The following is a 55,596-nucleotide window of genomic DNA, read 5'->3' as shown; positions in this document are numbered from 1 at the left end:
TCCCGAACTGGGGCTGCGCCCCAGACCCGAATTCAGCCCCTCCGGCGTTTGAGGAGCGGGGGTCCGGGGGCGGAGCCCCCGCCCTGCGGCGGAGCCGCATATCGGATACAGCGGGAAGGGGCGGGGTGGGGGAAGAAACCCCCTACGCCCAGTTCTGCCGCTGCAGCCAGAGGTGCCGCGCACCCCCGGAGCCCTGTGTGAAGACGTACAGCAGCCCCACCCGGTTCATGATCACCGGGCTCGCGTGCACCTCCCCGATCACGCCGTCCAGCGTGCGGAACTCCTCGTACGCCGCACCGTTCGCCGCCGACTGCACCGTGACCCACAGCTTGTCGTCCGTGCCCTTGACGAGGACGTTGACCCGGCCGTCCTGACCGAGGCACGCCGTGGGGCGGTCGACGATCCCGCCCTTGAGGGAGGCCGGGTTCTGCCAGCCGTCGCAGTCGTCGCCCTGCCCGATCCGCCAGGCCGCGCCGTCCGATCCCCGGTAGAAGACCTGCACGCGGGACGCCGCGTCGAGGACCGCCGACGGGCGGCTGGTGACGCCGGTGGCCCGCTGCTGGAACGCCTCCCAGGCGTCGGCGGAGTTCGCGGCCTTCTGCTGGACGGTGTGGAGCGTGTCGCCCTCTCCCCTGACGGCCACCACGATCCGCCCGGAGCCGTCCAGCACCGCCGCGGGGGTCGCGGTCGTCGTGCCGCCGAGCGACGTGGGGCCGCTGTACGTCGCGTAGTTGAGGCTCTGGTTGCGGGTGTACCACAGGGCGCCGTCCGTGCCCCGGAAGAAGACCTGGATCCGTCCGTCGGCGTCGAAGGCCGCCGCCGGGTCGCCGCCGACGTTGGTGACGATGCGCTGCGGCGGGCCGAAGGCCGTGTTCACCGCGGTCTGCGCGACGACTTCGAGGTGGTTGCCGGGCGTGCGGTAGAAGACGCGGATCCTTCCGTCCCTGCCGCGGACGGCATCGGGCGCGCCCGCGATCCGGGCGCCGTCGAGCCGGAGCCAGGAGGACCAGCCGCGGTCGCGCGTTTCCCAGACCGTCCGGAGCGAGTCGTCGTCGCCGCGCGCGAAGACCTGGACGCGGTTGTCGGAGTTGAGCGCCGCCGCGGGCTCCGCGTGGACGGTGCCCTCCAGGTTGGTCCAGTTGCCCCACTTGGATCCGGGTGCGGTGGAGACAGGCATGCAAACTCCTCGATCGTCGAAGTGCCGAGTTGTCGCGCCGGCTCCCAACCTAGCCACGCGGGCGCAGAAGGACAGAGAACGGTATGAGCTGGCGCGATATCGGCGATCGGCGGGGGCGCGGGACGGGCCCCGGGGGCCGCGGAAGACGAGGCAGAGGACAAGACCGTCATGTGGTCCGCGTCACACGACGCATCGCGTGACGCACATCACAACTCCCGTCGCGATCAACGGAACTGTGCGCCACGACACATGACCCACGGTGACGATCAACCACCCCTCCGCTCACACAGGGCGACCGCATCAGAATCTATGCCCGCCCGTCGCATGGCTGTTACACAACAGCAGGAAAACGGCAGGTTGCCGATCATATGATCGACTCTTGACCTTGGGGGGATGGGTCCTTGTCCGGGTCCTTGTCGCCCCTTTTCCGATGACCACCGCGCTTGCTTGGCGCAGGAGATAGGAGCAAGCCTGTGCCAGGGCGAATACCGCGTCGACGTGTCCTTCAGGTCGCTGGTGGCGGCCTGGTCGTGGGAGCGGGCGCGGTGGGCGCCTGGCAGTGGCTGGCCCCCGACGACCAGGGGAAGCACCGGGACAAGGACTTCCCCGCGCGCCCCGCGAAGGCCCTCACCTCCGAGGCGATCGTGCACATCATGGCGCACGAGGACGACTCCCTGTTCTTCATGAACCCGGAGCTGGAGCAGTCCATCCGGAGCGGCGCCCCGACCCTGACGGTCTGCATGACCGGCGGCGAGTCCGACGGCCGCAACGCCCTCTCGAACGCGCCGGACTACAACAAACTGCCGGAGAAGCGCCCCGAGTTCGTCCGCGCCCGGATGAACGGCCTGCGCGAGGCGACCGCCCAGATGGCCACCGGCGACTGGCTCAGCCCCTGGACCGTGGAGACGCTGAAGCTCCTGCCCGGCATCGAGGTCGAGCTCCAGACGCTCAAGGCCGCGCCCCAGGTCCAGCTGATCTTCATGGAGCTGGTCGAGGCCCGGGCGATCAAGAACCCGAAGAAGGACAGCCTGCGCGGCCTGTGGCTGGGGGCCACCCCGAAGCTCACCACGCTGGTGCCCGCCGGGGGCCCGGTCAAGCACGCCTACCAGTACAGCCGGCAGGAAGTGATCGACACGCTCACCGCCGTGCTCGAGCGCTACAAGCCGACCGTCGTGCGCACCCTCGACCCGAACCCGACGCACCGGGCGAAGCAGCCGGACTTCCCGAACACCCCGCCCGTCCTCCAGGGCATATCCCACTACGACCACCAGGACCACACCACCTCCGCCTTCTTCGCGCAGGCCGCCCTGGCCCAGTACTGGGGCAGCAAGCACGCGCGGCCGGTGGCCGTGGACAGCTACGTCGGCTACGAGGTCGACATGCTGCCCAACAGCCTCGACGACGCCACCACTGCGCACAAGATCAAGATTCTTGACACCTACGGCTGGGTCAACGGCAAGAGCTGCGACGACAAGGCCGGCTGCGGCGACCGCAAGGTCGGCGACCGCGCCCGGGAATACCGCTGGACCAACAACTGCCGGCACCGCGCCACGGGCACCCAGCGCTGGGTGCAGCCGCTGCCCGACGGCCGGCTCGCGGCCTTCGCGATCCTCGACGGCCAGGCGCACTGCTGGACCGAGACCAAGGCCGGCAGCAGCGTGTGGTCCGAGCCCGCGCCGGTGGGCGGCTCGATGCTGGAGGGCCAGGTGCAGTGCCTGCGGCGCGCCGACGGCACCCTCCAGCTGTTCTCCGTCCGGACCGCGCTGCCCGCCAAGGGCCAGGACCACCGGCGCGAGGTCGTCACGGCCCTGCAGACCGGGAAGACCGCGGACGGCGCCGCCCCGTCGTTCGGCGAGTGGGAGTCCCTCGGGTCACCCGACGCGGACCCGGAGCGCTCGATGGAGACCGGCTACCCCGTCGCGGTCGAGGGCAAGGACGGCGCCGTCCACGTCTTCGTCAAGAACTTCGACGGCGGCGTGAGCTACGTCAGCTCCGCGGGCGGCAAGGGCTGGCCGGCCTGGGCCGTGCTGCCCGGCACCCCGGACAAGCTGCGGGTCGAGGACGGCCTGGACGCCGCGGTCGACGCCCAGGGCCGCATCCACGTCGTCGCCGCCGACACCAAGACCGTCCACCACTGGATGTCCGACGGCCCCGGCGACGCCCCGCGCATGGCCGAGCCGACCAAGCTGCCGACCGCGACCGGCCCGCTGACGCTGGCCCCGCTCTCCGGCGGCGGCATGCGCCTGGCCATGCGCCAGCCCTCCACCTCGCGGGTGGCCGTCGCCGACCGGCAGGCGGACAACGGCGGCTGGCGCGTGACGTCCGAGTGCGAGCCGTTCGGCGGCTACGGCCGGGTGGCGCTGCTCCAGGCGGACAACACCACCGTCGTCGCGGCCCGCGACGACAAGGGCCGGGTGCGGCTCTCCACGGGCTCCGGCCGCCCGGGCCCCTGGCAGGAGGCGGGCGTCCCGCACCGGGCCACCGCCGCGCTCGTCCAGGACGCCCAGGGGCGTACGGTCGCGGTCGTGCTCGGCACGGACGGCCGGCTGAGCAGCGCCCGCGGCAAGGACGCGAGCACCTCGGCCTTCGGCGACTGGATCGGCCACGACGGCCGGGCCAAGAGCGACGTGCAGACCTCGTGAGGCCGTAGCACCACGAGGAGCACCACGAGGAGCGGCCCTCCGCCCGGGACTTCCGGGCGGAGGGCCGCTCCTCGTGGTGCACGGGTGCGCGGGTGCACCCGCGGGCTACGCCGGCCGGAGCCGGTCCGCTATCTCCTTCACGACGTCGGACTGATGGTCCGTCAGGTAGAAGTGGCCGCCGGGGAAGACCCGGAGGCCGAACGAGCCCTCCGTGTGTCCCTCCCAGGCCGCTGCCTCGTCCAGTGTCGCCTTGGGGTCGTCGTCGCCCACCAGGCACACCACCGGGCAGTGCAGCGGCTCCCCCGGCTCGTACGCGTAGGTCTCGGCGGCCCGGTAGTCGGAGCGGATGGCCGGCAGGACCATGCGCATCACCTCCTCGTCGCCCAGGAGCTGGGAGGAGGTGCCGCTCAGCCGGCGGACCTCGGCGATGAGCCCGCTGTCGTCCAGCTGGTGCACGCGCTCGTCGCGGTAGGTGGACGGGGCCCGGCGGCCGGAGACGAACAGGGCGGCCGGGACGATGCCCTTCTCCCGCTCGAACCGCCGGGCGACCTCGAAGGCGAGCGAGGCACCCATGCTGTGGCCGAAGAGCGCCAGCGGGCGGTCGGCCCAGGGCAGCAGGGCGGCGAACACCCGGTCCGCGAGGTCGGGAATGCTGTCGATGAGCGGCTCCGCACGGCGGTCCTGGCGGCCCGGGTACTGGACGCACAGGACGTCGGCGAACGACGGCATGTCCTTGGACAACGGGAAGTAGAAGCTGGCGGAGCCGCCCGCATGCGGCAGGCACACCAGCCGCACCTCGCCGTCCGGGCGGGGGTGGAACCTGCGGATCCAGAGTTCGCTGTCCGCGGATCCGCGGTGGTTTTCGGTCACGATCGGTCCCTTCGCACACATCCGAAAGAGCATCAGAACAGACCGTCATTCTCGCAACCTCCTCTCCTGCACCAACCTCAGGCAGCACTCCTTTCCCTGCCACCACACATGACGCCCTCTTCTCCCCTGTCTCAGGCGGCCCCTGCTCCCCCGCCGCCTCAGACCGCGACGTCCTCCGCGATGACGCGCTCGACGTTCCGCTCGGCCAGTGCCGTGATGGTCACGAAGGGATTGACCCCGATGGAACCGGGGATCAGCGAACCGTCCATGGCGTAGAGGTTCTTGTGGCCGCGCACCCGCCCGTAGAGGTCGGTGGCCCGGCCCAGCACACAGCCGCCGAGCGGGTGGTAGCAGAAGTCGTCCGTGAAGCTCCTGGGCCTGCCGCCGAACAGGTCGTACCGGTACATCGTGGCGTTGGCCCTGTTGATGCGGTCGAAGAGCTTCTTCGCGGCGTCGACCGCGGGCCGGTTCTGGTCCCGGGTCCAGTGGAGGCTCAGCCGGTCGGCCGCCCGGTCGTAGACGAAGGTGCCGCGCTCGGGGTTCCTGGTGATGGCCAGGTAGAGGCTGACCCAGGTCTCCAGGCCGGCGGGTATCGGCGCGATCTCGGCGAAGACCGGGTTGCCGGGGTTGTCCCAGTCGTCGATGCCCAGCGCGGGGATGGCGGACTGCCGGGCTCCGGTGGGGTTCCAGACGTGGTTGGCCCGGGCGGTCATGACGTTGCCGTTCGGTCCCCAGCCGGTGCCGATCTCGGGGCTCAGGTCGGGCAGCGCACCGGTCTCGCGGGCCCGCAGCAGCAGCTCCGTGGTGCCCAGGCTGCCGGCCCCGAGGAAGAGGTGTCTGCAGGCGATCTCCTTGCCGGCGAGCACCCGGCCGCGGGCGTCGGTCTCCTCGACCGTGAGCAGGAACGTTCCGTCGCCCTGCCGACCGATGGCTTTGACCCGGTGCAATGGCTTGATCACGACCTTGCCCGTGCGGAGTGCGGCGGCCAGATAGGTCTTGTCCAGGCTCATCTTGCCGTGGTTGTTGCCGTAGATGACCTCGGTGGCGAGCGCGGACCGGGGTGCCCCGCCGGTCTCCTCCCGCCGCATGTGGCCGAAGTCGTAGACGTTGGGCACGAACGTGGTGGTCAGCCCCGCCCGGGCCGCCTGGGTGCGGGAGACGCGGGCGTACTTGTACCACTCCGTCGCCTCGAACCAGCCCCGGTCGATGTGGTTCACCCGCAACGCGGCGGTGGCGCGCGGGAAGTACCGCGCGTACATCTCCCGGGCGTCGACCTGCGGCAGCACCTCCTCGAAGTAGGAGCGTCTCGGCAGCACGGCCATGCCGCCGTTGACCAGCGAGCCGCCGCCCACGCCGCGGCCCACGTACACCGCCATCTCGCCCAGCTCGACGCGGTCCAGCACACCGGCGTACGGGGTGATGCCTCTGTCGACCACGTCGAGCCAGAGAAACGAACTCAGCGGCGCCCGGGTGCGGTTGCGGAACCACGTGGAGCGCTCGTCCGGCTTGAGCATGCCGCAGAAGACGTTGCCGTCCGCGCCCGGCGCGTCCCACTGCCGGCCCATCTCGAGCATCAGCGTCCCGACTCCGGCCTCCCCGAGGCGCAGCGCGGCGACGGCGGCACCGTAGCCGGTGCCGACCACCACGGCCGGTACGAACGAACCGTTCCGCGCCCGGGCTTCGGCGCGGGGTGCGGTGCCGAGCGCGGCGGCTCCGGTGAGGGCGCCGGCGCCGAGGGCGGCCATGCCCAGCACGAGGCTGCGGCGTGACGGAGGCTGGTTGTCTGCCACGGGGGTACCCGACCTTTCCTGTGTGGACCGTCGATGACGGTGGAGCAGGGGCGGTGCTCTGGTGGTCAGTTACCAGTCCCCACACGAGGAGTGAACGCAATGGCACTTGTTGATAGATTCGGGTCGGAAATTGCCCGCATCGCACGGGCTCTATATGTGACAGACATATGACTCCTGTACGCTGCGGCGTTCTGCCCGTCCGGCCGGGTACGTCCCCTCGACCGCTGCCCCGGCCGGGTATCCGTCGCGGCCGCCATCCGTCCCGGCCGTCACCGAAAGACCGGAGCGACTCGTGCAGCTACACCTGGACCCCGCCGCCTCCCTGCGCCCGGCCTCCGCACTCGACGTGCCCTGGCCGGAGACCCTGAGCACGCCGGCCGAAGGAGCACTCGACCTCTGGCTGCTGCACACCACCGACCCCTGGCTGCTGGGCACGCCACTCGACCAGTCGCCCCTCGACGAGCGCGAGCGCGCGCAGGCGGCCGGCTTCGTCCACGCCATCGACCGTGCCAAGTACGTGGCCGCGCACCTCATGCTGCGCAGAGTCCTGGGCGCCTACCTCGGTGTGGCCCCCGGTGAGGTGCGCTTCCACCGCGAGCCCTGCCCGTGCTGTGACAAGCCGCACGGCAGGCCCGCCGTCTCCGCGCCCGGTGCCCCGCACTTCTCCATGTCGCACGGGGGCAACCTGGTGCTGATCGGGGTGGCGGCGGCGCCGGTGGGCGTCGACACCGAGCAGGTCCCGGCCGCGCACACCGTCGCCGGGGTCTCCGAGGCGCTGCACCCCGCCGAGCAGCGCGAGATCATGGCCGCGCCCGCCGTCCGGCGCGCCGCGGTCTTCACCCGGCTGTGGGTGCGCAAGGAGGCCTACCTCAAGGGCCTGGGCACCGGCCTGGGCCGCTCCCCCGACCTCGACTACCTGGGCAACGGCGGCCCGGGCACACCGCCTTGGCCCACCGGGTGGACGATCGTCGACGTGCCCGTGGGCGTGGGCCATGCGGCGGCCGCCGTGCGCGGGCGGATCACCAGCCGGTACGACGTCAGGAAGCTGTCCCCGGAGGGCCTGACCGCCTGACGCCCGGCGGCCGCGGAGGGCGGCTCACGCACCCCGGTGCGCGGGGCCGTCCTCCCAGGGCCAGTGCGCCGTGCGCCCGGCCTCGAGCAGCGGGATCATGCGGAAGGCCGCGTCGGTGAGCCCGCCGAAGGCGTGCCGGTTGTCCCCGCCCGAGGGGGCGGCGCCCGCGCGGTAGCCGGCCATGTTCCACATGTAGACCGGCACATGGCGCGGGACCAGGGCGTCGATGTGCGTCTCCGGCATGCCGCCGTAGGCGTGGGCGTTGGAGGGCAGCCAGCCCGGCCGGGTCTGCTCGTCCGTCACCACCACGATCCGGTCGTGGCCCCGGAAGTGCTGCTGGACCGCGAGCGGGATGTCGGTGCCGTCGATCTGCCCGAACCGCTCGACGAGCCGCAGCACGCTGCCGCCCTTCGGCACGTCCAGGACATTGCTGCGCATGCCGAACTCGACGAGCGTGGGCTGCTCCGCCCGCAGTGCCACGGCCGCTCCGAAGACGGCCGCCTGCTCGGCGAGCGGGATGTCGGAGGTGGTCGGGGTGGAGTAGGCGTAGCCGGGGAACATCGACGGGGACCGGTCCACCAGGACGAGCGTCCGGCCCGGCAGGGCGGGCACGTTGGCGAGCGAGGCGGCGACGGCCTTCTCCAGCGCGTGTGCCCACCGCAGCGAGGCGGTGTGCCGGTACGCGGCCCAGTAGCGGAAGGGGAACATCCGTGCGGCGGCGACCTGTTCGGGGTCGGCGATGCGCGCCGCGACCCGCTCGGCGACCGCGTCGCTCACTCCGGCCCGGTCGAAGTTGCGGAGGTTGCGGACGAGCGCCATGGTGCCCATGGACGGGATGACGGCTTCCCAGGCGGCGGCGTCCAGCGGCCCCTGGAGCCAGCCCGCCAGCGCCTCCCACGTCATGCCCGCGGCCTCGAGCGCCTCCGGTGCTCCGGCGGTGCGCAGCAGCGCCCGCCGCTCCTCGACCGGGAGCGCCGCCAGCCCGGCGCGGCTGCGCAGCATCGCCAGCTCTTCGGGGACCGCCTCGCCCCGGCCCTTGCGCCGGTCGACGGCGTGCCGGAACAGCGCGCCCTGCCGGGGCCTGTCGGGTGCGGGCCTCGCGTGGACGAGCCGGAGGACGTCGCCGAAGCGGTAGCCCTTGGAGTCGGTGTCGTACTTGAGCAGGGACCGCTGGGTGTAGAGCCGCTGCACGGCGTCGGCGATGCCGCGCTTGACGGGCTTGGGCACGCTCGGTCCGTATGCGCCGGTCCAGTAGCCGAGCAGCTCGCCCGGCTCGTCGGCCCGCTGGAGCACGGCGTCGACCGCCTGCCGGGAGTGGCCGTGGAGGCCCCGGCTCAGCCGCTCGGCGGCGAACTCGGCGGCGCCGACCAGGGCGGCGGTGCGCATGTTGGCCCCGGCGCGGAGCCAGCGCAGGAACGCGACGGTCCACTCGGGGTCCTCGACGGCCAGTTGCCGCACCAGCCGGGCGTAGCGGTCGTCGCGGTCCCCGGCCTTCTCGTAGAAGGTGTCGGTGCCGACGAAGTTGCCGACGGCGAGCAGGAACAACTCGCCGCGCGCGTCGCGGAGGTGTCCGGTGGCGCCCTCGTGGGTACGTGTGCGCTCGCCGGTCGAGGTGACGGGCGAGGCCGCGGCGGGGCGGGCGGTACGGGCGTTGAAGCGGGCCATGAGTCGTGAAATCCCCCGTGGTGACGGGAGGGTGGCAAAGGCGGTGCCCGAGATCAAGTCGACGATCGTGTACGTAACGCGCTCTGCCGCTGAGCTACCGCCGCCGGAGCGGCGAGCAGGATTCGAACCCGCGCCTCGTCCATCTGAAGGAAGTAACGATCGTCTGCGCACCGGGCACCGCCGATGCCTGGCCTCCCGAGATCGAGAACGGGACCGGCGCTTTCACCACAAGAAGGAGCCTGGCCCTGCGCACCGGGAGGTGCGAGTGTGTTGACCGGCCTCACCCTAACGGGCAAGCCGGGGGCCGCGCCCGCGATTTAATCACGGGCGCGGCCGCGGGGTCACTTCTTGATGGTCCACTCCGCGGTCTCCTTGGCGAAGCCGGAGACCGGGGTGTACTGGACCTTGGCGGACTTGGCGCTCTCGGGCATCGAGACCACGACCACGCCCTGGGCCTTCTCGCCCGGCTTCAGCTTGACCGTGCCCGGCAGGTTGGGGCCCACGGTGGTCGAGCCGAGGGTGTGGGTGTACTCCTGGCCCGCCTCGTCGATGACCTTCACGTCGTTGGCGGGGCTGTCGTCGTAGACGGCCGTGCCCGTGTTGGCGATCTCGAACTGGGCGGCGACCCAGCGCTTGCCCGGCGACGGCTTCATGAACTTGTTGTCGCTCTGCGCCGGGTCGGCGAAGCTCTTGAGGGTGACCCCGATCTGGACACCGGCGTCCTTGCCCTTGAGGGTGACGGTGTTGCCGGCGACGCGGTTGCCCCCGTTGTCCTGGGAGGGCTTGTCCGCGGGCTTGTCCTGCGCGGGGCCGTTGTCCTTGGGCGCCTGGCTCTTGTCGGCCGACGCGGTGTTGTCGGGCTTCGCGGCGGTGTCGTCACCGTTGCAGGCGGTGGCGGTGGCCGCGAGCGCGACGACGACGGCGACGGTGGCGAGATGACGACGCATGGTGCTGATCCCCCGTAGGTGGTTCGTTTTTTGACGTGCACATTCTTACGTCATGGCTGATGCGTTTTCAGCCAACGGGGGGTCTGATGGGACTCCTGTGACAGTTGAGTGATCAAATCGTGGCAACGTCTCACTCGCGTCTCACGACGAAACCCGGGCGAAATCCGTCAGCACGGAGGGTATGCACCGAAAGCGCCGCCCCGGCGGCGGCCCGGCGGCGGTCTACCGGATCGGCACCCCCGCCAGCGCCCGGGCGATGACCAGCCGCTGGATCTCACTCGTGCCTTCGAAAATGGTGTAAATCGCAGCATCCCGGTGCATACGCTCCACCGGGTACTCGCGGGTGTAGCCGTTGCCGCCGAGGATCTGCATGGCCTGGGCGGTCACCTTCTTCGCCGTCTCGCCCGCGAAGAGCTTGGACATCGAGCCCTCCGCCGACGTGAAGGGTTTGTTGGCGGAGGCCATCCACGAGGCGCGCCAGACGAGCAGGCGCGCGGCGTCGATGCTCGTGCGCATGTCGGCGAGCTGGAAGGCGACGCCCTGGTTGTCGATGATCGGGCGGCCGAACTGGACCCGGGTACGGGCGTAGTCGAGGGCCACCTCGTACGCCGCCCGCGCGATGCCGACCGCCTGGGCGCCGACGGCGGGCCGGGACGCCTCGAAGGTGGCCATCGCCGCGTTCCCGGACCGCTCGGCGCCGCCGGCCGCGCGCTCGCGGGCGCGGGCCAGCCGCTCGTCGAGCTTCTCCTTGCCGCCGAGCAGGCAGTGCCCGGGTACCCGGACGTCCTGGAGGACGACCTCGGCGGTGTGGGACGCGCGGATGCCGTGCTTGCGGAACTTCTGGCCCTGGGAGAGCCCCGGGGTGCCGGGCGGGACGATGAAGGAGGCGTGGCCGCGGGCGCCGAGCGCGGGGTCGACCACGGCGACGACGACGTGGACGTTGGCGATCCCGCCGTTGGTGGCCCAGGTCTTGGTGCCGTTGAGGACCCACTCGTCCTTGGCCTCGTCGTGGACGGCGCGGGTGCGCATGGCCGAGACGTCGGAGCCGGCGTCGGGCTCGGAGGAGCAGAAGGCGGCGACCTTGACGTCCTGGGCGTCCCCGTACATCTGCGGCACCCAGGTGCCGATCTGCTCGTCGGTGCCGTTGGTCAGGACGCCGATCGCGGCGAGGCCGGTCCCCGCGATGGCCAGACCGAGCCCCGCGTCCCCCCAGAACAGCTCCTCGAGCGTCATGGGGACGCCGAGGCCCGTGGGGTCGAAGAACTGCTGGGCGTAGAAGTCGAGCGAGTAGAGGCCGATCCTGGCCGCCTCCTGGACCACGGGCCAGGGGAACTCCTCGCGCTCGTCCCACTCCGCGGCGGCCGGGCGCATCACATCGGCGGCGAAGCCGTGGATCCAGTCGCGGACGGCCCGCTGGTCGTCGTTCAGCTCCGGCGTGAACTCCCCCATGTCCCCTCCCAGCACTATTACCTGCGGTAACGGGAGTATGTTACCCACTGGTAGCGTCTGTCAACGGCGCCGCCCGCCGAATTCATTGCGTGGTGCGGGTGTTACGTTGCGCATGCGTTTTTGAGCATTGGGGCGGGAGGCACGTCTGATGGGGACCAGTCAGCGGGACGAGCAGCAGCGGGCTGCGGAGGAGCGGCGCAAGGTGCTGCTCGAGGCGGCGGACCGGGTGGTGCTGCGGGACGGACCGGGGGCGTCGATGAACGCCATCGCGGCCGAGGCGGGGATCACCAAGCCGATCCTCTACCGGCACTTCGGCGACAAGGGCGGGCTGTACCGGGCGCTGGCCGCCCGGCATACCGATGCGCTGCTGGCCGGGCTGCGGGCGGCCCTGGACGCGCCCGTCGAGCGCCGCGAGCGGGTCGAGGCGACCCTGGACAACTACCTCGCGGCGATAGAGGCGCGCCCGCAGGTGTACCGGTTCCTGATGCACCCCGCGGACGAGGGCCAGCCCACCGAGCAGGGCTTCGACGTCGGCCGGCACTCCGCTCCGCTGCTGCGGCGGCTGGGCGAGGAGCTGGCCCAGGTGATCCTCGAGCGGGTGGACCTGGACGCGGACGGCGAGGAGCTGGCGCGGGCCTGGGGTCACGGGATTGTCGGCATGATGCATGCGGCGGGCGACTGGTGGCTGCGGGAGCGGCCGTTCCCGCGGGGGCAGCTGGTGCGATACCTGGCGGACCTGCTGTGGGGTCGGCTGGCGGTCTCGGGCGACCGGGCGGACGGCCCGGGGTTCTGAGGGGTTTTCCCCACCCCGCCCCTTCCCGTAACCGGGGGCAAGCCCCCGGGCCCCGGGCCCCTCGCGCTCCGCGCGGGGGCGGGGCTTCGGGGGCTCCGCCCCCGGACCCCCGCTCCTCAAACTCCCCCAGCTACCGCTGGGAGGTGCCCCCAGAGGGGCTGAATTCGTACCCCGAACCGGGGGCCTGGGGCGCAGCCCCGGCTTCGCCCCCGCGCGGAGCGCGAGGGGCGGGGCAGGGGGCGCAGCCCCCGTTCCCTCCCCTGGGGTCTGGGGGCGTCAGCCCCCAGTTTCGGGAAGGGGCGGGGTGGGGAATCAACCCACCTTCCGCGCAGCCCGCAGCGCCCGCCACCTCCGCACACCCGTCAGACGGTCGAGATACAACCCCCCGTCCAAGTGATCGCACTCGTGCTGCAGGCACCGCGCAAAGAACCCCGTCCCCCGCACCCGCACCGGCTCCCCCTCCGCCGTGAAGCCCTCCACCACCGCCTCGTCGAAGCGCTCCGTACCCGCCTCGACCCCCGGCACCGACAGGCAGCCCTCCGGCCCCCGCACCACGATTCCCTCCGCGGCCACCAGCCGGGGGTTCACGACGTGCCCCACGTGCCGCCGGTCCTCGTCGTCCGGGCAGTCGTACACGAAGACCCGCAGCGGCACGCCTATCTGGTTCGCGGCGAGTCCCACGCCACCGGCCGCGTACATCGTCGCGAACATGTCCTCGACCAGGCGGGCCGTCCCGGCATCGAACTCCGTGACCTCCTCGCAGGGGCTCGCCAGCCCCCTGTCCCCCAGCAGCCGCATGGGTCGTACACGTCCTGAACTGCCGGGAATGGTGCCTCTGCGCATGGGCCCAAGCGTACGATCCCCGGGCCGCGGGTTCGGGCCCGCGGCAGGATCTCGATAGGCTGATCCCCGACCGAAGCCTCCTGGCCGGCGCTCGGCACGGAGGGGGCGTTCCACCGGCTGACCAGGTAAAAGGGCAACGGCGCCGGAACAAGGAGGATCTAGGACGATGGCAGGCAACTCGGGGCCGCTGTCGCCGCGGGCCAAGCTGGCCGTGACGGCGGGCAAGGCGGCTGCGGCGGTGTCGCGGGCCGCGGGCCGCGGCAGCGGGTCGGTGATCGGCGGCAAGGTCGCACTCAAGCTCGACCCCGACCTGCTGGCCCGGCTGGCCACCCACCTGGACGTGGTGCTGGTGTCGGCCACCAACGGCAAGACCACGACGACACGGCTGATCGCCGAGGCGCTGCGCGCCTCCGGGCCGGTGGTGTCGAATGCGCTGGGCGCGAACATGCCCGCGGGCATCACCTCCGCCCTGGCGGGCGGCTCGGACGCCCGTTACGGCGTGATCGAGGTGGACGAGAAGTACCTGGCGGGCGTCGCACGCGACACCTCGCCGAAGGCCATAGCGCTGCTCAACCTCTCCCGCGACCAGCTGGACCGGGCCGCCGAGACCCGCATGCTCGCGGAGAAGTGGCGCGAGGGCCTGGCCGGCACCAAGGCCGTGGTGATCGCCAACGCCGACGATCCGCTGATCGTCTGGGCCGCCTCGTCCTCGCCGAACGTGGTGTGGGTGGCGGCCGGGCAGGAGTGGAAGGACGACGCCTGGTCGTGCCCCTCCTGCGGCGGCGTGATGCAGCGCCCGGGCGACGACTGGTTCTGCGGCGAGTGCGGCTTCAGGCGGCCCACGCCGAGCTGGGCGCTGTCGGGGGACTACGTCCTCGACCCGCACGGCTCCGCGTGGCCCATCCACCTCCAGCTGCCGGGCCGGGCCAACAAGGCCAACGCCACCACCTCGGCCGCCGTGGCCGCGACCTTCGGGGTGCCCCCGCAGGTGGCCCTGGAGCGGATGTACCAGGTGCAGGCCGTGGCCGGCCGGTACGACGTGGTGAACTACTCCGGCCGTGAGGTGCGGCTGCTGCTGGCGAAGAACCCGGCCGGCTGGCTGGAGACCTTCTCGCTGATCGACGGGCCGCCGGCGCCGGTGGTCCTGTCGGTGAACGCCCGCGGCGCGGACGGCACCGACACCTCGTGGCTGTGGGACGTGGACTACACCCGCCTCGCCGGCCACCCGATCATGGTCATCGGCGACCGCAAGCTGGACCTGGCCGTGCGCCTGGAGGTCGCGGGCGTGGACTTCCGGGTCTGCGAGACGTTCGACGAGGCGGTGCAGATGGCCCCGCCCGGCAAGATCGAGGTCATCGCGAACTACACCGCCTTCCAGGACATCCGCCGCGTCGTCGGCAACTGACCCACGGGCAGCACTCAAAGGATTGTGAGCATGAGCCAGAACAGTCTGCGTGTGGTGTGGGTCTACCCCGACCTGCTCAGCACCTACGGCGACCAGGGCAACGTCCTGGTCCTGGAACGCCGCGCCCACCAGCGCCGCCTGGACGTCCAGCGTGTGGACGTCCGCTCCGACCAGCAGATCCCCACCTCCGGTGACATCTACCTGATCGGCGGCGGCGAGGACCGGCCGCAGCGGCTGGCGGCCGAGCGGCTGCGCCGCGACGGCGGCCTGAACCGGGCCGTGGCCAACGGCGCGATCGTCTTCTCGGTCTGCGCCGGCTACCAGATCCTGGGCCACGAGTTCATCAACGACCTGGGCCAGCGCGAGCAGGGCCTGGGCCTGCTGGACGTGATCAGCACCCGGGGCGAGGGCGAGCGCTGCGTCGGCGACGTGCTCGCCGACATCGACCCGCAGCTCGGCCTGCCGCCGCTGACGGGCTTCGAGAACCACCAGGGCGTCACCCACCTGGGCCCGACGGCCCGCCCGTTCGCCCGGGTGCGCTTCGGCAAGGGCAACGGCACGGGCGACGGCACCGAGGGCGCGTTCAACGACACCGTCTTCGGTACGTACATGCACGGCCCGGTCATGGCCCGCAACCCACACATCTCGGACCTGCTGATCAAGCTGGCGCTGGACGTGAACGCCCTGCCGCCGGTCGACGACCGCTGGTACGAGGCGCTGCGCGCCGAGCGCATCGCCGCGGCGACACAGCCCGCATAGCGGACGGTTGTCCTCCCCGCCGCCCTCGACGGCTAGGGTGGCGGGGATTCCACCGGACGACGGGGTCCGGTCCACCGGCCCTGTTGCGAAGGTTTCCCTGTCATGCGCATCGGTGTTCTCACCTCCGGCGGCGACTGCCCCGGGCTCAATGCCGTCATCCGCTCCGTCGTGCACCGGGCGGTCGTCGACCACGGCGACGAGGTGATCGGTTTCCACGACGGCTGGCGGGGTCTGCTGGAGGCCGACTACCGCAAGCTGGACCTGGACGCCGTGGCCGGCATCCTGGCCACGGGCGGCACGATCCTCGGCTCCTCGCGGGTGCGCCCCGAGCAGCTGCGGGACGGCGTCGAGCGGGCGAAGGGCCATGTGGCCGACCTCGGCCTGGACGCGGTGATCCCGATCGGCGGCGAGGGCACCCTCAAGGCGGCGCGGCTGCTGTCCGACGCCGGGCTGCCGGTCGTGGGCGTCCCCAAGACCATCGACAACGACATCGCGTCGACCGATGTGACCTTCGGCTTCGACACGGCGGTCGGGGTGGCGACGGAGGCCCTGGACCGGCTCAAGACGACCGCGGAGTCCCATCAGCGGGTCCTGATCGTCGAGGTGATGGGGCGTCATACGGGCTGGATCGCCCTGCACTCGGGCATGGCGGCGGGCGCGCACGCGATCGTCGTGCCGGAGCGCCCCTTCGACGTCGACCGGCTCACCGAGGTCGTCGGCGCCCGCTTCGCGGCGGGCAAGCGGTTCGCGATCGTGGTGGTCGCCGAGGGGGCCAAGCCGCGCGAGGGCTCCATGGCCTTCGAGACCGGCGGTACGGACGTCTACGGGCACGAGCGCTTCGCCGGGGTGGCCCGCCAGCTGTCCGACGAGCTGGAGCGGCGGCTGGGCAAGGAGGCGCGTCCGGTGATCCTCGGTCATGTGCAGCGCGGTGGCACGCCCACCGCCTACGACCGGGTACTGGCGACGCGGTTCGGCTGGCATGCCGTGGAGGCCGTGCACCGGGGGGCGTTCGGGATGATGACGGCGCTGCGCGGCACGGACATCGGCCTGGTGCCTCTGGCAGAGGCGGTCGAGCAGCTGAAGACGGTGCCGACCGAGCGGTACGCCGAGGTCGACTGCGTGCTGTGAGCCGGACACCCCGTAGCCCCGGGTGAGGGCGCGGGGCACGGCGGTTCTACTCTGGTCCCGGCGCATTGGTGCGAAATGGGAGAGAGCGGATGGATCACAGCGGGCACGGCATGATGCATATGGACATGCCGCCGTTCACGCTGGAACGGGGTCTGCAGTTCAGTGGCGAACCGTTCTTCATGATCGGCTGCCTGCTGGGACTGGGGCTCTACGGCTGGGCCGTGGTGCGGCTGCGGCGGCGCGGTGACGCCTGGCCGATGGGCCGTACGGTGGCCTTCGTCCTCGGTGTGCTCAGCATCGCGCTGGTGATGTGCACCAAGCTCAACGACTACGGCATGGTCATGTTCAGCGTGCACATGGTGCAGCACATGGTGATCAGCATGCTCTCCCCGATCCTCCTGCTGCTGGGCGCCCCGGTGACGCTGACCCTGCGCGCCCTGCCGGCGGCCGGGCGCGGCCGCAAGGGGCCGCGCGAGCTGCTGGTGGCCCTGCTGCACAGCCGCTACATGCGCATCATCACGCACCCGGCGTTCACGATCCCGATGTTCATTGCGAGCCTGTACGCCCTGTACTTCAGCCCGCTCTTCGACTTCCTGATGGAGAGCAAGGCCGGGCACATCGCGATGATGGTGCACTTCCTCGCCGTGGGCCTGGTGTTCTTCTGGCCGATCATGGGCGTGGACCCGGGCCCGCACCGGCCGGGCTATGTGATGCGGATGCTGGAGCTGTTCGCCGGCATGCCCTTCCACGCGTTCTTCGGCATCGCGCTGATGATGGCCACGGAGCCGATGATCGGCACCTATATGCACCCGCCGGCCTCGCTCGGCATCGATGCGCTGGAGGACCAGAAGGCGGGCGGCGGCATCGCCTGGGCATTCAGCGAGATCCCCTCGGTCGTGGTGCTGCTGGCCCTGGTGTTCCAGTGGTACCGCTCCGAGCAGCGCCAGGCGCGGCGGCACGACCGGAACGCGGCGCGGGACGGCGACAAGGAGCTGGCGGAGTACAACGCCTATCTGGCCTCGCTCCAGGCCCGGGGACGCTGACCGGGGCGTCCGGAGGTATGGCGGTACGGACCGCGGCGGGGAGACGATGGTCTCCTGGCCGCGGTCCTCGCACATCTGCGCCCGGACCGCCGTGAGGAGGTGCGGCAATGCCCGGGTCCGCGAAGACGATGGCGGGACTGACGGTGGGCGGGCTGGTCCTTGTGACCGCCTATTCGGTCACCCTCGGCAGCAACGGCTGGCTGTGGTTCACCTGGGCCGTGCTGGGCCTGGCCGCCATAGGGACGCTGGCTGCGCGCGGTACGTGACGCGGCCCGTCAGAAGCGGAAGACCGCTCCGGTCGCGGAGTCGAGGGCGCAGGCGTTGGGGTAGGTGCGCCGCCAGGCCACGGGCGTGCCGTGCCAGTCCCCGTCGGCGGTCGCGGTGACCGGGTCGTACTCGCGGGTGCAGACCTGCTTCTCGCCGGGCAGCTCCTCGAACCGGCCGTGGGCCAGCGCCAGGCCCCGGCATGCCTCGGCCGCGTGCGGATGGTGGCCGCCGGTGGCGGGGCAGACCAGCCGGATGCCCCGGACCCAGGTGTTCTGGGAGCCGGAGACGGTGAGGAAGAGCCGCCCCTCCTCCTTGGTGTCGTCGGCGGCCGCCGGGGCCAGGGGCAGGGCGAGGAGAGCGGTGGCGGCGGTGGCCGCGGCCGTGGTGCTGCGTAGGGACATCGGTGCGAGTCTTCTCCCGGAGCGCGAGGTGGGCCGGGTCAGGCCACCGCGCGGGGCGCTGCGCGGCAAGCCGCCGCACCGGGTACGTCCCCCGGCCGGCGGCGGCCGGCCACCCGATCGGCCGGGCCGTGGCCTGACCCGACCTGCGGAAAACCCCTCGCGGCGGGTCGGCGCCGCATCTAGGGTCGGCGCCTGTGAAGAAGGACGGAACGGGGGAGGGCGCATGAGCGCAAGGCTGCGCGGGGTCGCGAGGGCGACGGAGGAGATCGTGGCGGCGGGCGGTTACACCGCCCCGGACGGCCAGTGGGTGGAGTTCGCCGCGGAAATCGAGCGGGCCCGCCGGGGGACGCGGCTGTACGGTCCCGGCCCGGTGGACGTGCCGGAGGCGGAGCCGGTGGCGGCCACGGAGTTCGAGGTGACCGCCGAGGGCAGCCTGGACGCCTCCCGCCGCCTGGCAGCGGACGGCCCGGTGGCCGTGCTCAACTTCGCCTCCGCCCGCAATCCCGGGGGCGGCTACCTCAACGGCGCCCAGGCGCAGGAGGAGGCGGTCTGCCGGGGCTCCGCGCTGTACACCTGCCTGCTCCGGGCCCCGGAGTACTACGAGACCCACCGCGCCGACCGCGATCCGTTCTACAGCCACCGGGTTATCCACTCCCCCGGCGTCCCCGTCTTCCGCGACGACCGGGACGCGCTGCTCCCGGCCCCGTACCGGGTGGGGTTCCTGACCTCTCCTGCGCCCAATGCCGGGGTGATCGCGCAGCGCACCCCGGACCGGGCCGGCGAGATCCCGGCGGCGCTGGCGGAGCGGGCCGGACGGGTGCTGGAGGTGGCGGCCGCGCACGGCTACCGGCAGCTGGTGCTCGGCGCCTGGGGGTGCGGGGTCTTCCGCAACGACCCGGCGCAGGTCGCGGCGGCCTTCGCCGGCCATCTGACGGGGGCGGGCCGCTTCGCGCACCGCTTCGAGCGGGTCGTCTTCGCGGTCCTGGACCGCCGCGCGGACTCCCCGACGCGGGCGGCCTTCGCGGCGGTCTTCGGGCCGGAGTCCCGCTGACGGCACCGCGCCCCGGTCCTGGAGCGGACCGGGGCGCGGTGTGGAGTGCGGGCGAGAGCCGATTACTTGGTCTCGGCCTTCGGCGGCGCAGGGGTGGCGTGCGGGGCGCACGTCACGTCCTTGCCGTCGGTCTTGCCGGTGAGCAGGTAGGCGTCCACGCGGTCGTTGATACACGGGTTGGCCAGGCCGGTCACACCGTGCGAGCCGGCGCCCTGCTCGGTGATGAGCTCGGAGCCGCGGAAGCGCTTGTGCAGCTCGACCGCGCCCGCGTACGGGGTGGCGGCGTCACGGGTGGACTGCACGATGAGGGTCGCCGGGAGGCCCTTGTGGGTGGCGACCTCGACGGGGTTGTACTGCGGGCCCTTCCACGTGGCGCAGGGCAGGTTCATCCAGGCGTTGGCCCAGGTCATGAACGGTGCCTGCTGGTGGACACGGGTGTTGTCGCGGTCCCACTTGCGCCAGCTGGTGGGCCACTTGGCGTCGGCGCACTCCACCGCGGTGTAGACGGCGTTGCCGTTCTCCGAGGCGATGTTGCCCTTGGTGTCGGACAGGTCCGGACCCGCGGCCTTGACGAGGGCCTGCTGGTCGCCGGAGCGGAACTTCTTCCAGGTGTCGGCCACGGAGACCCAGGAGGAGTCGTAGTAGGCGGCGCTCTGGAAGAAGTTGGTCAGCTCGGCCGGGCCGACGACCCCGCCGATGGGCTGCTTCTTGGCGGCGGCCCGGAGCTTCTCCCACTCCTTCTGGACCTTGGCCTGGGTGTCGCCGATGTGGAAGACGGAGTCGTACTTGGCGACCCAGTTCTCCCAGTCCTTGAAGCGGCCCTCGAACGCGATGTCCTGCTCCAGGTTGGCCTGGTACCAGATGTTCTCGCGGTCCGGGTTGACCACGCTGTCCACGATCAGGCGGCGGACGTGGCCCGGAAAGAGCGTGCCGTAGACGGCGCCGAGGTAGGTGCCGTAGGAGACGCCGATGTAGTTGAGCTTCTTGTCGCCGACGGCCGCGCGGATGACGTCGAGGTCACGGGCGGTGTTCGCGGTCGTCATGTACGGCAGCATGCCGCCGCTGCGCTCGGCACAGCCGTCCGCGTACTCCTTGGCGAGCTTGCGCTGGGCGCGCTTGTCGGCCTCGCTGTCCGGAATCGGGTCGGCCTTGGGGGCCTTGACGAACTCCTGCGGGTCGATGCAGGAGATCGGGGCCGAGTGACCGACGCCGCGCGGGTCGAAGCCGACGAAGTCGTAGGCCTTCGAAGTCTTCGTCCACAGCGGGCTCTTGGTGGTGACGCGCTTGGGGAACTTCAGGCCGGAGCCGCCGGGGCCGCCCGGGTTGTAGACGAGGGATCCCTGACGCTCGCTCGCGGTGCCGGTGGAGCGGGCCCGGTCCACCGCGATCTTGATGGTGCGGCCGTTGGGCTTGGCGTAGTCGACGGGCACCGTGACCCAGCCGCACTGGATGGGCTTGTCGATGCCCCAGTCGGCCGGGCAGTCCTGCCAGTTGACGCCGGTCTTGGCCGCCCGGGCGGCGGCGGTCTGCACGCCCTTGGCCTCGGCGGCGCCGCCGGGCACGTACTCCTCGGCGTTCGCGGCCGGGGCGGTCAGGAATCCTGCGACGAGGGCGCCGGTCACCACTGTGCCGGCAGCACCGAATATCGCTGAAGGTCTCACGTAGGGATCCCCCTGATGGATACGCCGCTTCACAGCGGCGGTGATCACGTGGTCTGCACGATCCTTTCGTCTCCCTTGCCACAAAGGACAGTCCGAGCGGGCGTTCTTTACTAATCCGTAAGAGAGAGGTCACACAGGAAGCCACGTGTGGCGTCGTACGCCGCAAGTGACTTCAAATCGCCCGTACTCCGACACCCAGCTCAAATGCCGCGGAATCCAGGAGCTTTCGCAGACTCAGGGCGTCCGGCGCGACCGCGCTCACCAGAGCCGCCGGCCCGGCGAGCGGCACGACGGCGGCCGCCGCGCCGAGCGGCCGGGCCGTCACCGGACACTCATCGAAGGCCGGGTCGACCACCAGGAGTTGGCCCACGGCCCGGTGGCCGCCCAGCACCGCGCCGCCGTCCCAGCCGGGCACGTGCGGCCCGTACGACAGCTCCTGGTCCAGGAGGGGCCGGCCGGCCCGGCGCACGGTCAGCCGGGCGGCGAGGCGGCCGGTGGGCTCGCCGGAGCGGCCGAGCACCTGCTCCTCGCGCAGCACGAGCCGGGCCCCGGCCGCCAGGTCGACGTGCGTGCTCTGGCGCAGGTCGCTGCCCCGTACGGAGATCAACTGCTCGGGCAGCCAGTGCAGCACGGCACCGTCGCCGACGGTCAGCCGGGTGCGGTACACGGCCGGTGCGCCGGTGCGGCCGGGCAGGGCGAGTGTCGCGGCCGTGGTCGAGAACCGCAGCGCGGCCCCGTCCTCGACGACGGCCGTGAGGCCCAGCACGTCTCCCCCGACCGGGGCGCTCATGGCGCCGACCAGGCACACGCGCGCCTCCGCACCACAGGGGCGCAGCCTGCGCAGCGCGAAGGGGCCGTCGCCCGCGAGGACGGGCAGGGCTGTGCCGCCGCGCCCGTCGGAGGCGGCGACGATGCGCGCGTCGGCGCGGAGCCCGGTGGCGGGCGCGGGAGCGGGCGCCGGAGCGAGCGCGGTTGTCATGCTGCGGCTGCCGTCCATGCGGCGAGCCGCTCCAGCACCCAGTCGCGGACCGGCCCCACGCCGTCCTCGGCGGCCAGCGAGGTGAAGGCGACGGGCAGTCCGCCGCGCTGCTCCTCGGCGTCGCGGGCCATCCGGTCCAGGTCGGAGCCCACGTACGGGGCGAGGTCGGTCTTGTTGACGACGAGCAGGTCGGCGGTGGTGACGCCCGGGCCGCCCTTGCGGGGGATGTCGTCGCCGCCGGCCACGTCGATGACGAAGACCTGTGCGTCGACGAGCCCCTTGGAGAAGGTGGCGGTGAGATTGTCGCCGCCCGACTCGACGAGGATCAGATCGAGCGGACCGACCGACTCCTCCAGGTCCTCGACGGCTTCGAGGTTGGCGGAGATGTCGTCGCGGATGGCGGTGTGCGGGCAGGCGCCGGTCTCGACCGCGGTGATCCGCTCGGGCGGCAGCACGGCGTTGCGCAGCAGGAATTCGGCGTCCTCGCGGGTGTAGATGTCGTTGGTGACGACGGCGATGGACAGCCGGTCGCGCAGGGTGCGGCACAGGGCGGCGACGGTCGCGGTCTTTCCGGACCCGACGGGTCCGCCGAGCCCTATGCGGAGGGCGCGGCGGGTGCCGTCGGGGCGGAGGGGGGAGGCGGCGGCGCTGTAGGTGTGCCGGTGGGGGTAGGCGTCGGGGTGGTCGAGGTGCATGGTCCCTCCGGGGGTTGGGTGAGTTGAGTGGGTGCGGGGGGCCTGCGGCGCTTTCCCCCACCCCGCCCCTTCCCGTAACCGGGGGCTCCGCCCCCGGACCCCCGCTCCTCAAACGCCGGACGGGCTGAATTTCAGCCCGTCCGGCGTTTGAGGCTGCGCTCGATGTGCGGCTCCGCCGCGTGGCGCGCGAAGCGCGGTCCGGGGTCTGGGGCGAAGCCCCAGTTACGGGAAGGGGCGGGGTGGGGGAACACCCCCCTACGTCGCGAAGAGCCGCACCGGCCACCCCGCATGCTGCTCCGCCGTGATGTCGAGCAGCGGCGCGCTGGGCGCGGGCAGGGCGTCGAGGCCCTCGTCCCGTGCCTGCCGCGCCGCATCGGCGCCCCGCACGGCCACGTCGTCCAGCTCCGGCGCCAGCCGCGCCAGCACCCCCACCGCGTCGAACGGATCGAGGCTCAGCAGCCGCACCACCGCCGTGGCGGGCCCGCTCACCGACTCGTAGGCCGCGGCATGGGCCGCGTCCAGCGGCCCGAGCCCGGCGGCGCGCGCGGCCAGGCCGAGCACGACCGGCTGGTGGGCGCCCCGCGGCCGGGCGGCGGCGAGGGCGTCGAGCGCGGGCGACGGCCACGCGGCCCGCGCGGCGCGCATCAGCTGCCGGCCGAGCCGCCGGGCGGCGGCGCGCAGGGCGGGCGAGGGCGTGCGGGCGTCGGCCGCCTCGTCGAGGTCGAGCGGGTCGATCCCGGCGGCGGCCGCGGCCGCGATCCCGGCCGCGGCCAGCCCGGCGGTGTGCAGCCGCCCCCGGCAGAACGCCTCCAGGGACGGCCCGTCCGTCACCCGCCCCGCCTTGACCGCCGCCTCGGCGCCGCCGGAGTGGGCGTGGCCCCCGGCGGGGAAGCGGCCGTCGGCGAGCACGAGCAGGGCACCACGGGTTGCCGCCATCAGAAGAGGAAGTACCGCTGGGCCATGGGCAGCTCCGTCGCCGGCTCCGGCTCGACGGCCTCGCCGTCGACGGTGACCGTGAAGGTGTCCGGGTCCACTTCCACCCGCGGCCGCGCGTCGTTGTTCCGCATGTCCGCCTTGGTGACGCCGCGCGTGCTGCGGATCGGGACGAAGCGCTTGCCCAGGCCCAGCCGCTCCGGAAGCCCGTCGTCCAGCGCCCACTGGGTGACGAAGTTGAGCGAGTTGGCCGCCGGGGCCCGGCCCAGGGCGCCGAACATGGGGCGCGGCAGGACGGGCTGGGGGGTGGGGATGGAGGCGTTGGCGTCGCCCATCTGCGCGTACGCGATCTGGCCGCCCTTGATGACGAGCTGCGGCCGGACCCCGAAGAACGCCGGCTCCCACAGCACCAGGTCGGCGAGCTTGCCCGGTTCCACGGAGCCGATCTCGTGGTCGAGGCCCTGTGCGACGGCCGGGTTGATGGTGTATTTGGCGACGTAGCGGCGGGCCCGCCGGTTGTCGGCCGGGCCGTCCCCGGGCAGCGGGCCGCGCCGCCGCTTCATGACGTGCGCGGTCTGCCAGGTGCGCAGGACGACCTCGCCGATGCGCCCCATGGCCTGGGAGTCGGAGGAGATGATGGAGATCGCCCCGAGGTCGTGCAGCACGTCCTCGGCAGCGATGGTGCCGGGCCTGATACGGGACTCGGCGAAGGCCAGGTCCTCGGGCACGGCGGGGTTGAGGTGGTGACAGACCATCAGCATGTCGAGGTGCTCCTCGACGGTGTTGACGGTGTGCGGCCGGGTGGGGTTGGTGGAGCTGGGCAGGACGTTGGCCTCGGAGACCACGGTGATGATGTCGGGCGCGTGCCCGCCGCCCGCCCCCTCGGTGTGGTAGGCGTGGATCGAGCGCCCGGCGACGGCGGCCAGGGTGTCGCCGACGAAGCCCGCCTCGTTGAGCGTGTCCGTGTGGACGGCGAGCTGGGCGCCGCTCTCCTCGCACACGGCGAGGCAGGCGTCGATGACGGCGGGCGTGGCGCCCCAGTCCTCGTGGATCTTGAAGCCGACGGCCCCGGCGCGGAGCTGGGCGCGCATCGCGTCGTACGAGACGGTGTTGCCCTTGCCGAGCAGGCCGATGTTGACGGGGTACCCCTCCAGCGCCTCGAACATCCGGGCAAGGTGCCAGGAGCCGGGGGTGACGGTGGTGGCCTTGCTGCCCTCGGCAGGGCCGGTGCCGCCGCCCACGAGGGTGGTGACGCCCGAGGCCAGGGCCTCGTCGGCGGCCTGCGGGCAGATGAAGTGGACGTGGGCGTCGATGGCTCCGGCCGTGAGGATGCGGCCGTTGCCGGAGATGATCTCGGTCTCGGGGCCGATGACGAGGTCGGGGTGGACGCCGTCCATGGTGTCCGGGTTGCCGGCCTTGCCCAGGCCGGTGATCCGGCCGTCGCGCAGCCCGACGTCGGCCTTGACGATCCCCCAGTGGTCGAGGACGACCGCGCCGGTGATGACGGTGTCCGGGGTGCCCTCGGCGCGGGTGGCGCGGGACTGGCCCATGGACTCGCGGATGACCTTGCCGCCGCCGAAGACCGCCTCGTCCCCTGCTCGGCCGGGGCCGCCGCAGCGGTCCTCCTCGATCTCGATCAGGAGGTCGGTGTCGGCGAGGCGGATCCGGTCGCCGGCGGTCGGCCCGTACAGGTCCGCGTAGGCGGCGCGGCTCAGTTCAGTCATCGAGCGGCCCCCCGCACTCGCCGCGCAGTCCCTCGATCACGCGCTTGCCGGCGATGGGGACCAGGTTGACCTCGACGGGAATGCCCGGCTCGAAGCGGACGGCGGTGCCCGCGGCAATGTCCAGGCGCTTGCCGTGGGCGGCCGGGCGGTCGAAGTCCAGGCCGGGGTTGGCCTCGGCGAAGTGGTAGTGGGAGCCCACCTGCACCGGCCGGTCGGCGGAGTTGAGGACGGTGAGCCGGGTGCGGGGCAGCCCCTCGTTGAGCCGGACCGGCTCGGGGGCGTGGTACGTCTCTCCGGGATTCATCGGTACGCCCCTCGTCACGCTATGGGCTCGTGGACGGTGACGAGCTTCGTCCCGTCCGGGAAGGTGGCCTCGACCTGGACGTCGTGGATCATCTCGGGAATGCCCGCCATGACCTCGTCGCGGGTGAGGACCTTGCGTCCGGAGGACATCAGTTCGGCGACGGTGCGGCCGTCGCGGGCGCCCTCGAGGATGTGCGCGGTGATCAGGGCCACCGCTTCGGGGTGATTGAGGAGCAGCCCGCGGGCCCTGCGCCGCTCGGCGACGTCGGCGGCCACATGAATGAGCAGGCGCTCCTGCTCGTGCGGGGACAGTTGCATACGTCCTACCTCAACACAGTGTTGACCAGGGGTTCTTCTCCCCGTGGCCACTGATTGCAGATTAGGGCGCAAGCTTTTCCAACGCGTTAACTGAGCCTTTGCGTTGTCATGGGCGGCGTGATCGCGCAGCTGATGCCCCCGGAGCTGCCGCCCCTGCCCGCCCTGACCCGGGCCGAGGGCGAACTCGTCGACCGGTATCCGGAAGTACTGGATCTCCTCGGACGGATCAACCCGGCCCGCGCGCGAGACACGTACGGCGGGCTACGAGCCGCGCAGCGGCTCGTGCTCGCGGCCGCGGAGCTGCGCGACGCGCTCACGGTCATGCACGAGCGGGGCGAACGCAAGGTGTATACGGGGACGCTGGCGCGAGCGATGCGGGTCCTGGACGGGGAGCGCCGGGCGCAGCGGGTGATGTTGCCGCCGCAGGGCCGGAGTTGAGGGCGAACTGAGGAGCGGAAACATTATTCTCCCGATCTCCTTCAGACGTCGGAGGCGATCGTAGACGTCGCGCAGCGATCATCTCGGGCGGTACGCGCACTCCGCGCTCGGGGAGATCGCTGCGCCGCAGGTGGCGGGCTCACCAGGAGCAAGCCGTCACGGTCGGACCGCCTCGCGTCCACCCGAATCACCCAGAGGTGACGAGGCTCACATCGCTCCGGATCCACTCGGATTCGCCGACGTGGCTGCGTCAAGATCCGTGCCGACGACAAGACCCCGCCACCACGGCGGGGCGGTCCGGGCGGACGCCGAACCCTGCCGCCGCCGGGGCGACTGGTCGACATGAGTGCATCGGCAGGGATGGAGGACCCGAGCACGGCGGGACGACCGGCAAGGCCGGAACGAAGGGTCGTCCCTTGGGGTGAAGCCGCTTGTGCGGCCGGGCATTCTTCGCCTGCCCGAACCCGACAGGTCATCCTTCACAGGCGGCTGACGAAGGGTTTGGCATGGGCGCTCACAAACGTCCCTCGAAGCTGTCCAGGGCCGGGGCCGTCACGGCCTCCGTCTCGGCCCTGACCCTCGCGGCCGTCGGTGCCACGGTGCTGGCACCCGGCGGCGCAAACGACGCGGAAGCAGCGACGATCTCCACCAAGGCCCTGCAGATCGCGGCCTCCAAGGCGGGTTCCCCCTATCAGTGGGGCGCCACGGGCCCGTACCGATTCGACTGCTCGGGGCTGACCCTCTACTCCTTCAAACGAGCCGGCAAACAGCTGCCCCGGACCGCACAGGACCAGTACAACCACACCCTGCACATCCCCGGTTCCGGCCGCGAGCGCGGGGACCTGGTGTTCTTCCACTCCGGCGGCTACGTCTACCACGTGGGCATCTACGCCGGTAACAACCAGATCTGGCACGCCCCCAAGACCGGGTCGGTCGTCCGGCTCGAGCGCATCTGGACCAGGAGCGTCTCGTACGGCCGCGTGAACGACTGACCGTCCGGCACGGGCGTCACCGACCGGGGAACCATCTCGCGGGTGACCACGCTCCACGGGCGACCGCGTGCGACCGGCTGACCACACGCCGGGCACCCGCAGCACTCTTCGAACCCACCGGTTCGCACAGCGCGCTTCACGAGAGCGCCGGGCCGGGCGGATCACCGCCCGGCCCCTCCGTGCTGTCCGTCCTGCGGACGGGCACGGCCCACGGCAGGCGGATCCACACCGTCTTGCCGCCCTCGGCCGTCGGCGTGACACAGACCCGGCCGCCGTGCTCGGCGGTCAGGCATCGGATGATGGCCAGACCGCGCCCGTTGTCCTGCTGGACGGCCGCAGGCAGCCGCCGGGGGTGGCGGGGATGGCTGTCGGTGACCCCGATGCGCAGCTCCTCGTCCCGGTCGAGCCGGAGGTCGACCCTGAACGTGGGCGACTGCCCCCGGGTGTGCTGCACGGCGTTGGTGGCCAGCTCGGAGACGATCAGCCGGACCGCGTCCGCGGCCTCGGCGTCCCCCGGAAGGCCCCATTCCGAGAGCACGTCCGCAACGTACCGGCGTGCGGTGGAGACCGAGGCGGGGGCGCTCGGCAGAGTGACGGTTGCTTCCTGATGATCTGCCATGACGCTTGCTGTCCCTTTCCCGCCGAGGCCGGACTCCGACGCGAGAGTGCGGGGAACTCGCGAGGTAAGCGGAGCGGAAAGACAAGAGGAAGGAGGCGAGAGAAGTCGGGAGCGGCTCTCGGACGGCTCTTCGCGACAGCCTGCCACTGATAACGGACGCGATGGGCGCGATCCACTGGATTGTGGATATATCTGTCGCTCAAAGCGGTGAACTCTGCGACGGGAGACCGTATTTGTCGGCCAGACTGGTCTATTGACTCTGACGTGCTTGCACGCAGACGTGTTGGACATGTTGTTCGCAGACGTGTTGTCCGGCGAGCGGCGGGAGGGAAGGCAGATGCGGTACGGACCCGCGGTGCGCCGCCGCAAACTCGGCGCGGAGCTGCGCCGCCAGCGCGAGCTGTCCGGCATGACCAGCCGGGAGGCCGCGGGCGCGGTCGGCTGGCACCAGTCGAAGGTGAGCCGGATCGAGACGGGCATCAGTGGCGTGAAGCCCGCGGACGTGGCCCGGCTGCTGGACGTCTACCGCGTGTCGGACCCGGAGCTGCGGGCGCTGCTCGGGGCGCTGTGCGGCGCGGGGTCGGCGGAGCCGGGGCGGGGCCGCAAGGGCCCCCGGCGCGGCTGGTGGTACGCCTACCGCGACCGGCTGCCGGCGGTCTACCTGGACTTCATCAGCCTGGAGTCCGAGGCGTCCCGCGAGCGCACGCTGGAGACCACGGTGGTGCCGGGGCTGCTCCAGACGCCGGAGTACGCCCGGGCGGTGACCCGCGCCGCGCTGGCCGACCCGCCGGAGGAGCAGGTGGAGGAGCTGGTGCGGGTGCGGATGGCCCGGCAGTCGGTGCTCTCCGGGGAGCGCCCGCTGGAGCTGTGCGCGGTGCTCGACGAGGCGGTGCTGCGGCACGAGGTCGGCGCACCGGAGGTGATGGCGGGGCAGCTGCGGCATTTGCTGGAAAGGGGTTCGCTTCCGCATGTGAGCCTGCACGTGCTGCCGTTCAGCAGCGCCAACCATATCGGCATCACGGGGCCTTTCGTTATCTTCTCATTCCCGCGCATCGCCGATCTGGACGTGGTTGTTCTCGACCATTTGACGAGTAGCCTCTACCTGGAGCGCAAAGAAGACCTCCTGGCGTACGGCTCGGCATTCAGCACCCTCCGGGCGCACGCCCTCTCGCACGAGAACTCACTGGAATTCATCGCCGGGATCAAGGACGGCGCGTAAGGAGGCAACATGTCCGCAATGCCTCGGTACGTTCCCTCTCGATCTGCTCAACTGGCCCTCCGCTGCACGATGTGGCACCGCAGCAGCTACAGCACCGGTATGAACAACTGCGTGGAGGCGGCGACGGCGGGCCCGGCCCTGCTCGCCGTGCGCGACTCGACGAAGGCGGCCGGTCCCGCGCTGCTGTTCACCCCCGCCACCTGGGCCGCGTTCGTCGCGGGCCTGCGCGGCGGGACCCTCGGGGCCGCCGACCGGGTGTCAACGGCCCGCAGTTGAACGCTCAGGCGGCCGGCGCGGTCCCGACGACCGTGGCGGCCGCCTCCGCGAGCTGCGCGTCCGACAGGTCGGCGCGGACGGTCAGCCGCAGCCGCGAGACGCCGTCGGGCACGGACGGCGGCCGGAAGCAGCCGACCGCGAGCCCCGCCGCCCGGCAGTCGGCGGCCCAGCGCACCGCCGCCTCGGGGGACGGCGCCCGCACCGACACCACCGCCGCGTCGGGCCGCACCGCCTGCAGCCCGGCCGCCGTCAGCCGCCGGTGCAGCTCGCGGGCGGCGGCCCGGGCCCGGGCCGCACGCTCCGGCTCGCGGCCCAGCACGCCGAGGGCCGCCAGGGCGGCGCCGGCCGCCGCCGGGGCCAGGCCGGTGTCGAAGATGAAGGTACGGGCGGTGCTGACGAGGTGGGCGATGACCCGGGCGGGGCCGAGCACCGCACCGCCCTGGCTGCCCAGCGACTTGGAGAGGGTGACGGTCGCCACGACGTCCCGGTCGCCCGCCAGCCCGGCGGCGTGCACGGCGCCCCGGCCGCCCGCGCCGAGCACACCGAGCCCGTGGGCGTCGTCCACCAGCAGCGCCGCGCCGTGCTCCCGGCACGCCGCGGCCAGCGCGGGCAGCGGGGCGGCGTCGCCGTCGACGGAGAAGACGGAGTCGGTGACCACGACTCCCCGGCCGCCGTGCGCCGCCAGCGTCTTGCCGACGGCCTCCGGGTCGGCGTGCGGGACGACCGCCTTCTCGGCGCGTGCGAGGCGGCAGCCGTCGATGAGCGAGGCGTGGTTGCCCTCGTCGGACACCAGGAGAGTGCCGTTGTCCGCGGGGCCGGAGAGCGCGGTGACGGCGGCGAGGTTCGCGGCGTACCCGGAGGAGAGGACCAGCGCCGCCTCGAAGCCGCAGAACGCGGCCAGCTCGCGCTCCAGCCGGGCGTGCAGCTCGGTGCTGCCGGTGACCAGGCGGGATCCGGTGGCACCGGCGCCCCAGCGCCGGGCCGCCTCGGCGGCGGCCGCGGTGACCTCGGGATGACGGGTCAGCCCCAGGTAGTCGTTGCCGGCCAGATCGACCAGGTCGGCGTCGGCGGGGCGCGGGCGCAGGGTGCGCACCAGGCCGGCCGCCCGGAGCCGCTCGTGCTGTGCGTCGATCCAGTCGAACGGGTCCCGGTGCATTCGGCCGTCCCTTTGCGTTTGGTGGGTTTGCATAAAACCTAGCCGTAACCGCGCCGGGACAGTATGTGGCGATACACACACGTCAAACGCCGCCTGTTGTGCAATCTCTCCTTGGCCGGGGGCGGGGGCGTAGGCGAGGATCGGCGCCATGGACCTGCTGAACACGCTGGTGGAGAAGGGGCTGCGGCGCGAGCTGCCGACCCGCGAAGAGGCGCTCGCCGTGCTGGCGACCTCCGACGACGAGCTGCTCGACGTGGTGGCCGCGGCCGGAAAGGTACGCCGCAAGTGGTTCGGGCGGCGAGTGAAGTTGAACTATCTCGTCAATCTCAAGTCCGGTCTCTGCCCCGAGGACTGCTCGTACTGCTCGCAGCGGCTCGGCTCCAAGGCGGAGATCCTCAAGTACACCTGGCTCAAGCCGGACGAGGCGTCCAGGGCCGCCGCCGCGGGCGTGGCCGGCGGCGCGAAGCGGGTCTGCCTCGTGGCGAGCGGCCGCGGGCCGACCGACCGGGACATCGACCGGGTCTCGGAGACCATCGCGGCGATCAAGGAGCAGAACGAGGACGTCGAGGTGTGCGCCTGCCTCGGGCTGCTCTCGGAGGGCCAGGCGGACCGGCTGCGCGAGGCGGGCGTCTACGCGTACAGCAACAACCTCAACACGTCTGAGGCGACATACGCCGATATCACCACCACGCACACCTACGCGGACCGGGTCGACACGGTACGGAAGACGCAGGCGGCCGGCATGTCCGCCTGTTCCGGGCTGATCTCGGGCATGGGCGAGAGCGACGAGGACCTGGTGGACGTGGCCTTCGCGCTGCGCGAGCTGGACGTCGACTCGGTCCCGGTGAACTTCCTCATCCCCTTCGAGGGCACGCCGCTGGCGAAGGAGTGGAACCTCACCCCGCAGCGCGCGCTGCGCATTCTGGCGATGGTGCGGTTCGTCCACCCGGACGTGGAGGTGCGGCTGGCGGGCGGGCGCGAGATCCATCTGCGCTCGCTGCAGCCACTCGCCCTGCACCTGGCCAACTCGATCTTCCTCGGCGACTACCTGACCAGCGAGGGCCAGGAGGGCAAGGCCGACCTGGCGATGATCGCGGACGCCGGCTTCGAGGTGGAGGGCATGGGCAGCACGACGCTGCCCGCCCACCGCGTGGACGCGGCCGCCGCGGGGTGCGGCGGGCACGGCGGCGGTGGCTGCGGGCCGTGCGGCGACGGCGCCGCGGAGTCCGCCCCGGAGGCGGAGGCGGTGGCGGAGGAGCCGGCTCAGGCGACGGCCGGGTCGGCCCGCCCGGACCTGGTCGCCGTGCGGCGCCGGGGCGCGGGGACGGACCTGCCGCCCAATGCCTGAGCCGCTACCCCCCTCCGAGCTGCTGGCCCTGGACCGGCGGCACGTCTGGCACCCCTACGGCCCCATGCCCGGTCGGCAGGAGCCGCTGGTCGTGGAGTCCGCCTCGGGCGTGCGGCTGCGGCTGGCCGAACCGGCGTACGGGCACCGGGAGTTGGTCGACGGCATGTCGTCCTGGTGGTCGGCCGTGCACGGCTACAACCACCCGGTGCTCAACGCGGCCGCACAGGACCAGCTGGGGCGGATGAGTCATGTGATGTTCGGCGGGCTCACCCACGAGCCCGCCGTGCGGCTGGCGGCCCGGCTGGTGGAGATCACCCCCGAGGGACTCGAGCACGTCTTCCTCTCCGACTCCGGCTCGGTGTCGGTCGAGGTCGCCGTCAAGATGTGCCTCCAGTACTGGCGCTCGCTGGGGCGCCCGGACAAGCGCCGGCTGATGACCTGGCGCGGCGGCTACCACGGCGACACCTGGCAGCCGATGGCCGTGTGCGACCCGGACGGCGGGATGCACGAGCTCTGGTCGGGGGCACTGCCCCAGCACGTCTTCGCCGACGCTCCCCCGGCCCCGGCCGGGCCGGAGACCCGCCGGGCCTACTCGGCGCACCTGCGCGAGACCCTGGCGCGGCACGCCCACGAGCTGGCCGCCGTCATCGTGGAGCCGGTGGTGCAGGGCGCGGGCGGGATGCGCTTCCACGACCCGGAGTACCTCCGGGTGCTGCGGGAGGCGTGCGACGAGCACGACGTCCTGCTGGTCTTCGACGAGATCGCGACCGGCTTCGGCCGCACGGGCAGGCTGTTCGCGGCGGAGCACGCCGGTGTCGGCCCCGATGTGATGTGCCTGGGCAAGGCGCTGACGGGCGGCTATCTGTCGCTGGCCGCCACCCTGTGCACGTCCCGGGTCGCCGAGGGCATCTCGCAGGGCGAGGTGCCGGTGCTGGCGCACGGCCCCACGTTCATGGGCAATCCGCTCGCGACGGCGGTGGCCAACGCGTCGATCGACCTCCTGCTGGGCGGGGACTGGCAGACCGACGTCAAGCGGATCGAGGCCGGCCTGCGCGACGGGCTGGCCGGGGCGGCGGACTTGCCGGGCGTGCGGGAGGTGCGCGTCTTCGGGGCCATCGGCGTGGTCGAGCTGGACCGCGAGATCGACATGGCGGCGGCGACGCGCGCCACGGTGCGCGAGGGCGTGTGGCTGCGGCCGTTCCGCAATCTCGTCTACACCATGCCGCCGTATGTGACGGAGGACGAGGACGTGGCGCGGATCTGCGCGGCGGTGTGCGCCGCCGCGCGGGAGGGCTGAGCCCCTCGGGACGTCCGCCGCGTGGACGGACACGGACAAGGACCGGCGCCCGCCGTGTGCGGGGCGCCACCATGGGGAACGGAGCGGAAGTCATGTCGGTACTGGTGGTCACGGGCACGAACACGGAGGTCGGGAAGACGGTGGTGACGGCCGCCGTCGCGGCGGCCGCGCTGGCGGCCGGCCGTTCGGTGGCCGTGCTCAAGCCCGCCCAGACCGGGGTCGCCGCGGACGAGCCGGGGGACGTCGCGGAGGTGCTGCGGCTGGCGGGCCCGGTGACCGGTGTCGAACTGGCCCGCTACCCCGAGCCGTTGGCGCCCTCGACGGCCGCCCGGCGGGCGGGCCGGGAGTGCGTGCGGCCGGCGGAGATCGAGCGGGCGGCGGCGGAGCTGGCCGCCACCCACGACCTGGTCCTGGTCGAGGGCGCGGGCGGGCTGCTCGTGCGGTTCGACGAGGAGGGCTCGACCCTCGCGGACACGGCCCGGCTGCTGGACGCCCCGGTGCTGGTCGTGGCCCAGCCGGGGCTGGGCACGCTCAACATCGTCCAGCTGACGGCCGAGGCGCTGCAGGCGCGCGGGGTGCGCTGCGCGGGCGTGGTCGTCGGCAGCTGGCCGGCCGACCCCGATCTGGCCATGCGCTGCAACCTGGCCGACCTGCCGGAGGTGGCGGGCGCCCCGCTGCTGGGGGCGGTTCCGGAGGGGGCGGCGTCGCTCCCGCCGGACGACTTCCGCGCGGTGGCGGGCAGCTGGCTGGCCCCGCAGCTCTCCGGCACCTGGGACGCCGAGCGCTTCCGGGCGGCACAAGGAGCTTGATTCCGCCGTCCCGTGACCCGGCGCGGCAGCGTGGCCCGGTTACGGGACGGGGCGGGAAGGGGAGAAATCGCGGTAGCCGTCGTCATTCCCCGGGAAGGGGTGTGCCATGCCGCTCCGCAGCACCAGAACACCGCACGATGCCGTGCACCACCCGGTCTTCGCGCGCGTCTACGCATGGTGGAGTCCGATCGGCGACGCACGGTCCGGGGTGCGCGAGCACCGGCACGAGCTGCTGGCCGGGCTCTCGGGACGGGTGATCGAGATCGGCGCCGGGACGGGCCTGAACTTCGCCCACTACCCCGGCACGGTCTCCGAGGTGGTGGCGATCGAGCCGGACCGCACGCTGCGGCGGTCGGCGGTGGAGGCCGCGGTGCGCGCCGGGGTGCCGGTGGACGTGGTGCCGGGCGCGGCCGAGGCGCTGCCGGTCAAGAGCGAGGCGTTCGACGCGGCGGTGGCGACGCTGGTGCTGTGCTCGGTGCGGGACGTGCGGCGGTCGCTCGCGGAGCTGCGGCGGGTCCTGCGCCCGGGCGGCGAACTGCGCTTCCTCGAGCACGGGGTGGCGCAGGGGCGGGGAGCGGCGGCCGTGCAGCGGGTGCTGGACCGCACCGTCTGGCCGGCGCTCTTCGGGGGCTGCCACACCGCCCGGGACCCGCTGGCGGCGATCGAGGCCGCGGGCTTCGAGCTGGGCGCGCACCGGCGGCTGCGGGTGCCCTCGGGCCCGGTGCCGTGGCCGAATGCGTCGTGTGTGCTGGGCGCGGCCCGGCGGCCGGCCGAGCCGGGACCCTGAGCCGGCGGGCGAGCCGGCAGGTGAGTTGGCTCACGAAGGCGGAAACCCGGAAGAGAAGCGGAGCCGCCCTCCGGTACGTTGTGATCAACGACGTCCAAGGGGGATTCGCATGTCACGTCCGTTCCGCTTCGCAGTCAACATGCTCGACACCTGCGATGCCGCCGGGTGGCGGGAGAAGTGCCGCAGGGCCGAGGAGCTGGGCTACGACGTCATCCTGGTGCCCGACCACCTCGGCATGCCCGCCCCGTTCCCCTCGCTGGTGGCCGCCGCGGATGCCACGGAGCGGGTCCGGGTGGGCACGTTCGTGCTCAACGCCGGCTTCTGGAACCCGGCGCTGCTGGCCCGCGAGGTGGCCGCCACCGACCGGCTCACGGGCGGCAGGCTGGAGCTGGGCCTGGGCGCCGGCTATGTGAAGGCCGAACACGACAGCGCCGGGCTGCCGTTCGGGTCGCCGCGCGAGCGCGTCGACCACCTGGAGCACACCGTCACGGAGCTGAACCGGCTGCTGACCGACCCCGGGCACCGCCCGGCGGTCGAGCAGGCCCCGCGGCCCCCGCTGCTGCTGGGCGGGAACGGCAACCGGGTGCTGCGGCTGGCCGCGCGGCACGCCGACATCATGGCCTTCGCCGGCGGCGGCACCACCCCCGACGGCAGCCTGAAGCTGGCGAGCCCCGATGCGCTCGAGGAGCGGGTCGCCGCCTACCGGGGGTTCGCGGCCGACCGCCCCGAGCCCGCCGAGCTGAACTTCCTCGTCCAGATCGTGGCCGTCGGCGGCGACCCGCTCGCCAGGGCCCGCGAGCTGATGGGCTACACGACGGACCTCACCGAGGACGACTACCTGACCCACCCCGCCCTCCTGACCGGCTCGGTGAAGGAGATCGCCGAGCGTGTCCGGGGCCACCGCGAGCGCTACGGCTTCACCTACTTCACGATCCTGGAGCCCTTCATGGAGGAGTTCGCCCCGGTGATCCAGGAGCTGCGGGCCTGAGCCGACGGCCGCGCCCGGGCGGACCGACCCGCTCCAGTCTTTGCTCATCCTTTACCATGGATGCTCACCATCCAGTTCTGTGAGCCTCTTCAGTGAAAGGTGTGAGCGTCCGCCCATGGGCGAGCCCCCCAGTAGTCCCGGAAGTCGACACCGCGCGGCCGTCGCGCCCCTGCCCGATCATGGGACGGAGGTGAACCGATGACCGAAGCACTCCTTCTGGTGCTCGCCCTGCTGCTGACGCTCGCCTGCGCCGTGTTCGTCGCGGCCGAGTTCTCGCTCACCACCGTCGAGCGCGGTGAGCTGGAGCGGGCCGCGGAGAGCGGCGACCGGCGCGCGGAGGGCGCGCTCAAGGCCGTACGGAGCCTCACCTTCCAGCTCTCCGGCGCCCAGCTCGGCATCACGGTCACCGGCCTGGTCATCGGCATGATCTCCAAGCCGTCCATCGCCGCGCTGCTCACCGGCCCGGTGCGGGCGCTCGGCCTGCCCGCCGCGGCGGCGTCCTCCGTCGCGCTGGCCCTGGGCACCGTGTTCTCGACCGTCGTGCTGATGGTCGTCGGCGAGCTGATCCCCAAGAACTGGGCGATCTCCCGGCCGCTGCCGGTGGCGAAGCGGGTCGCGGGCCCGCAGCGCGCGTTCAGCGCGGCCTTCCGGCCGCTGATCCGGCACCTGAACAACAGCGCCGACCGTGTCGTGCGCCGGCTGGGCCTGGAGCCGGCCGAGGAGCTGGCCACCGCCCGCGGGCCGCAGGAGCTGGTCGCACTCGCCCGCCACTCGGCGCGGGAGGGCGTACTGGAGGCGGACACCGCCGAGCTGTTCGTACGGACCCTCAACCTTGCGAAGCTGTCCGCGGAGAACGTGATGACCCCGCGCGTCCAGGTCATCGCGCTCGACGCCCGGGCCACCGCCGAGGACGTCGCGAACGCCACCCGGGCCACCGGCCTGTCCCGCTTCCCCGTCTACCGGGACACCCTGGACACCGTCGTCGGCACCGCGCACATCAAGGACGTCCTGGCCATACCGGCCGACGAGCGGTGGCGCCGCGCCGTCACCGGCCTGCTGCGCGAGCCGCTGTTCGTGCCCGCGTCGCTCACCGTGGACCGGCTGCTGGACCGACTGTCGGGCAAGCGCACCATGGCGGTCGTCATCGACGAGTACGGCGGCACGGCCGGCGTGGTCACCCTGGAGGACATCGTGGAGGAGGTCGTCGGCGAGGTCCGCGACGAGCACGACCCGCTGGAGCTGCCCGACCTGGCCCCGGCGGGCGAGGCCGCGGACGGCCGCAAGCTGTACGACGCGGACGGCGCCGCCCGCACCGACCAGCTGGCGCACATCGGGCTGCGGACCCCGGACGGACCCTACGAGACCCTGGCCGGCCTGGTCGCCACCGAGCTGGGCCGCATCCCCGCCGAGGGCGACACCGTGGACGTCGCGGGCTGGCGGATCGAGGTGACCGACGCCTCCGGGCGGCGGGCGGCACGGGTGCGCCTGACCGCGCCGCTGCCCGGCACCCGGCCGGCCACGGGCGCCGGATCCGGTGAGGGGGCGGACCGATGACCCTGCTCCAGCTGCTCATCGGCCTCGCCACGCTGGTGGCCAACGCCTTCTTCGTGGGCGCCGAGTTCGGCATGATCTCGGTGCGCCGCGGCCAGATCGAGCCCTACGCGGAAGCCGGCGACCGGCGCGCCCGCAGCGTGCTGTGGGGGCTGCGGCACATCTCGGCCCTGATGGCCGCCGCACAGCTCGGCATCACGCTGTGCACGCTGGTGCTGGGCGTGGTGGCCGAGCCGGCCATCGCGCACCTGACGGCGCCGGTCTTCGACGCCGTGGGCCTGCCGGAGGGGCTGATCCACCCGCTGTCCTTCGTGATCGCCCTGGCCCTGGCGACCTATCTGCACATGCTCTTCGGCGAGATGGTGCCCAAGAACATCGCGCTCGCCGAGCCGGTGCGCACCGCCCTGCTGCTCGGCCCGCCGCTGGTGACGCTGGCGCGCGCCCTGCGCCCGTTCGTCTTCACCATCAACCAGCTGGCCAACGGGGCCCTGAAGCTGCTCCGGGTCGAGCCCAAGGGCGAGGTGGCGGCGGTCTTCTCCGACGACCAGCTGGCCCGTATGGTGGCCGACTCCAGCCAGGCGGGGCTGCTGGACGAGCGGGCCACGGAGCGGCTGCGGGACGCCCTGGAGCTGGGCAAGCGCCCGGTCGAGGACGTCGTCATGCCGCTGGAGAAGGTGGTCTCCGCCCCGTTCGGGGTGACGCCCGAGCAGCTGGAGCAGCTGTCGGCCTCCTCGGGCTTCTCCCGCTTCCCCGTCCTCGACGACGCCGGCCGCATCCTGGGCTACCTGCACGTGAAGGACGCCCTGGACGCCGCCCCGCGCGACCGGTCCTTCCCGCTGCGCCGGCTGCGCCCGATCGCCAGGGTCCGGGCGGACACCCCGCTGGACGACGTGATCACGGCGATGAGCGGCACGGGCGCCCACCTCGCGGCGGTCATCGGCGAGGACAACCGGCTGACCGGGCTGGTCACCCTGGAGGACGTGCTGCGCGAGCTGGTGGGCGCACGGGCCTGATGCCCGAGTCCCCCGCCTCCGCGACGGCGGCGGGGCGTTGGCGGTAGGATCACGGCGCCATGCCGATGATTGCCGCGTACACGCATCCGTACACCAGCTTCGTCGCCGTCGGCGACTCCTTCACCGAGGGCATGTCCGACGGCCTGCCGGACGGCTCCTACCGCGGCTGGGCCGACCTGCTGGCCGGGCGCCTGGCCGCCCGGGCCGGCGGCTTCCGCTACGCCAACCTCGCGGTGCGCGGCAAGCTGATCGGCCAGATCGCGGACGAGCAGGCGGCCGCGGCCGCCGCCATGGGCGCGGACCTGGTCACGCTGGTCGGCGGGCTCAACGACGTGCTGCGGCCGAAGTGCGACGTGGACCTGGTGTGCGCACGGCTCGCGGAGGCCGCGGACCGGCTGGCCCCGAGCTGCCGGCAGCTGGTGCTGATGCGCAGCCCGGGACGGCGCGGCCCGGTGCTGGAGCGGTTCCGGCCGCGCATGGAGCAGCTCTTCGACTTCGTCGACGGGCTGGCCGAGCGGCACGGCGCGCTGGTCGTCGACCTGTTCGGCGCCGAGGTGCTGGGCGACTCCCGGCTGTGGCACGAGGACCGGCTGCACCTGAACGCCGAGGGCCACCGCCGGGTGGCCGAGGCCGTGTGGCAGGCGCTCGGGCACACCCCGGAGTCGGACTGGCGGGCGCCCCTGCCGCCGTCCCCGTCCCCGGGCTGGGCCGCCCGGCGCGCGGCCGACGTGCGCTTCGCCCGGGTGCACCTGGCGCCGTGGGTCGGGCGGCGGCTGACGGGCCGCTCCTCCGGCGACGGCCGGCCGCCCAAGCGCGCCGAGCTGCTGCCGTACGGGCCGCCGTCCGCCTGAGCCGCGCCGGGCCGGCCCCGCGCCCCCCCCTCTTCGTAGCAAGCCACAACCCGGACCGGTGCGCTGGCCTGCACGAATCGCCAGTAGACTCTGGACACGTGACTCCCAAGCCCCGCATCCCGAACGTCCTGGCCGGCCGCTACGCCTCCACCGAGCTGGCCGTCCTCTGGTCCCCCGAGTACAAGGTCAAGCTGGAGCGGAAGCTGTGGCTGGCCGTGCTGCGCGCCCAGAAGGACCTCGGCATCGAGGTGCCGGACGCCGCCCTCGCCGACTACGAGCGGGTGCTGGAGACCGTCGACCTGGCCTCCATCGCCGAGCGCGAGAAGGTCACGCGGCACGATGTGAAGGCCCGCATCGAGGAGTTCAACGCCCTGGCCGGGCACGAGCACGTGCACAAGGGCATGACCTCCCGCGACCTCACCGAGAACGTCGAGCAGCTCCAGATCCGGCTCTCCCTGGAGCTGGTGCGCGACCGCGTCGTGGCCGTCCTGGCCCGGCTCGGGAAGCTCGCCGCCGAGCACGCCGAGCTGGTCGTGGCGGGCCGCTCGCACAACGTCGCGGCCCAGGCCACCACGCTGGGCAAGCGCTTCGCCACCACCGCCGACGAGCTGCTGGTCGCCTTCGCGCGGGCCGAGGAGCTGCTGGCCCGCTACCCGCTGCGCGGCATCAAGGGCCCCGTCGGCACCGCCCAGGACATGCTCGACCTGCTCGGCGGCGACGCCGCGAAGCTGACCGAGCTGGAGCGGCGGATCGCGGAGCACCTCGGCTTCGCCCACGCCTTCACCTCCGTGGGCCAGGTCTACCCCCGTTCGCTCGACTACGACGTCGTCACCTCGCTGGTGCAGCTGGCCGCCGCGCCGTCCTCGCTCGCCAAGACGATCCGGCTGATGGCCGGGCACGAGCTGGTCACCGAGGGCTTCAAGCCGGGCCAGGTCGGCTCGTCCGCGATGCCGCACAAGATGAACACCCGCTCCTGCGAGCGCGTCAACGGCCTGATGGTCATCCTGCGCGGCTACGCCTCCATGACCGGGGAGCTGGCGGGCGACCAGTGGAACGAGGGCGACGTCTCCTGCTCCGTCGTGCGCCGCGTGGCCCTGCCGGACGCCTTCTTCGCGCTGGACGGCCTGCTGGAGACCTTCCTGACGGTCCTCGACGAGTTCGGCGCCTTCCCGGCGGTCGTCGCCCGGGAGCTGGACCGCTACCTGCCGTTCCTCGCCACCACCAAGGTGCTGATGGGCGCGGTGCGGGCCGGGGTCGGCCGCGAGGTCGCGCACGAGGTCATCAAGGAGCACGCGGTGGCCTCCGCGCTGGCCATGCGCGAGCAGGGCGCCGAGCGCAACGAGCTGCTCGGCAAGCTCGGCGCGGACGAGCGGATCCCGCTGGACCGCGCCGCTCTGGACGCGCTGATGGCCGACAAGCTGTCCTTCACCGGTGCGGCGGGCGACCAGGTCGCCGCCGTGGTCTCCCGGATCGAGGAGATCGCCAAGCGGTACCCGGAGGCCGCCGGGTACGCGCCGGGCGCCATCCTCTAGGAATTCGGGACTCCCAGTGAGGGCCGAAGAGCTCGAAGCCGCCCGCGACCGCCTCGTCCCCGACGTGGTCGCGGGCGGTCTGCGCGTCCTGTTCTGCGGCATCAACCCCGGGCTGATGACCGCCGCCACAGGCCATCACTTCGCCCGCCCCGGCAACCTCCCCCAGCTACCGCTGGGAGGTACCCCCAGGCCCGTCCTGCACGCCTCGGGCTTCACCCCGCGCCGGCTCGCCCCGGCCGAGCAGGGCGAGCTGCTGGCGTACGGGCTCGGGATCACCAATGTGGTGGCGCGGCCCACTGCCCGGGCCGACGAGCTGAGCGACGAGGAGTTCCGCGAGGGCGGGGAGATCCTCCGGGAGAAGGTGCTGGCCCTGCGGCCGGCGTGGCTGGCGGTCGCGGGCGTGACCGCCTACCGCGTGGCCTTCGGCGACCGGCACGCCCGGATCGGACCGCAGGAGCGGACGATAGGCACCACCCGCATCTGGGCCCTGCCCAACCCCAGTGGCCTCAATGCGCACTGGTCGCTGCCGAAGATGGCCGAGGAGTTCGGCCGGCTGCGCGCGGCGGCCGGCGAGGCGGTCTGACGGCGCGTCCCGTCCGCGCGGGTCCCGGCGCTCGCCGCCGGATCCCCCACCGGATACCATCCGTCCGGCAAAGGGCACGCAAAGCGAGGAGGCGGCACGTTGGGGCGGCTCACCGGTGGCGATCCGTCTCTGCTGCGGCGGATCAACTCGGCCGTGGTGCTGCACGCGCTGCGTGCCGCCGAGGCCCCCACGCTCACCGATCTGGTCAAGGTCACGGGTCTGTCCCGGCCGACCGTGGAGGGCGTGGTCGAGGGACTGATCGATGCCGGCCTGGTGGTGGAGGCGGCGGCCGACGAGAGCGCCGCCCGCCGTCAGGGGCGGCCCGCGCGGCGGTTCCGCTTCCGGGTGGAGGCGGGGCACCTGCTGGGCATCGAGATCGGCTCGCACCGGATCGCCGTGCTCCTGGCCGACCTGGGCGGCCGGATCACCGGCTCGGCCCAGGTGGAGGTCGACCGGTCGGCCCCGGCGGACGAGCGGCTGGACCATGTGCGGGCGGCCGTGGCCGACCTCCTCAAGCGCGCGGGCGTGCCGCGCAGTTCACTGCGTGCGGTGGGGGTGGCGAGCCCCGGCATCGTGGCGGCGGACGGGACGGTCCGGCTGGGCACGGCGCTGCCGGGCTGGACGGGGCTGCCGCTCGGGGAGCGGCTGCGACGCTCGTTCCGGTGCCCGGTGCTGGTGGAGAACGACGCGAACGCCGCGGCCGTGGCGGAGCACTGGAAGGGCGCGGCCACCGGCTCGGACGACGTGGTCTTCGTGCTCGCGGGGCTGAGCCCGGGCGCCGGCTCGCTGATCGGCGGGCGGTTGCACCGGGGCTTCGGGGGCGCGGCCGGGGAGATCGGCGCGCTGCACCTGCTGGGCCGGGAGGCCACCCCCGAGGAGGTGCTGTCCACCACGGGCGAGCCGCTGCACCCGCTCGACGAGGCGCAGGTGGCGCGGGTGTTCGCGCTGGCCGGGCAGGGCGACGAGGGGGCGCGGGCCGCCGTGGAGCGCTATCTGCGCAGGCTGGTGCACGACGTGGCCGCGCTGGTGCTGGCCCTGGACCCGGAGCTGGTCGTGGTGGGCGGCTGGGCGGCGGGCCTGGACGGGGTGCTGGAGCCGCTGCGCACCGAGCTGGCCCGGTACTGCCTGCGGCCGCCGCTGGTGGCGCAGTCCCTGCTCGGCGAGGCCGCGGTGGCGACCGGCGCGCTGCGGCTTGCTCTCGACCACGTGGAGGAGCAGCTGTTCGCGGTCGAGAGCACGGTCACGGCGCGCCGCTGAGTGCCCCGCTGAGTGGCCGTCAGCCCGCGAGCAGCTCCACGGCCGCCCCGCCGGCCTCCCCGAAGGTGAGCCGGCAGGTGTCGGCCCGGTAGGTGGCCACGGCCACGGCGGCGATCCGGCCCCCGGCGAAGTAGCGGGTGGTGACGACGAGTACGGGCGCGCCGGGCAGCCGGTCCAGCTGCTTGGCGTCGTCGGCGCGGGCGGAGCCCAGCTCCACGGCCCGCTCCTGGCCCGTCAGCCGCAGGTGCTGGAGTTCGCGCAGCACGGCACGGGCCCGGGCCACCCCTGCGGGCGCGTCGATCGCGGCGAGGCCGGGGACGCTCTCGGCCGGTACGTAGAGCAGCTCCGCGGCGACGGGCTGGCCCCGGGTCTTGCGGGCGCGGCGGACGATGTGCACGGTCCGGTCGGGCTCGGTGCCGAGGAGCCGGGCGACGGCGGCGGGCGGTGCCTCCTCGCCGCTGCCGACGGGCTGCCAGGCGTCCGCGGCCGTGCCGGGCCAGGCGTGCTCGGCGTCGGCCAGGGCCACGCCCATGCGGGGCGGGGCGACGGTCGTGCCCACGCCCCGGCGGCGCTGGAGCCGGCCCTCCAGCTCCAGCTGCTCGAGCGCCTGGCGGAGCGTGGCCCGGGCCACGCCGAAACGGGCCGCCAGCTCACGCTCGTTGGGCAGGATCTCGCCCACGGCGAACTCGGAGTCGAGTGCGTCGCTGAGGACGGTCTTCAGGTGCCAGTACTTCGGCTCCGGCACCGATTCCAGCTGCGTGGTCCCCACCCTGATCCTCCGCAAGGCTTTTCGCGCTCTTCTTTATTAAAGGTTGTTGCAGTATGCCTGCCGACCATAGGACGGTGTGCGTACTTGGTCAAGACCAATGAAGAGCGCCGGAGCCCGGTCCCGGGCGGGGGTCAGCTGCTGCGCAGGGCGCCGAGCTTGTCGGGGTTGCGCTGGATGCAGATCTCGGCGATGCACCCGTCGACGGCCTCGACGCTGAACACGGCGTCCGGCCGTCCCCGGGAGAGCAGCAGCAGCGCCGGGCCGCCGTTCAGCTCCAGGAAGCGGAACCCGGGCTCGGGGACGGACCGGCCCGCGATGGCGAGGAGGAAGCGGCCGACCTTGTCGGCGGTCTCGATGACGCGCCGCGCGGCCTGGACCTTGCCGCCGCCGTCGCTGATCAGCCGGACGTCCGGGGCCAGCATCGCCATCATGTCGTCGAGGCTGCCGCCGGTGGCGGCGGCCAGGAACCGCTCGGTGAGGTCGCGGCGGCGCACCGGGTCGACGTCGAACCGCGGCCTGCGCTCGGCCACATGACGGCGGGCCCGCCCGGCGAGCTGCCGCACGGCGGCCTCCGAGCGGTCCAGGGTGGTGGCGATCTCCTGGTAGGAGAAGCCGAACGCCTCGCGGAGCACGAAGACCGCCCGCTCGAGCGGGGAGAGAGACTCCAGGACGACGAGGACGGCCAGGGACACGGTGTCGGCGAGCACGGCCCGTTCGGCGGTGTCGGGGATCTGCTCGCCGAAGTCGGTGGCGATGGGCTCGGGGAGCCACGGGCCGACGTAGGACTCGCGCCTGGCCGTCACCTGGCGCAGCCGGTCGATTGCCAGCCGGGTGGTGACGCGCACCAGGTAGCCGCGCGGGTCGCGGACGTCCTCGCGATCCGCCGCCGACCAGCGCAGCCACGTCTCCTGGACGACGTCCTCGGCGTCGGCGAAGCGCCCCAGCATGCGGTAGGCCACGCCGATCAGCACGGCTCTGTGGTGCTCGAAGACGTCGAGTGCGGTGTCGGTTCCTGTCACCGCCCCATCCCATCGAAGACGCCGTGGAGTTGTCCACGTGAACCGGCTCTCACCGGCCGTCCGGAACCGCCCCCGCCACGGCGTCTACCCCCGGGTAACCGTTGCTGACATCCTGTCTCGGTACGCCGCCCCGAGGATGACGAGGAGCCACCATGACCGAGACGATCTCCTTCCCCGTCGACACCCCTTCCGGACCGCGGACGGTGGAGGTGGTGTACGAGCGGGTCGGCGGCGGCGAGCCCCTGGTGCTGCTGCACGGCATCGGCCACCACCTCCAGGTCTGGGACCCGGTGGCGGGCATCCTCGCCGCCGAGCGGGACGTCATCGCCGTGGACCTGCCGGGCTTCGGCCGCTCCCCCGCCCTCCCCGACGGGATCCCCTACGACCTCGGCGGGGTGATCCCCGTGCTGGGCAGGCTGTTCGACGCCCTGGGCCTGGACCGGCCGCACGTCGCGGGCAACTCCCTGGGCGGGCTGATCGCCCTCGCGCTCGGGCGCGAGAAGCTCGTGCGGTCCGTCACCGCGCTCTCCCCCGGCGGGTTCTGGACGGAGGGCGAGCGGTACTACGCCTTCGTGGTGCTCTCCGCGCTCCGGCAGGGCGCGCTGCGGCTGCCGGAGCGGGCCGTCGAGCGGCTGGCCCGCACGGCCGCGGGCCGGGCGGCGCTGGCCGGCTCCATCTACGCGCGGCCCGGCCGCCGCTCGCCCGACGCCGTGGTCGCCGAGGCCCGGGCGATGCGGCACGCGACGGGCTTCGAGGAGACGCTGGCCGCCGGGCGCACGTTCCGCTTCACCGACGACGTGCCGGGCCTGCCGGTCACCGTCGCCTGGGGCAGCAAGGACCGGGTGCTCCTGCGCCGCCAGGGTGTGCGGGCCAAGCACACGATTCCCGGCGCCCGGCTCGTGCGGCTGCCCGGCTGCGGTCACGTCCCCATGAGCGACGACCCGGCGCTCGTCGCGCGCGTCATCCTGGACACCTCGCGCTGACCCGCGGACACGCCCTGGAACGCCCGTTGTTCACGGTGCGTTGGGCGGCCCGGCACCCGGTGGCGACAGGATCGGTCCATTCAGTGATCAGGACGCCGGCCGGGCCCGTCGGGGACCGGCCGGGACTCAGGAGGTTTCCTTTCATGGCGAAGGCGTACGGTTCCGCGGTCGGCAGACGGGCGGTGCTGCGGGGTTCCCTGGCCGCGGCCGGTGCGGCCGCCCTGCCGCCCCTGGCCGGGGCGGCGCCCGCACAGGCGCTCTCGGGACGGCCGAGCGCCGACTGGGGCATACAGGTCGGCGATGTGACGTCCTCCTCCGGGCTGGTGTGGGTCCGCTCGGACCGCCGGGCCCGGATGACCGTGGAGACCTCGGCGACCGAGTCCTTCCGCACGGTGCAGCGCTGGGCCGGGCCCGTCGTCGGCCCCGGCACGGACTTCACCGGCCGGACGGCCCTGCGCGGCCTGCCCGCCGGGGAGCGGATCCACTACCGGGTGCTGCTCGCCGACCCCGACGACCCCCGCCGCACGGGCCGCCCGGTGTACGGCTCGTTCCGCACCGCCCCGGCGCGCCGCGCGGACGTGCGGTTCGTCTGGTCGGGGGACCTCGCCGGGCAGGGCTGGGGCATCAACCCCGGCCTCGGCGGCTACCGGATCTTCGAGCACATGCGCCGGCTGGACCCGGACTTCTTCCTGTGCAGCGGCGACAACATCTACGCCGACAACCCGATCCAGGCGACGGTCGCCCTGCCCGGCGGCGGAATCTGGCGGAACGTCACCACCGAGGAGAAGTCCAAGGTGGCCGAGACGCTCGCGGAGTTCCGCGGGGCGTTCCGCTACAACCTGCTCGACGACAACCTGCGCCGCTTCAACGCCCAGGTCCCCACGGTCGTCCAGTGGGACGACCACGAGGTGCACAACAACTGGTACCCGGGCCAGCTCCTGGACGACGCCCGCTACACGGAGAAGCGGGCGGACGTCCTGTCGGCGCGCTCGCTGCGGGCGTTCGCCGAGTACTTCCCCGTCTCCACGCTCAGCCCGGACGCCGACGGGCGGGTCTACCGCGTGCTGCGGCACGGCCCGCTGCTGGACGTCTTCGTCCTCGACATGCGCACGTACCGCGACGCCAACTCCCCCGGCCGGCAGCCGCACGACACCCAGGGCATCCTGGGCGACCGCCAGCTCCAGTGGCTCAAGCGGGAGCTGGCGCGCTCGCGCGCCGTGTGGAAGGTGATCGCCGCCGACATGCCGCTGGGCCTGGTGGTGACGGACGGGCCGGTGGACTTCGAGGCGGTCGCGCAGGGCGACCCGGGGGCGCCGCTGGGCCGTGAGCTGCAGATCGCCGAGCTGCTGCGGCACATCAAGCACCGGCGGATCACCGGCACGCTGTGGCTGACGGCCGACGTGCACTACACGTCCGCCCAGCGCTACGACCCGGCGCGGGCGGCGTTCAAGGACTTCGCGCCGTTCTGGGAGTTCGTGACGGGCCCGCTCAACGCGGGCGGTTTCCCGGCCGTGCGGCTGGACGGCACCTTCGGGCCCGCCCAGCCCTTCGTCAAGGCGCCCGCGACGGCGAACGTCCCGCCCGGGCAGGACAGCCAGTTCTTCGGCGAGGTGGCCATCGACGGGGAGAGCGGTGAGCTGACCGTGCGGCTGCGCGACGAGAAGGCCGGCGTGCTGTTCACCAAGGTGCTCCAACCGGGGCGCGTCGGGCAGTGAGACCCCGCGGCCCGGTGCGATGGTGGCAGCCCGATCCGATGTGAGAGAGGTGCGGTGCCGTGGCCGAGCAGGTGGATGTCGTCGTCATCGGCATGGGTCCGGGGGGCGAGCACGCGGCCGGGCGGCTGGCCGAGTCCGGGCTGAGCGTGGTGGGCGTGGAGGCGGAGCTGGTCGGCGGCGAGTGCCCGTACTGGGCCTGTGTGCCGAGCAAGATGATGATCCGGGCCGGGAACCTGCTGGCCGAGGCGCGGCGCGTGCCCGGCATGGCCGGCTCCGCGGAGGTCTCCGCCGACTGGGCGCCGGTGGCCGCCCGGATCCGGGACGAGGCCACCGACGACTGGGACGACCGGGTCGCGGCCGACCGCTTCACCGGCAAGGGCGGCCGGCTGGTGCGCGGCCGCGGCAGGCTGGCCGGGCCCGGCCGGGTGGAGGTGGACGGGCCCGACGGCGGGTCCCTGGCGGCCCGGCGCGGGATCGTCCTCGCCACCGGCAGCAAGCCGCAGATTCCTCCGGTGCCGGGGCTCAAGGGCGTGCCGTACTGGACCAACCGGGACGCGATCGCGACGAAGGAGCCGCCGCGCTCGCTGCTCGTCCTCGGCGGCGGTGCCATCGGCATGGAGCTGTCGCAGATGTTCGCGCGCTTCGGCACGCGGGTCACGGTCGTCGAGGCGCTGGACCGGCTGCTCCCGCAGGAGGAGCCGGAGGCGGGCGAGCTGCTCGCCGAGGTGCTGGCGGGAGCGGGGCTCACGCTGCGGACCGGGGCGCGCGCGGCGGAGGTGCGGCACGCCGGGGACTCCTTCACACTCGTGCTGGAGGGCGGCGAGGAACTGACGGGCGACCGGCTGCTCGTCGCCACCGGCCGCCGGGCGAACCTGGCGGACCTGGGCCTGGAGACCGTGGGCCTCGACCCGGCGGCCCGCGCCCTGCGCACCGACGCACAGCTGCTGGCGGCGCCGGGGCTGTGGGCCGTGGGCGATGTGACGGGGCACGGGGCGTTCACCCATGTGGCCATGTACGAGGCGGAGATCGCGGTCCGCGCGATCCTGGGCGACCCCGGGCCGGACGCCGACTACCGCGCCCTGCCCCGGGTGACCTTCACCGACCCGGAGGTGGGCGCGGTGGGCCTGACCGAGCAGCAGGCCCGGGAGAAGGGACTGCGGGTGCGCACGGGCTGCTCGCAGGTTCCGTCCTCGTCCCGCGGCTGGATCCACAAGGCGGGCAACGAGGGCCTGGTGAAGCTCGTCGAGGACGCGGACCGCGGCGTGCTGGTCGGGGCGACCGCCGCCGGGCCGACGGGCGGCGAGGTGATGTACGGTCTCGCGGTGGCGGTGCAGGCGGAGGTGCCCGTGACGGCGCTGCGGCACATGATCTACGCCTATCCGACCTTCCACCGGGGCGTGGAGGACGCGTTGCGGGACCTGCGCGCCTAGGACCTGTCCGGTGGGGCGCGGCCGATGCGCGTTTCCGCCGGGAAAATTCCCCCACCGGGCACAGAAGCGAGCAGAAGCGGCCTTAACCCGCAGGACACAGCGCGTTCGTGATCACGCAACACCGCTCGGCCAGGGTGGTGGCATGACCGACGAGACACCGGCGAAGAGCCTCCACCGGCACCACCACTGGCGCCGGGACCTGGTGGAACTGGCCGCCCTGTTCACCGCGGTCGCCACCGCCGACTCCGTGGCCGGCACCGTGGCGCACGGCCCGCACGGGCCCGGCCTGCTGGTGGGCTCGGCCGGGGCGCTGATGGCCACGGCCGGGTTCCACACCTGGTGGTCCCGCCACCGGGGCCACGCCCGGCCCGCGCCGTCCGCGGACCCGGGCCCGGCGGCCGGACCATCCGCTCCGGCCGCCGGGGCCGCGGACGGCGGCGGCACGGCGCTGTGGCGGATGCGCACCACCGTGCGCGACGAGCCCGGCAGCCTGGCCGCGCTCTGCCTGGCCCTGGCCGGCCGGCGCGTGGACATCCTCACCCTCCAGACCCACCCGCTGGCCGACGGCACCGTCGACGAACTGCTGCTGCGCGCCCCGGCGGAGCTGGCCCCCGCCGAGCTGACGGAGGCCGCCCGCAGCGGTGGCGGCCGGGAGACCTGGCTGGAGCGGGCCGACGCCCACGACCTCGTGGACGCCCCCACCCGGGTGCTGAACCTCGCCACCCGCACCGCCCTCGACACCGCCGAACTGCCGCTTGCCCTGCGCCGGCTGCTCGGCCGCTGCACCATCCGCTCCGTACCGGCCCGCTCCCCGCAGCACGACGGGGCCGTGCCGGAGGGCGGCACCTGGGACGAGACGGTGATGCGGCTGCGCGACCCCTCCGGCGGGACGATCACCGTCGAGCGCCCGTATCCGCCCTTCACCCCCACCGAGTTCGCCCGGGCCCGCGCGCTGGTCGAGCTGGACGCGCGCCTCGGGCCGCGGGTACCGCCGCGCAGCGACGTGCTGACGCTGCCCGAGGGCAACGAGATCACCGTGCGCCGCTCGGACACCGGCGACCTGGCCGCCGCCCGCGAGCTGCACGACCGCTGCTCCCCGGCCACGCTCTCCCTCCGCTACCACGGCCCGGCCCGGGACGCCGACGGCTATCTCCGGCACCTGCTGAGCCCGCGCTTCGGCCGCACTCTGGCCGCGTACACCGCCTCGGGGCGGCTCGTCGCCCTCGGCCATCTGCTGTGGGACGGCGACGAGACGGAGGTGGCGCTGCTCGTCGAGGACGCGTGGCAGCGGCGCGGGGTCGGCGGGCGGCTGCTGGACCGGCTGGTGGGCATGGCCCGCGAGGCGGGCTGCGAGAGCGTCTACGCCGTCACCACCGCCTCCAACACGGGCATGGTCGCCACCATGCGCGCCCTGGACCTGCCGCTGGACTACCAGATGGAGGGCGGCACGCTCGTGGTCACCGCCCGGCTCGCCGCCGCGCCCCCGCCGTCCGGGGCGCTCGCCACGGCGGAGCACCGCATCCGGGAGACCTGCGCCCGGGACGGCCGGACGCCGGACAACTGACCGCATTTCCGGTGACGCGGCCGCCCCTCGCGTACGAGGATGAGCGCATGCCGAACAACACCAGTGCTCCGCTGCCCCGTCAGGTCGCCGACGCCCACGTCGACGCGTACATCCGGCTCGACCCCATCACCGGCACCTATCTGGGGGTGGCGGAGTGCGCCCGGCTCCTGCCGGACTTCTCGCCCGCGGGCCTGGAGGCCGTCGCCGGCCTGGCGCGCGCCACCCTGGCGGCGCTCGACGAGGCCGAGGCCCGGCCCGGCGCCGACAGCGACGAGGAGCGGCGCTGCGCCCGGCTGCTGCGCGAGCGGCTGACCGCCGAACTGGCCGTGCACGAGGCCGGGGAGCCGCTGCGCGCGGTCAGCAACATCCACTCGCCGCTGCACTCCGTGCGCGAGATCTTCACCATGATGCCCACGGAGACGGAGGACGACTGGGCGGCGATCGCCGCGCGGCTGCGCGCCGTGCCGGCGGCGCTCGACGGCTACCGGGCCGCCCTGGCCGAGGGGCTGGAGCGCGGCCTGCCGGGCGGCCCGCGCCAGGTGTCCACGGTCCTCGGGCAGTTGGGCGAGTGGATCGGTACGGGCAGCGGCTGGTTCGGCCAGTTCACGGCCGAGGGCCCGCAGGCGCTGCGCGCGGAGCTGGACGAGGCCGCCGGGATCGCGACGGGCGGCCTCGCCGCCCTGCGCGACTGGCTGCGCGACGTCTACGCCCCGGCCGTCGAGGGGGCGCCCGACGTCGTGGGCCGGGAGCGGTACGCGCGCTGGTCGCGCTACTGGAACGGCACCGACCTCGACCTGGACGAGGCGTACGCGTACGGCTGGTCGGAGTTCCACCGCATCCTCGGCGAGATGCGGGTGGAAGCGGAGAAGATCCTGCCGGGCGCGAAGACGCCCTGGGAGGCGCTGGCCCACCTCGACGTGCACGGCACCCACATCGAGGGCGTGGACGAGGTGCGGGTCTGGCTCCAGGGGCTGATGGACGAGGCCATCGAGGCACTGGACGGCACCCACTTCGAGCTGGCCGAGCGCGTCAAGCGCGTCGAGTCGCGGATCGCTCCCCCGGGCGGGGCGGCGGCCCCGTACTACAGCCAGCCGTCGGAGGACTTCTCGCGGCCCGGCCGCACCTGGCTGCCCACCATGGGCGAGACCCGGTTCCCGGTGTACGACCTGGTGTCCACCTGGTACCACGAGGGCGTCCCCGGCCACCACCTCCAGCTGGCGCAGTGGGTGCACGTGAAGGACCGGCTGTCCCGCTACCAGGCCTCGCTGGGCATGGTCAGCGCCAACTGCGAGGGCTGGGCGCTCTACGCCGAGCGCCTCATGGACGAGCTGGGCTTCCTCACCGACGCCGAGCGCCGGCTGGGCTACCTGGACGCGCAGATGATGCGCTCCACGCGCGTCATCGTCGACATCGGCATGCACCTGGGGCTGGAGATCCCCGGGCACTCCCCCTTCCACCCGGGCGAGCGCTGGACGCCGGAGCTGGCGCGGGAGTTCTTCGGCATGCACAGCGGGCGTCCGGCGGACTTCGTGGACAGCGAGCTGGTGCGGTACCTGGGCATGCCGGCCCAGGCGATCGGCTACAAGCTCGGCGAGCGGGCCTGGCTGACCGGCCGGGAGGCGGCCCGCAAGGCCCACGGCGACGCGTTCGACGCGAAGGCCTGGCACATGGCCGCGCTCTCCCAGGGCTCCCTGGGCCTGGACGACCTGGTGGCCGAGCTGTCGGCGCTCTGACCCGCCGCTCCGACCGGCCGGGCCGCCCGGGCCCGGCCGGTCAGCACCCGCAGTCGTCCGCACCGACGGGCGCCGTCAGCGGGTCGGGCTCCGAACGGCGGCTGCCCTCCCAGGTGTCGACGGCGTAGCCCTCGCGGATCCAGTACTCGATGCCGCCGAGCATCTCCTTGACGCGGTAGCCGAGGCGGGCGAGGGCGAGGGCCGCGCGCGTCGCGCCGTCGCAGCCGGGGCCCCAGCAGTACACGACAACGGGCACGGCGGGGTCGAGGAACCCGGCCGCCAGCTGCGGGATCTGCGCGGTGGGGAGGTGCACGGCGCCGGGGACGTGGCCCTGGTCCCAGGCCGCCGTGGAGCGGGAGTCGACGACCACGAAGTCCGCGGCGCCCGCGGCCAGGGCGGCGTGGACGTCGGCGACGTCGGTGTGGAAGGCGAGCCGGGCGGCGAAGTACGCCGCGGCGGCGTCGGGCGCGGCGGGCGGCACGGCGAGGACAGGGCTGGGGGCGGGGACGGGGGCGGGGGCAGGTGCGGAAGTCGCCGGGGTCGTGGTGTTCGCGGTGTTCGTGGTCTTCATGGTCATCGTGCTGTTCATGGTGAGAAAACTACGGACCTCGATCGCGTCAGCGAAGTGCCAATCCACGGCAAAGCCCTTGCCCGGCCGGGGATTCCACTGCTAGACAACGCACATGACCGGCTATTCCCCCGACGCCACCGACTGGCGCATCCTCGACGCCCTCCAGGCCAACGGCCGGGCGGGCTACGCCGAGCTGGCCCGTGCCGTGAACATGTCCGCCAGTGCCGTCACCGAGCGGGTCCGGCGTCTGGAGGAGGCCGGGGTCATCGGCGGCTACACCGTCGTCGTGGACCCCGAGAAGCTGGGGCTGCCCGTGCTCGCCTTCGTGCGCCTGCGGTACCCGAACGGGAACTACAAGCCCTTCCACGACCTGCTGGCCACGACGCCGGAGATCCTGGAGGCGCACCACGTCACCGGCGACGACTGCTTCGTCCTCAAGGTCTCCGCCCGCTCCATGCGCCACCTGGAGGAGGTGGCGGGCCGGATCGGCGGCCTGGGGGCGGTCACCACGAGCGTCGTCTACTCCTCGCCGCTCCCCCGCCGCGCGCTCAGCCGCCGGCCGTCGCCGTCCGGTGCCGGACAGCCGAGCCCGACCGCTCCTTGACCACCTGGAGCTGCGCCGGGATGCGCTGCCTGAGGTCGGCGACGTGGCTGACGATGCCCACCGTGCGGTCCCGCTCGCGCAGCGAGTCCAGGACGTCCAGGACCTCGTCGAGGGTCTGCTCGTCGAGGCTGCCGAAGCCCTCGTCGATGAAGAGCGTGTCCAGCCGGGTGCCGCCCGCCTCCTCGGTGACCACGTCGGCCAGGCCGAGCGCGAGCGACAGCGAGGCGAAGAAGGTCTCCCCGCCGGAGAGGGTCGCGGTGTCGCGCTCCCGGCCCGTCCAGGCGTCGGCGACGTGCAGGCCGAGCCCCGAGCGGCCGCGCCCGCCGGCCCTCGCGTCGGAGTGGACGAGCGTGTAGCGGCCGGAGGACATGCGCTGGAGGCGCGCGGACGCGGCGGCCGCGACCTGCTCCAGGCGGGCGGCCAGGACGTACGACTCCAGGCGCATCCGGCGCTCGTTGCGCGCGGACGTGCCCGCGGCGAGGAAGGCGAGGCCGGCCACCCGGTGGTACTCCTCGCGCAGCGGGGCGAGCCGGCGGGCGTCGGCGAGGGCCTCGGCGGAGAGCCGGTCCAGGTCCTCGCAGCGGGTACGGGCCGCGGCCTCCTCCGCGGAGGCCCGGCGCAGGAGGCGGGTCGCGGCCTCCGCGGCCGCCCGGGCCGCCTCCGGCTCGGCAGGCGGCTGTGCGGCGGCATCCGCGGCGGCCGGGTCGGCCAGCCCGGCCGCGACCGCGGCCTCCTCGCGCTGCCAGGCGTCGAGCCGGTCCGCCAGCTCCCGCTGCGCGGGGGCGTCCAGCAGGGCCGCGGCCGCGTGGCCGGGGGTGCCGAAGCCCGCCCGGTAGGCGGCGTCGGCGAGCCGGTCGTCGGCCTCCTTGAGGCGGGCCGCGGTGCGTCCGGCCTCGCGCACCGCCTCGGCCGCGGCGGCGACGCGCGCCAGCCGCTCCTCCAGCAGGGCCGCGCGCCGGGCGACGGTCTGCTCGCCCCCGCGTGCGCGGGCCAGCTCCCCTTCCAGGGAGCGGAGTTCGCGGTCGAGGTCCTCGCGGTGGGAGTCGCGGGCGGCGATGCGCAGCCCCGTCTCCTGCTGGTCCCGGCGGCGGCGCTCGCACTCGCGCTCGGCGCTGTCCAGGGCCTCCCGGGCCGCGGGCAGGCCGGCTCCGGCGTCCCGTGCCCCGGCGAAGGAGCGCTCCAGTTCCCGGGCGGCCTGCGCCAGTTCGGCGAGCGGGGCGGGGCCCGCGGCGGCCGTGGCACCGGCGAGGGCCTCGCGCACGGACCGTACGCGCGAGTCGGCCTCGTCGCGCACCTCCTCGGCGCACCGGCACGCCTCCAGCGCGGCCTCCTCGGCCGCCCGGTCCACCTGCCCGGCTCCGGCGCGCGCCGGGGCGGGATGCTCGGTGGCTCCGCAGACGGCGCACGGGGTGCCGGTCTCCAGGCCGGCCGCCAGCTCGGCGGCGATCCCGCGCAGCCTGCGGTCCTTGAGGTCGAGCCAGTGCTCGCGGGCGGCCGCCGCGTCCTCGCGGGCCGTCAGCAGCCGGGCCTCGGCGGCTTCGGTGTCCTGGGCGAGGGCGTCCCGGCGGCGGGCGGCGTCGACCCGGCGCCGGGCGTCCTCGAGCCGGGCGTCCAGCTGCCCGGCGCGGGCGGCCGCGGCCTGGGCCGCCTCGACGCGCTCCAGGTGGGCGCGGCGGGTGGTCTCCCAGCCGGCGAGCCACTGGGCGGTCTCGGCGCAGGCGTCCTCGTCGGCGCGGGCCTCGCGCTCCAGCCGCACCGCCTCCGCGGTGATCTCGGCGGCCCGGGCCTCCGCCCGGCGCGCGGCGGAGAGCGAGCCGAGGTCCTCGCGCAACCGGGCCTCCAGGGCGGCCAGTTGGTCGCCGCCCGCGTCCCGGTGCCCGTCCGGGAGGCAGCGCCGGGCCTCCTCCTCGGCGGCCGTCGCGGCGCGGTGCCGGGCCTCGGCGGCGTCGCGCAGCTCCAGGGCGGGTGCGACGGTCCCGGCGGCGCGGGCCCGGTCCAGGCGCTCGCGGTCCAGGTCCCGCTCCGGCCGCTCCGCCGCCAGGGCGTCGGCGCGCTGCCGGGCCCGGGCGTGGCGGCGCTGGAGACGGTCCAGCTCCGCTACCGCGCCGGCCCGGTCCTGGGCGGCCCGGTGTGCGCGCTCGGCGGCGCGCACCGCGACCACGGCGACGTCCCGGCGCTCCCGCGCGTGCGTACGGGCGAGGGCGGCCCACTCCAGGATCGCCTCGGCGAGCCCGGCGTCGCCGGGTGCGAGCACGGCGTCCTCGGCGGTGCGCTGCGCGGGGACGGCGGCGCCCTGCGCCGCCCGCGCCGGGGCGGGCGTGCCCATCTCGGGCAGCGACGGGTCGGCGGCCGCCTGCCACATGCGGTGGCCGAGCGCGAGCAGCCGCTCGTCACCGGACCGCACCCGGGCCTCCGCCGCGCGGCGCAGCTCCGTGAGCCGGTCCTCGACCGCGGCGAACCGGCCGGTGTCGAAGAGCCTGCCCAGCAGCTTCCCGCGCGCGGTGTCCTCGGCGCGCAGGAAGCGGGCGAACTCGCCCTGCGGCAACAGCACGACCTGGCAGAACTGCTCCCGGCTCA

51 protein-coding genes (1 of these 51 cut by a window edge) are annotated in these 55,596 nt (G+C 73.5%); 30 read left to right on the top strand and 21 right to left on the bottom strand.

The genetic code is table 11. The features are described 5' to 3' along the window. Positions 1 to 142: 142 nt before the first annotated feature. Entirely contained in the window at positions 143 to 1,177 is a 1,035-nt protein-coding gene (locus AC1Z4A_RS29825; RefSeq protein ID WP_483682980.1) for a PLL family lectin, read from the bottom strand. Positions 1,178 to 1,650: 473 nt separating this feature from the next. On the opposite strand from AC1Z4A_RS29825, the gene AC1Z4A_RS29820 reads away from it, so the two are divergent. Then, positions 1,651 to 3,819: a PIG-L family deacetylase gene (locus AC1Z4A_RS29820; protein WP_483682979.1), complete on the top strand. Its 2,169-nt coding sequence runs from the start codon at positions 1,651 to 1,653 to the stop codon at positions 3,817 to 3,819. Positions 3,820 to 3,924: 105 nt separating this feature from the next. On the opposite strand, the gene AC1Z4A_RS29815 is transcribed toward AC1Z4A_RS29820, so the two are convergent. Further along, entirely contained in the window at positions 3,925 to 4,689 is a 765-nt protein-coding gene (locus AC1Z4A_RS29815; protein ID WP_483682978.1) for a thioesterase II family protein, read from the bottom strand. A 158-nt stretch (positions 4,690 to 4,847) separates the two neighbouring features. After that, on the bottom strand, positions 4,848 to 6,434 hold the full coding sequence (locus AC1Z4A_RS29810) for a GMC oxidoreductase (protein WP_483683775.1): 1,587 nt from the start codon (positions 6,432 to 6,434) through the stop codon (positions 4,848 to 4,850). A gap of 337 nt (positions 6,435 to 6,771) precedes the next feature. Between AC1Z4A_RS29810 and AC1Z4A_RS29805 the strand changes: the two genes are divergently transcribed. Then, a complete protein-coding gene (locus AC1Z4A_RS29805; protein WP_483682977.1) occupies positions 6,772 to 7,551 on the top strand; it encodes a 4'-phosphopantetheinyl transferase family protein in 780 nt (259 codons plus the stop codon). Between the two features lie 24 nt (positions 7,552 to 7,575). Here AC1Z4A_RS29805 and AC1Z4A_RS29800 read toward each other — a convergent pair whose 3' ends face one another. The 3 genes from AC1Z4A_RS29800 to AC1Z4A_RS29790 form a co-directional block, all read right to left on the bottom strand. Then, the gene (locus tag AC1Z4A_RS29800; RefSeq protein WP_483682976.1) at positions 7,576 to 9,216 is read right to left on the bottom strand and encodes a TROVE domain-containing protein; all 1,641 of its coding nucleotides are present in this window, start codon (positions 9,214 to 9,216) and stop codon (positions 7,576 to 7,578) included. A 341-nt stretch (positions 9,217 to 9,557) separates the two neighbouring features. Next, entirely contained in the window at positions 9,558 to 10,163 is a 606-nt protein-coding gene (locus tag AC1Z4A_RS29795) for a DUF4352 domain-containing protein (protein ID WP_483682975.1), read from the bottom strand. 222 nt (positions 10,164 to 10,385) lie between these two features. After that, positions 10,386 to 11,612, bottom strand: coding sequence for an acyl-CoA dehydrogenase family protein (locus tag AC1Z4A_RS29790; protein WP_483682974.1), 1,227 nt, complete (start codon positions 11,610 to 11,612; stop codon positions 10,386 to 10,388). A 148-nt stretch (positions 11,613 to 11,760) separates the two neighbouring features. On the opposite strand from AC1Z4A_RS29790, the gene AC1Z4A_RS29785 reads away from it, so the two are divergent. Further along, positions 11,761 to 12,405, top strand: coding sequence for a TetR/AcrR family transcriptional regulator (locus AC1Z4A_RS29785; RefSeq protein WP_483682973.1), 645 nt, complete (start codon positions 11,761 to 11,763; stop codon positions 12,403 to 12,405). A gap of 312 nt (positions 12,406 to 12,717) precedes the next feature. Here the strand turns inward: AC1Z4A_RS29785 and def are convergent, their stop codons facing one another. Further along, on the bottom strand, positions 12,718 to 13,248 hold the full coding sequence (gene def, locus AC1Z4A_RS29780) for a peptide deformylase (RefSeq protein ID WP_483682972.1): 531 nt from the start codon (positions 13,246 to 13,248) through the stop codon (positions 12,718 to 12,720). Between the two features lie 166 nt (positions 13,249 to 13,414). On the opposite strand from def, the gene AC1Z4A_RS29775 reads away from it, so the two are divergent. From AC1Z4A_RS29775 to AC1Z4A_RS29755, 5 genes are all read left to right on the top strand, one after another. Beyond that, the gene (locus AC1Z4A_RS29775; protein ID WP_483682971.1) at positions 13,415 to 14,653 is read left to right on the top strand and encodes a MurT ligase domain-containing protein; all 1,239 of its coding nucleotides are present in this window, start codon (positions 13,415 to 13,417) and stop codon (positions 14,651 to 14,653) included. Positions 14,654 to 14,683: 30 nt separating this feature from the next. Next, a complete protein-coding gene (locus AC1Z4A_RS29770; RefSeq protein WP_483682970.1) occupies positions 14,684 to 15,412 on the top strand; it encodes a type 1 glutamine amidotransferase in 729 nt (242 codons plus the stop codon). Between the two features lie 102 nt (positions 15,413 to 15,514). Then, positions 15,515 to 16,540: a 6-phosphofructokinase gene (locus AC1Z4A_RS29765; RefSeq protein ID WP_483682969.1), complete on the top strand. Its 1,026-nt coding sequence runs from the start codon at positions 15,515 to 15,517 to the stop codon at positions 16,538 to 16,540. 89 nt (positions 16,541 to 16,629) lie between these two features. Further along, positions 16,630 to 17,583 (top strand): cytochrome c oxidase assembly protein, encoded by a 954-nt coding sequence (locus tag AC1Z4A_RS29760; RefSeq protein WP_483682968.1) that lies wholly within the window; start codon positions 16,630 to 16,632, stop codon positions 17,581 to 17,583. Positions 17,584 to 17,690: 107 nt separating this feature from the next. Further along, positions 17,691 to 17,849: a hypothetical protein gene (locus AC1Z4A_RS29755; RefSeq protein ID WP_483682967.1), complete on the top strand. Its 159-nt coding sequence runs from the start codon at positions 17,691 to 17,693 to the stop codon at positions 17,847 to 17,849. A 9-nt stretch (positions 17,850 to 17,858) separates the two neighbouring features. Here the strand turns inward: AC1Z4A_RS29755 and AC1Z4A_RS29750 are convergent, their stop codons facing one another. Further along, on the bottom strand, positions 17,859 to 18,251 hold the full coding sequence (locus AC1Z4A_RS29750) for an SSI family serine proteinase inhibitor (protein ID WP_483682966.1): 393 nt from the start codon (positions 18,249 to 18,251) through the stop codon (positions 17,859 to 17,861). A 223-nt stretch (positions 18,252 to 18,474) separates the two neighbouring features. Between AC1Z4A_RS29750 and AC1Z4A_RS29745 the strand changes: the two genes are divergently transcribed. After that, the gene (locus AC1Z4A_RS29745) at positions 18,475 to 19,302 is read left to right on the top strand and encodes a TIGR02452 family protein (RefSeq protein WP_483682965.1); all 828 of its coding nucleotides are present in this window, start codon (positions 18,475 to 18,477) and stop codon (positions 19,300 to 19,302) included. A gap of 62 nt (positions 19,303 to 19,364) precedes the next feature. Here the strand turns inward: AC1Z4A_RS29745 and AC1Z4A_RS29740 are convergent, their stop codons facing one another. The 7 genes from AC1Z4A_RS29740 to AC1Z4A_RS29710 form a co-directional block, all read right to left on the bottom strand. Next, positions 19,365 to 20,963: an alpha/beta hydrolase gene (locus AC1Z4A_RS29740; protein ID WP_483682964.1), complete on the bottom strand. Its 1,599-nt coding sequence runs from the start codon at positions 20,961 to 20,963 to the stop codon at positions 19,365 to 19,367. A gap of 172 nt (positions 20,964 to 21,135) precedes the next feature. Then, positions 21,136 to 21,960, bottom strand: coding sequence for an urease accessory protein UreD (locus AC1Z4A_RS29735; RefSeq protein ID WP_483682963.1), 825 nt, complete (start codon positions 21,958 to 21,960; stop codon positions 21,136 to 21,138). After that, complete coding sequence (gene ureG / locus AC1Z4A_RS29730) at positions 21,939 to 22,637, bottom strand: urease accessory protein UreG (protein WP_483682962.1); 699 nt, start codon at positions 22,635 to 22,637, stop codon at positions 21,939 to 21,941. The genes AC1Z4A_RS29735 and ureG overlap by 22 nt, the downstream gene beginning before the upstream one ends. A gap of 255 nt (positions 22,638 to 22,892) precedes the next feature. Next, positions 22,893 to 23,573 (bottom strand): urease accessory protein UreF, encoded by a 681-nt coding sequence (locus tag AC1Z4A_RS29725; protein WP_483682961.1) that lies wholly within the window; start codon positions 23,571 to 23,573, stop codon positions 22,893 to 22,895. Continuing rightward, complete coding sequence (locus tag AC1Z4A_RS29720) at positions 23,573 to 25,294, bottom strand: urease subunit alpha (protein ID WP_483682960.1); 1,722 nt, start codon at positions 25,292 to 25,294, stop codon at positions 23,573 to 23,575. Before AC1Z4A_RS29720 ends, AC1Z4A_RS29725 begins: the two co-directional genes overlap by 1 nt. Next, the gene (locus tag AC1Z4A_RS29715; protein WP_483682959.1) at positions 25,287 to 25,598 is read right to left on the bottom strand and encodes an urease subunit beta; all 312 of its coding nucleotides are present in this window, start codon (positions 25,596 to 25,598) and stop codon (positions 25,287 to 25,289) included. The genes AC1Z4A_RS29720 and AC1Z4A_RS29715 overlap by 8 nt, the downstream gene beginning before the upstream one ends. 14 nt (positions 25,599 to 25,612) lie before the next feature. Then, a complete protein-coding gene (locus AC1Z4A_RS29710; RefSeq protein ID WP_483682958.1) occupies positions 25,613 to 25,915 on the bottom strand; it encodes an urease subunit gamma in 303 nt (100 codons plus the stop codon). A 132-nt stretch (positions 25,916 to 26,047) separates the two neighbouring features. On the opposite strand from AC1Z4A_RS29710, the gene AC1Z4A_RS29705 reads away from it, so the two are divergent. Both AC1Z4A_RS29705 and AC1Z4A_RS29700 read left to right on the top strand, forming a co-directional pair. Then, positions 26,048 to 26,353, top strand: a complete 306-nt coding sequence (locus tag AC1Z4A_RS29705; RefSeq protein WP_483683774.1) for a hypothetical protein — start codon at positions 26,048 to 26,050, stop codon at positions 26,351 to 26,353. A gap of 506 nt (positions 26,354 to 26,859) precedes the next feature. After that, the gene (locus AC1Z4A_RS29700) at positions 26,860 to 27,345 is read left to right on the top strand and encodes a C40 family peptidase (RefSeq protein WP_483682957.1); all 486 of its coding nucleotides are present in this window, start codon (positions 26,860 to 26,862) and stop codon (positions 27,343 to 27,345) included. Positions 27,346 to 27,481: 136 nt separating this feature from the next. Here the strand turns inward: AC1Z4A_RS29700 and AC1Z4A_RS29695 are convergent, their stop codons facing one another. Then, the gene (locus AC1Z4A_RS29695) at positions 27,482 to 27,964 is read right to left on the bottom strand and encodes an ATP-binding protein (RefSeq protein ID WP_483682956.1); all 483 of its coding nucleotides are present in this window, start codon (positions 27,962 to 27,964) and stop codon (positions 27,482 to 27,484) included. Positions 27,965 to 28,301: 337 nt separating this feature from the next. On the opposite strand from AC1Z4A_RS29695, the gene AC1Z4A_RS29690 reads away from it, so the two are divergent. Next, positions 28,302 to 29,183: a helix-turn-helix domain-containing protein gene (locus AC1Z4A_RS29690; protein ID WP_483682955.1), complete on the top strand. Its 882-nt coding sequence runs from the start codon at positions 28,302 to 28,304 to the stop codon at positions 29,181 to 29,183. A 9-nt stretch (positions 29,184 to 29,192) separates the two neighbouring features. Then, positions 29,193 to 29,459 (top strand): DUF397 domain-containing protein, encoded by a 267-nt coding sequence (locus tag AC1Z4A_RS29685; protein WP_483682954.1) that lies wholly within the window; start codon positions 29,193 to 29,195, stop codon positions 29,457 to 29,459. A gap of 4 nt (positions 29,460 to 29,463) precedes the next feature. Here AC1Z4A_RS29685 and AC1Z4A_RS29680 read toward each other — a convergent pair whose 3' ends face one another. Next, positions 29,464 to 30,615, bottom strand: a complete 1,152-nt coding sequence (locus AC1Z4A_RS29680; RefSeq protein WP_483682953.1) for an 8-amino-7-oxononanoate synthase — start codon at positions 30,613 to 30,615, stop codon at positions 29,464 to 29,466. Positions 30,616 to 30,763: 148 nt separating this feature from the next. Between AC1Z4A_RS29680 and bioB the strand changes: the two genes are divergently transcribed. The 11 genes from bioB (at position 30,764) to AC1Z4A_RS29625 (ending at position 42,631) form a co-directional block, all read left to right on the top strand. Continuing rightward, a complete protein-coding gene (bioB, locus tag AC1Z4A_RS29675) occupies positions 30,764 to 31,963 on the top strand; it encodes a biotin synthase BioB (protein WP_483682952.1) in 1,200 nt (399 codons plus the stop codon). Next, complete coding sequence (locus AC1Z4A_RS29670) at positions 31,956 to 33,260, top strand: adenosylmethionine--8-amino-7-oxononanoate transaminase (protein ID WP_483682951.1); 1,305 nt, start codon at positions 31,956 to 31,958, stop codon at positions 33,258 to 33,260. Before bioB ends, AC1Z4A_RS29670 begins: the two co-directional genes overlap by 8 nt. A 92-nt stretch (positions 33,261 to 33,352) precedes the next feature. Continuing rightward, positions 33,353 to 34,069 carry a dethiobiotin synthase gene (gene bioD, locus AC1Z4A_RS29665; protein WP_483682950.1) on the top strand — a complete coding sequence of 239 codons (717 nt, stop codon included), beginning with the start codon at positions 33,353 to 33,355 and terminating at the stop codon, positions 34,067 to 34,069. A 106-nt stretch (positions 34,070 to 34,175) separates the two neighbouring features. After that, the gene (locus AC1Z4A_RS29660; protein WP_483682949.1) at positions 34,176 to 34,856 is read left to right on the top strand and encodes a class I SAM-dependent methyltransferase; all 681 of its coding nucleotides are present in this window, start codon (positions 34,176 to 34,178) and stop codon (positions 34,854 to 34,856) included. Between the two features lie 109 nt (positions 34,857 to 34,965). Beyond that, complete coding sequence (locus AC1Z4A_RS29655) at positions 34,966 to 35,844, top strand: LLM class F420-dependent oxidoreductase (RefSeq protein ID WP_483682948.1); 879 nt, start codon at positions 34,966 to 34,968, stop codon at positions 35,842 to 35,844. A 198-nt stretch (positions 35,845 to 36,042) separates the two neighbouring features. Further along, a complete protein-coding gene (locus AC1Z4A_RS29650; protein ID WP_483682947.1) occupies positions 36,043 to 37,398 on the top strand; it encodes a hemolysin family protein in 1,356 nt (451 codons plus the stop codon). Then, complete coding sequence (locus AC1Z4A_RS29645) at positions 37,395 to 38,408, top strand: hemolysin family protein (RefSeq protein ID WP_483682946.1); 1,014 nt, start codon at positions 37,395 to 37,397, stop codon at positions 38,406 to 38,408. Before AC1Z4A_RS29650 ends, AC1Z4A_RS29645 begins: the two co-directional genes overlap by 4 nt. Positions 38,409 to 38,467: 59 nt before the next feature. Then, positions 38,468 to 39,259, top strand: coding sequence for an SGNH/GDSL hydrolase family protein (locus tag AC1Z4A_RS29640; RefSeq protein WP_483682945.1), 792 nt, complete (start codon positions 38,468 to 38,470; stop codon positions 39,257 to 39,259). Between the two features lie 98 nt (positions 39,260 to 39,357). Beyond that, entirely contained in the window at positions 39,358 to 40,791 is a 1,434-nt protein-coding gene (gene purB / locus AC1Z4A_RS29635; protein ID WP_483682944.1) for an adenylosuccinate lyase, read from the top strand. 16 nt (positions 40,792 to 40,807) lie between these two features. Further along, positions 40,808 to 41,374: a G/U mismatch-specific DNA glycosylase gene (gene mug, locus AC1Z4A_RS29630; protein ID WP_483682943.1), complete on the top strand. Its 567-nt coding sequence runs from the start codon at positions 40,808 to 40,810 to the stop codon at positions 41,372 to 41,374. 99 nt (positions 41,375 to 41,473) lie between these two features. After that, the gene (locus AC1Z4A_RS29625; protein ID WP_483682942.1) at positions 41,474 to 42,631 is read left to right on the top strand and encodes an ROK family transcriptional regulator; all 1,158 of its coding nucleotides are present in this window, start codon (positions 41,474 to 41,476) and stop codon (positions 42,629 to 42,631) included. 19 nt (positions 42,632 to 42,650) lie between these two features. Here the strand turns inward: AC1Z4A_RS29625 and AC1Z4A_RS29620 are convergent, their stop codons facing one another. Continuing rightward, a complete protein-coding gene (locus AC1Z4A_RS29620) occupies positions 42,651 to 43,400 on the bottom strand; it encodes a GntR family transcriptional regulator (RefSeq protein ID WP_483682941.1) in 750 nt (249 codons plus the stop codon). 131 nt (positions 43,401 to 43,531) lie between these two features. Further along, positions 43,532 to 44,419, bottom strand: coding sequence for an RNA polymerase sigma-70 factor (locus tag AC1Z4A_RS29615; RefSeq protein ID WP_483682940.1), 888 nt, complete (start codon positions 44,417 to 44,419; stop codon positions 43,532 to 43,534). A gap of 152 nt (positions 44,420 to 44,571) precedes the next feature. On the opposite strand from AC1Z4A_RS29615, the gene AC1Z4A_RS29610 reads away from it, so the two are divergent. The 5 genes from AC1Z4A_RS29610 to AC1Z4A_RS29590 all read left to right on the top strand — a co-directional run bounded on the left by AC1Z4A_RS29610 (position 44,572) and on the right by AC1Z4A_RS29590 (position 51,844). Beyond that, on the top strand, positions 44,572 to 45,402 hold the full coding sequence (locus AC1Z4A_RS29610; RefSeq protein ID WP_483682939.1) for an alpha/beta fold hydrolase: 831 nt from the start codon (positions 44,572 to 44,574) through the stop codon (positions 45,400 to 45,402). Positions 45,403 to 45,545: 143 nt separating this feature from the next. Next, on the top strand, positions 45,546 to 47,117 hold the full coding sequence (locus tag AC1Z4A_RS29605; protein WP_483682938.1) for an alkaline phosphatase D family protein: 1,572 nt from the start codon (positions 45,546 to 45,548) through the stop codon (positions 47,115 to 47,117). Positions 47,118 to 47,176: 59 nt separating this feature from the next. Continuing rightward, entirely contained in the window at positions 47,177 to 48,547 is a 1,371-nt protein-coding gene (locus tag AC1Z4A_RS29600; protein ID WP_483682937.1) for a dihydrolipoyl dehydrogenase family protein, read from the top strand. A gap of 142 nt (positions 48,548 to 48,689) precedes the next feature. After that, complete coding sequence (locus AC1Z4A_RS29595) at positions 48,690 to 50,111, top strand: N-acetyltransferase family protein (RefSeq protein ID WP_483682936.1); 1,422 nt, start codon at positions 48,690 to 48,692, stop codon at positions 50,109 to 50,111. 47 nt (positions 50,112 to 50,158) lie between these two features. Further along, positions 50,159 to 51,844, top strand: a complete 1,686-nt coding sequence (locus AC1Z4A_RS29590; RefSeq protein ID WP_483682935.1) for a DUF885 domain-containing protein — start codon at positions 50,159 to 50,161, stop codon at positions 51,842 to 51,844. Positions 51,845 to 51,884: 40 nt separating this feature from the next. Here the strand turns inward: AC1Z4A_RS29590 and AC1Z4A_RS29585 are convergent, their stop codons facing one another. Next, positions 51,885 to 52,433: a rhodanese-like domain-containing protein gene (locus tag AC1Z4A_RS29585; protein WP_483682934.1), complete on the bottom strand. Its 549-nt coding sequence runs from the start codon at positions 52,431 to 52,433 to the stop codon at positions 51,885 to 51,887. Between the two features lie 94 nt (positions 52,434 to 52,527). Between AC1Z4A_RS29585 and AC1Z4A_RS29580 the strand changes: the two genes are divergently transcribed. Beyond that, the gene (locus AC1Z4A_RS29580; protein WP_483682933.1) at positions 52,528 to 53,019 is read left to right on the top strand and encodes an Lrp/AsnC family transcriptional regulator; all 492 of its coding nucleotides are present in this window, start codon (positions 52,528 to 52,530) and stop codon (positions 53,017 to 53,019) included. Here AC1Z4A_RS29580 and AC1Z4A_RS29575 read toward each other — a convergent pair. Further along, positions 52,964 to 55,596: the 3' portion of an AAA family ATPase gene (locus tag AC1Z4A_RS29575; RefSeq protein WP_483682932.1), read on the bottom strand. 439 nt of this gene lie beyond the right edge of the window; only the last 2,633 of its 3,072 coding nucleotides appear in the window; its start codon lies beyond the right edge, outside the window — the gene reads right to left on this strand; its stop codon occupies positions 52,964 to 52,966. The genes AC1Z4A_RS29580 and AC1Z4A_RS29575 overlap by 56 nt on opposite strands.

Source organism: Streptomyces sp. 17_S59, assembly GCF_056930295.1.
Note: the sequence above shows the minus strand (reverse complement) of the source record. Positions and strands in the feature narration are given on the sequence as shown.

Coding starts and splice junctions, on each gene's coding strand:
- AC1Z4A_RS29710 (WP_483682958.1), bottom strand. CDS start 25,915: ATGCAACTGTCCCCGCACGAGCAGGAGCGCCTGCTCATTCATGTGGCC.
- AC1Z4A_RS29650 (WP_483682947.1), top strand. CDS start 36,043: ATGACCGAAGCACTCCTTCTGGTGCTCGCCCTGCTGCTGACGCTCGCC.
- AC1Z4A_RS29750 (WP_483682966.1), bottom strand. CDS start 18,251: ATGTCCCTACGCAGCACCACGGCCGCGGCCACCGCCGCCACCGCTCTC.
- AC1Z4A_RS29700 (WP_483682957.1), top strand. CDS start 26,860: ATGGGCGCTCACAAACGTCCCTCGAAGCTGTCCAGGGCCGGGGCCGTC.
- AC1Z4A_RS29695 (WP_483682956.1), bottom strand. CDS start 27,964: ATGGCAGATCATCAGGAAGCAACCGTCACTCTGCCGAGCGCCCCCGCC.
- AC1Z4A_RS29590 (WP_483682935.1), top strand. CDS start 50,159: ATGCCGAACAACACCAGTGCTCCGCTGCCCCGTCAGGTCGCCGACGCC.
- AC1Z4A_RS29610 (WP_483682939.1), top strand. CDS start 44,572: ATGACCGAGACGATCTCCTTCCCCGTCGACACCCCTTCCGGACCGCGG.
- AC1Z4A_RS29595 (WP_483682936.1), top strand. CDS start 48,690: ATGACCGACGAGACACCGGCGAAGAGCCTCCACCGGCACCACCACTGG.
- AC1Z4A_RS29785 (WP_483682973.1), top strand. CDS start 11,761: ATGGGGACCAGTCAGCGGGACGAGCAGCAGCGGGCTGCGGAGGAGCGG.
- AC1Z4A_RS29775 (WP_483682971.1), top strand. CDS start 13,415: ATGGCAGGCAACTCGGGGCCGCTGTCGCCGCGGGCCAAGCTGGCCGTG.
- ureG (WP_483682962.1), bottom strand. CDS start 22,637: ATGCACCTCGACCACCCCGACGCCTACCCCCACCGGCACACCTACAGC.
- AC1Z4A_RS29765 (WP_483682969.1), top strand. CDS start 15,515: ATGCGCATCGGTGTTCTCACCTCCGGCGGCGACTGCCCCGGGCTCAAT.
- AC1Z4A_RS29655 (WP_483682948.1), top strand. CDS start 34,966: ATGTCACGTCCGTTCCGCTTCGCAGTCAACATGCTCGACACCTGCGAT.
- AC1Z4A_RS29735 (WP_483682963.1), bottom strand. CDS start 21,960: ATGGACGGCAGCCGCAGCATGACAACCGCGCTCGCTCCGGCGCCCGCT.
- AC1Z4A_RS29605 (WP_483682938.1), top strand. CDS start 45,546: ATGGCGAAGGCGTACGGTTCCGCGGTCGGCAGACGGGCGGTGCTGCGG.
- AC1Z4A_RS29755 (WP_483682967.1), top strand. CDS start 17,691: ATGCCCGGGTCCGCGAAGACGATGGCGGGACTGACGGTGGGCGGGCTG.
- AC1Z4A_RS29800 (WP_483682976.1), bottom strand. CDS start 9,216: ATGGCCCGCTTCAACGCCCGTACCGCCCGCCCCGCCGCGGCCTCGCCC.
- AC1Z4A_RS29670 (WP_483682951.1), top strand. CDS start 31,956: ATGCCTGAGCCGCTACCCCCCTCCGAGCTGCTGGCCCTGGACCGGCGG.
- AC1Z4A_RS29745 (WP_483682965.1), top strand. CDS start 18,475: ATGAGCGCAAGGCTGCGCGGGGTCGCGAGGGCGACGGAGGAGATCGTG.
- def (WP_483682972.1), bottom strand. CDS start 13,248: ATGCGCAGAGGCACCATTCCCGGCAGTTCAGGACGTGTACGACCCATG.
- AC1Z4A_RS29770 (WP_483682970.1), top strand. CDS start 14,684: ATGAGCCAGAACAGTCTGCGTGTGGTGTGGGTCTACCCCGACCTGCTC.
- AC1Z4A_RS29720 (WP_483682960.1), bottom strand. CDS start 25,294: ATGACTGAACTGAGCCGCGCCGCCTACGCGGACCTGTACGGGCCGACC.
- bioB (WP_483682952.1), top strand. CDS start 30,764: ATGGACCTGCTGAACACGCTGGTGGAGAAGGGGCTGCGGCGCGAGCTG.
- AC1Z4A_RS29795 (WP_483682975.1), bottom strand. CDS start 10,163: ATGCGTCGTCATCTCGCCACCGTCGCCGTCGTCGTCGCGCTCGCGGCC.
- AC1Z4A_RS29640 (WP_483682945.1), top strand. CDS start 38,468: ATGCCGATGATTGCCGCGTACACGCATCCGTACACCAGCTTCGTCGCC.
- AC1Z4A_RS29810 (WP_483683775.1), bottom strand. CDS start 6,434: ATGGCCGCCCTCGGCGCCGGCGCCCTCACCGGAGCCGCCGCGCTCGGC.
- AC1Z4A_RS29585 (WP_483682934.1), bottom strand. CDS start 52,433: ATGAACAGCACGATGACCATGAAGACCACGAACACCGCGAACACCACG.
- AC1Z4A_RS29725 (WP_483682961.1), bottom strand. CDS start 23,573: ATGGCGGCAACCCGTGGTGCCCTGCTCGTGCTCGCCGACGGCCGCTTC.
- AC1Z4A_RS29690 (WP_483682955.1), top strand. CDS start 28,302: ATGCGGTACGGACCCGCGGTGCGCCGCCGCAAACTCGGCGCGGAGCTG.
- AC1Z4A_RS29580 (WP_483682933.1), top strand. CDS start 52,528: ATGACCGGCTATTCCCCCGACGCCACCGACTGGCGCATCCTCGACGCC.
- AC1Z4A_RS29645 (WP_483682946.1), top strand. CDS start 37,395: ATGACCCTGCTCCAGCTGCTCATCGGCCTCGCCACGCTGGTGGCCAAC.
- bioD (WP_483682950.1), top strand. CDS start 33,353: ATGTCGGTACTGGTGGTCACGGGCACGAACACGGAGGTCGGGAAGACG.
- AC1Z4A_RS29660 (WP_483682949.1), top strand. CDS start 34,176: ATGCCGCTCCGCAGCACCAGAACACCGCACGATGCCGTGCACCACCCG.
- AC1Z4A_RS29760 (WP_483682968.1), top strand. CDS start 16,630: ATGGATCACAGCGGGCACGGCATGATGCATATGGACATGCCGCCGTTC.
- AC1Z4A_RS29685 (WP_483682954.1), top strand. CDS start 29,193: ATGTCCGCAATGCCTCGGTACGTTCCCTCTCGATCTGCTCAACTGGCC.
- AC1Z4A_RS29715 (WP_483682959.1), bottom strand. CDS start 25,598: ATGAATCCCGGAGAGACGTACCACGCCCCCGAGCCGGTCCGGCTCAAC.
- AC1Z4A_RS29680 (WP_483682953.1), bottom strand. CDS start 30,615: ATGCACCGGGACCCGTTCGACTGGATCGACGCACAGCACGAGCGGCTC.
- AC1Z4A_RS29705 (WP_483683774.1), top strand. CDS start 26,048: ATGCCCCCGGAGCTGCCGCCCCTGCCCGCCCTGACCCGGGCCGAGGGC.
- AC1Z4A_RS29790 (WP_483682974.1), bottom strand. CDS start 11,612: ATGGGGGAGTTCACGCCGGAGCTGAACGACGACCAGCGGGCCGTCCGC.
- AC1Z4A_RS29825 (WP_483682980.1), bottom strand. CDS start 1,177: ATGCCTGTCTCCACCGCACCCGGATCCAAGTGGGGCAACTGGACCAAC.